Genomic DNA, 57,671 nt, shown 5'->3' on the forward strand with positions numbered 1-57,671 from the left:
GCCGTGAGGTGTCCAGTGGTGGCAGCTTCAACCACTGGTGGCTGAAGACCGACCCGGACTCGGGCCCCCGTGGCCAGTGGGTGTCGGCGTTCTACCTGTCCCGGTGGGGCAACGACAGCGCCAGGGACAACAACGGCACCACCATCCCCGACTGCTAGGACGCACTCGGAACGGACGGATGCCGACCGTGCCGGTCGCGGCCTTGAACATCGGGCTGCGACCGGCACGGTCGCTCCGCACCCGCCCGCCCTCAGCCGCCGCCGGTGAGCACGACGAGCCGCCGGGTCGCCCGGGTCATCGCGACGTAGCGGTCGACGGCGCCCGCGACGCCCTCGCCGAAGGACGCCGGGTCGACGAGCACCACCAGGTCGAACTCCAGGCCCTTCGCCAGTTCCGGCGTGAGCGAGCGGATCCGGTCGCTCTCCGCGAACGCCTCCCCGAACGTCTCCGCGAAGACCGCGGTGAACGCCGCGTCGCCGATCACGCAGGCCGTGCCCTCGGCGCGCGCGTCGAGCCAGGCGCCGAGCACGCCGTCCAGCTCCGCGACCGCCCCGTGGGTGACCGGCACCCCGCTGCGCCGCACCGAGGTGGGCACGTTGGCGTCCGGCAGGGCGGCCCGGATGACCGGCTCGGCCTCCGCCATGACCTCCTCGGGCGTGCGGTAGTTGACGCTCAGCGAGGCGACCTCGGCGCGGTCCAGGCCGATCCGCGCCAACCGCTCCCGCCAGGACTCCGCGAAGCCGTCCCGGGACTGGGCGCGGTCCCCGACGACGGTGAAGCTCCGCGAAGGGCAGCGCGCCAGCAGCATCTGCCACTCGGCGTCGGTCAGCTCCTGCGCCTCGTCCACGACGATGTGGGCGAACGGCCCGGCGAGTCGGTCCGGGCCGGCGGCGGGCAGCGCGCTCCCGTCGACCAGGGTGTCCCTGAGGTCCTGGCCGCGCAGCATGGTGACCGCCCCCTCGCCGTCGTCGTCGGCCGCGAGGATGTCCGTGATCACCTCGGCCATCCGGGCCCGCTCGGCGGCGAGCGCGGCCTCCTGGCGACGCTTGCGCCGGGCGGTCTCCGGGTCGCCGAGCCGCCGGCGTGCCGCGTCCAGGACCGGCAGGTCGGACAGCGTCCAGGCCTGCGCCTCGGCGCGCCGCAGCCGGCGCAGCTCCTCGGGGGCGAGCCACGGGGCGCACAGCCGCAGGTAGGCGGGCACCGTCCACAGGTCGCCGACCAGGTCGGCGGCCTCCAGCAGCGGCCAGGCGCGGTGCAGGGCGGCGACCAGCTCCTCGTCCCGGCGCAGCGAGCGCAGGAACGTCTCGACCGGGATCTCCTCGCCGCCGTCCAGCTTGGCCAGCAGCAGTTCGGCCAGCTCCGCCCAGATCTCCTCGCGCGCCTCGTTGTGCGGGGTGCCCGGATCCGGTGCCTCGAAGGCCTCGGCCCAGTCCTCGGCGCTCAGCCAGAGGTCGTCCCAGTCCGTCGAGACGGTCATCCCCTCGGTCGGCGGCTCCTCGTAGATCCGCACCGCCTGCTCCACCGCCCGCACCATGGCCGCCGAGGACTTCAGCCGTGCCACCTCCGGATCGGGCTCGGGCGCCGCGTCCGCGCCCTCGGCGACCAGGTCCCGTACGGTGCAGGTCCGCACGCCCTCCTCGCCGAGGCTGGGCAGCACGTCGGAGACGTAGTCCAGGTACGGCTGGTGCGGGCCGACGAACAGCAGGCCGCCGCGGCGGTGGCCGAGCCGCGGGTCGGAGTGGAGCAGATAGGCCGCGCGGTGCAGGGCGACCACCGTCTTGCCGGTGCCGGGCCCGCCGTCGACGACCAGCGCGCCGCGCGAGCCGGCCCGCACGATGGCGTTCTGGTCCGCCTGGATGGTCGCCAGCACGTCCCGCATCCGCGCCGAACGGCTGCCGCCCAGGGTGGCGATGAACGCGGACTGGTCATCGAGGGCGGCATGCCCCTCCAGTCCCTCGGCGGCGAACACCTCGTCCCAGTAGTCGGTGATCCGCCCGTCCGTCCAGCGGTAGCGGCGGCGGCCGGCCAGGCCCATCGGGTCGCCGTGGGTCGCGGCGAAGAACGGCTCGGCGGCAGGTGAGCGCCAGTCGAGCAGCAGCCGGCGGCCCTCGCCGTCGGTGAGGCCGAGCCGGCCGATGTACACCGGCTCGCCGCCGTCGGCCGGAACGATGCGCCCCAGGCACAGGTCCAGGCCGAAGCGGCGCAGCGTGCGGAGCCGGCCGGTCAGGCGGTGGACCTCGATGTCCCGGTCCATCGCGGCCCGGCCGGCGCCGCCGGGCGCCCGCCGGGCGGTGTCGAGGAGCTCGGACACCTCGGCGGTCGCCCGCTCCAGGCTCCGCGCGACGGCCGCGAAGTGCCGCTCGTCCTGGGCGACGAGCGCCAGGTCGGCCTTGGCGCGAAGGCGGTCGGGGAGGTCGAACGCGCTGGTGGCGAACCCACTGGTGGTGAGGGTGCTGGTGGCGGGGGCGGTCATGGCGGCGGCTCCGGTCCTGGAATCCGGCACGAGCTGATGCACTACGCAAAACTCCCAAGGGGGGTTGGTTCCGGCTTCGGCCGACGATTGTGCGCCAGGGCCGGGGCCTTGCGGCAAGACCCCCCGTGCGCTACAGCTTGAGAGTGGCAGGAGGAGTGTGCCGTCCCTCCGCTCCCTGCCCTCCTCCCTCCGTTCCCGTCCGTGCGCGCGGGAAGTCCCACCGGTGAGCGCCCTGACTGAGCGCCCTGACGACCGGTCATACTGGCTGATGCCCAGGCCCGGGCGCCGACCGGCGCATCCCGGACCGCGCCTGCCTGGCCGCGCCCCACCGCGCCCCACCGCCGCGCCCGAGACCGGAGGACCCGATGAGCCGCGACCTGCCGACCACCGTTCCGCCGGGCCCCGCGCCGGCGCAGCCGTGGAACCGGCAGCGGCTGCGCAGCAACAACGAGTGGCTGCTGCTCGAACGGCTGCGCCTCGGCGGACCGTCCTCCCGCGCCCAACTCGCCCGCGACACCGGCCTGTCCAAGCCCACCGTCTCCGCCGCCCTGGCCGCCCTCGAACAGGCGGGACTGGCCCGCGAGGCCGGGCGGTTCATCCCCGAGCGCGGGCGCACCGCCGTGCTGTACGAACCCGACCCGCTCGCCGGGCACGTCCTCGGCGTCGACATCGGCCGGGCCCGGCTACGGGTCGCCGTCGCCGACCTCGCCGGGGACATCGTGGCCCGCCGTTCCGTCCCCAACGAGGGGCGGACGGCGAACGCGGTCGCCGACGCGGTGGTGGCCGCCGCCCACGAGGCCATCGCCGAGGCCGGTGTCGCGGCGGCCGACATCGTGCACGCGGTGATCGGCACGCCCGGCGTCTGGGACGAGCGGCGGCGCGGTGTGCGGTACGCCACCAGCCTGCCCGGCTGGGGCAGACCCGGACTGTTCGACCGGATAGCGGCCGGACTGTCGACCACCATCACCGTCGGCAACGACGCCAACCTCGCCGCGCTCGGCGAGTACACGCTCGGCGCCGGGCGGGGGAGCGGCAGCCGGATGTTCGCCTACGTGCTGGTCGGCACCGGCCTCGGCGTCGGCGTGGTCAAGGACGGCGAGCCGCTGGTCGGTGCGCACGGCGCGCTGGGCGAGGTCGGCCTGGTACCGCTCCCGCCGCACGCCGACGGGACGCCGGGCGGCACCGTCGAGCAGGCGGCAGCCGCCGACGCGGTCGTCCGTACGGCCCTGGACCTCGGCATGACCGGCCCGTTGACGGCCAAGGGAGTGTTCGACGCGGCCCGCTCCGGCGATCCGCTGGCGGCCACCGCCGTGCACCGCGCGGCCGGTCAACTCGCCTACGCCGTAGCCGTGTTGTCGGCCGTGCTCGACCCGGACCTGATCGTCCTGGGCGGCGGCATCGGTGCCGGCGCCGACCTGCTTCTCGACCCCCTCGGTCAGGCCCTGGGCCACCTCAGTCCCATGCGGCCCACCCTCGCCCCGAGCCGCCTCGGCGAGGAGGCCGTCCTCCTGGGCGCCGTCGCCACCGCCCTCGACCGAGCCCGTCCCGAGGTCTTCGAACGCCGCTCGGCGCCGGTGGACTGAGCGGCCGGGATTCTGATTTCCCATCAGGTTTCCGGCCAGGCCGTGTCAGATCGTGTCAGGCCGTGTCAGGTCGTGAAATCACCGCCCGCCGTTCCCAGGATCAGGCGCGAGGGGGCGATCGGCGAGTCGAACCCGATCGCCGCGACGACGAAGAAGGAGATTCCGATACCGAAGGCCACCGAATGCGGCTGATCGAGGGTGAACGTGTTCTGACCGTCCAGCCCGGTGCGGTGCTCGCCCTCGGAGGCGAGGTTCTCGAACTGCTGGAGCGGCCCTCCGGAGCCGTCCCAGACGTGAACCCGGGTGAGCCGGCCGAATCCGACGTCGGTCTTGAACAGGACGAACACCCTGACCAGGTTCGTCCGGGCGTCATTGACGATCACCGGTGTCGGCACGGCGACGTGGAACCAGCTGGACTTCCCCGGTGTGATGTCCACATCGGAACCCCATCCGAAGTGTCCGTTGCGGCTGAGATTCTCGGGATTCTCCACCACCATGGCGTTCCCGTGGACCCAACTCGCTTGCAATGCCACAAGACCCACCTCCTCGGCAGGTTATTTCTTTTCTTGTAGTCTCACACTCCGATGTCACGGCTTCAAGAGCCGATCCCCGCATACTTTCCGCTATCACGGCCCCATTACCGATTCGTACAGTAATGGTCAACGCGAAGGCTCCGCACCGTTTTCGGGGCGGGGCCGCCGTCATGGCCCACGCCGTCAGGATCACCTCGCTGTCGGCCGGTACGGGTCGGCCCACCACGGTGTACGCCTCCGACATCGTCACGCCGTGGTGATGGGGCGGCCCCCACTTTCGTCGGGGGACCGCGTCGCACAATGGCAGTCCCGGGGCGGCCCGGCGCTTCCTACCGTCGAGTCCATGAAGCACACCGACCGGCAGGCCGCGGACCGAGGCCCCTCCACGACACTCGGCCGTGCGGACGGTTGGACGTTCCTGCGGGAGGCCGTGCGGGATCTGCGGGCCACCGGCGCCGTCGCCCCCAGCGGCAGAGCCCTGGCCCGGACCGTGACCGACCCGATCCGCGTCCGGGCCCCGCGACCGCTGTCCGTCCTGGAGGCGGGGGCCGGTACCGGTGCGGTCACCCGTGCCCTGCTGCCCCAGCTGCCGCGTGGCAGCCGCCTCGACATCGTGGAGGCCAACCCCCGCTTCGTCGCCCGGCTCCACGAGCTGCTCGACGCGCACCCGGCCCCGCCCGCCCGGCGCATCCGGGTCACCGTGCACCAGGCCTACGTGGAGGACCTGGAGACCGAGCAGCGCTACGACGTCATCGTCTCCGGCCTGCCGCTGACCAACTTCACCCCCGACCGGGTCGAACGGATCATGGCCCGCTACCTGGACCTGCTCCACCCCGGCGGCACCCTCTCCTACTTCGCCTACCTCGGCACCCGCCGGGCCCGGACCCTCCTCGCCTCCCGTGCCGAGGTCCGCCGCCACGCCGCCGTCGACGCGGTCACGGCCGCCTACCGGCGCCGCTACGCCACCGGTCGCTGGACGGTCCTCGCCAATCTGCCCCCGGCTCACGTGTGGGAACTCCGGCGCCCCGGGGCGATGGGTGAGCAGGCCGGTGAGCAGGCCGGTGCCCGGAGGTGAACGTCCTGACCGACGCCCTCGGCCGCCTGTCGCCGATCGCGGTGTACACGGTGGTGGCCCTGACCGTCTGTGCCGAGTCGGTCCTGGTGCTGGGCGCGTTCGCCCCCACCCTCGCGCTCCTGCTGACCGCCGGCGCCCTGGCCCGCGCCGGCGACATCAGCCTGCCGCTGGTGGTCGCGGCCGCCGCCGCGGCGGCGCTCGCGGGCGACTGTCTCGCCCACCGCACGGGCCGCGTGATGGGTGGGCGCCTGCGGGCCGGCCGCCTCGGCGCGCGCATCCCCGCCGCGGCCTGGCAGCACGCCGAGAGGCTGATGGCCCGCCACGGGGGGCGGGCCGTGTTCCTCGGCCGGTTCCTTCCCGTGGTCCGCACCCTCACTCCCCACCTGGCCGGCGCCACCGGTCTGTCCTACCGGAGCATCGCCCCCTACAGTGCCTGCGCCGCCGGACTGTGGGCCGTCGCCGAAGCCGGTACCGGATACGCCGCGGCGACCTCCCTCCAGCGGCTCCTCACCGTCGGCGGCCCCGTCCTCGCGGTGGTGGCCGTTCTGGTGGTCACGGGCGCGGTTCTCTGGGTGAGGAAGCGGTACTGACGGCTCCATGGCTCAGCTGGAGCGAATGAGGCGGTATGTGATCGAAACTCTCCACTGATCGACGCTCCGTGATCATCAGATCTCGATCTGCTTACAAGTGCTTGAACTATGGACAGATCGTGTGGCTTATCTGGTTGACTCGCGAACCTCTTCCAAGCGGAACGGAGCGTTCACGTCCATGCCTTCACGGATGCGCGGCGGTCGTCGCGGCCTGGCTGCTGTCGCCGGACTCGTCCTCACGGTCGGCCTCGCGCTGACCGGCTGTGACCCCACGACGGGCGATGCCGCGACCACCGCGGCCTCCTCGCCCGCCGTCACGGTCGCGGCCACCACCCCGGCCGCGCCGGCTCCGGAGCCGCCCGCGCCGGTGGTCACCCCGCCGCCGGCCGCGCCCGTCCAGACGCCGCCGCCGGTTCCCCCGGCACCGGAGCCGACCGCGGAGGCGCCCGCGCCGACCTCCCCGGCGGTTGCGCCGAAGGCGCAGCCGACCAAGACCGCCGCCCCCGCCAACACCCCCAAGCCGCAGCCGACGCCCACCAAGGCCGAGCCGCAGCCCAAGGTGACGACCGCCCAGCCGCCGACCGATCCCGACCCGGCGCCCGCCGAGACCAAGCCCGCCGAGACCAAGGCCGCGGCGGCCACCGGCGACTGCGAGATCAAGTCGAACGCCGGCAACTGCTACAAGGCCGGCCAGTTCTGCCGCAACGACGACCTCGGCAAGAGCACCCACGAGGCGAGCGGCCGGGTGATCAGCTGCGTGATGGTCAGCGGCAAGCCGCACTGGCAGGCGTGAGCCCGGCTCCCGTTCCCGCGCCCGGACGCGGCTCAGGGCAGCTCGGCGAGCGTGCTCCAGAACAGCCGCTCGTACGCCTGTAGCAGCCGGCCGTACTCGCGGGCGGCGTCGAGCTCCGGACCGGCGGTCAGCCCCGCCGGTCCGAGGGCCTCGGCCGCCGCCCGCTCCAGCGCGGTCGCGGGCCGCGCGAAGAAGTCGAAGAACGCGCACGCCTCCTCGCCGAACCCGTGGAACCGCCGCAGCGCCCCGGCCAGCGTCGCGCAGTACCCGCCCCAGGCCGCGAAGTTGGCCACCAGCGCCGCCGCCACGGCGGCCGGCCGCCCGTTCAGCGCCAGCCAGGCCAGGTACGCCGGGTAGGCCTGGCACCCCGGTAGCGGCGCCCCGGCGGCGGTCGGCCCGGTGTAGGTCGGACCGGCGGGGGCCGGACCGCAGGCGGCCGCCAGCGCGGGCAGCGTGCGCAGCGCGGCGCTCTCGCCCTCGGCCAGCCCGGCGAACCACGCGCCCAGCGGCCCGTCGGCGCACCGGGTGGCGAGCAGCAGGAGACTGCGCCGGTCGGAGGCGATGACCCGCTCCTGCTGCGCCGCCAGCTCGGCGAGCACCGCGAGTCGCCCCCGCCCCGCCGCGAACCCGGTCACGACGGCGGGATCCGCCTCGTCCGCCGGGGTCAACTCGGTGCGCAGGTCATGGAGCCGCCGCTCGGCCGCGAACTCCGGTTGGTCGATCGGCATGGCCGCCCTCCGTTGGACCGTGAACGTGGAGTCCTTGACGATCGGCTCGGCCGGGTCGTCCGTGTAGGTGTCGAGGTCGTTGCCGTGCCACGGCTGCGAGGAGCGTCCGTGCCCGCGCCGGTCGTGGGCGACGGCCCGGAGGCCGTGGCCGGCCACCAACGCGGCCTGCGGATCCCCGGCGGCGCCGTTCGGCGGCCGGCCGCTGCCCCGGTCCTTGTGGAAGATCGACGGGCCGTCCTCGGTGGTCACGAAAGCCATCTGCGGAGGATCCTCTCGCTGCACGGGTCCGGCCGCGGCGGGCGCGGGAATCCGGCCGCCGAGCCGGCTGCGTCCTCACGCTAACCGCGCGGGCGGAGGCGGGCACCTCGTGGCATCCACCTTCGGCCGTACGTCGCGCAGCGCCCCGGGGCGGAGCGGATCATGCGTGGCGGCCCGGACGACGGTCCGTCTACGATCCGGTCATGCTCCACGCCGAGTTCCGTGATCCCTTGCTGGTGGCCGTGTACGACGCCGAGTTTCCCTGGTCGTACCGGGACGACTTCTTCCTCTCGATCGTCGAGGAGCCGGCCGAGCGGCCCCGCGCCGCGGCGGGCGAGGCCGCGCGGTTGCGTGTCCTGGACCTGGGTTGCGGCACGGGCCGCCTCGCCCTCGGCATCGCGGCCGCCGGGCACACGGTGACGGGAGTGGACCCGGCCGCGGCGTCGCTCGACGCCGCCCGCGCCAAACCCGGCGCCGAGAAGGTGACCTGGACGGAGGGCACGTCGCGCGACCTTCCCGCCGAGGCCTTCGACGTGGCCGTCATGAGCAGCCATGTCGCACAGTTCTTCGTGACGGACGAAGCGTGGGCGGAGGTGCTCGCCGACCTGCGGCGAAGCCTCGTACCGGGCGGCCGGATCGTCTTCGACGCCCGCGACCCACGGCCCCGGGAATGGGAGGAGTGGACCCCGGCCGAGTCGCTGCGCCACGTCACCCTGCCGGACGGCCGCGAGGTCGCGCTGTGGAACGACGTGACCGAGGACCGGCCCGGCGTGGTGAGCTTCTCCCAGTACTACCGCTTCGCCGACGGTGGGGAACTGCTGAGCACGGGCACGCTCGCCTTCCGCGGCGAGCACGACCTCCGGGCCTCGCTGCGGGACGCGGGCTTCACCGTCGAGCGGATCTACGGTGGATGGCACCGCGAACCCGTCGGCTCCGGCGACGGAGAGTTCCTGGTGGTCGCGCACACCTGAGTTCCACGGTCCTTCCTCGAACCGGCCCGCCGCGTGGGCGCCCACCGACGTGTCCGAGCCTCGTGTCAGCCCCTCCACGCTCCGGAGGCTTCCCACCAGACTTCTGGGATGTTCGCCGCCGCGGCGCGCGACCAGTGTGGGGTGCACCGGCCCGGGGCTCTCCCGGGCCCGGTGTCCACAACACGAGGAAGGATCAACTCATGTTCCTCAGGAAGCACTTCGGTTCTCTGGCGCGCGCCTCGGCCGTCGCGGCCCTGCTGGTGGGGGCTGTCGTCGCACCGTCCGTCTCCGCGGTCGCGGCGCCCGCGTCCGCCGACGGGCAGACCTCCGTCGCCGGGCTCCAGCGCAAGGCCGTCATCAGTGGGACGTTCACGATCCGTGACGACGAGGGGTGGGCGGCGGGCACGTACTGCCGCGGTGACATCGAGGCCGTGAACTGGACGGAGACCTCGACGGGCCCCTACGAGTGGTGGCGCACGTACTGCGGCGGCGAGATCCGCGTCGAGCTGCACGCCTTCGCGACCGTGATCGACGCTGCGGGCACCCTGGAGTTCGGTCTCGACGCCCTGTTCTTCGAGGGCACCAACGACCGGACCACCGACCTGGACGACGAGGTCACCGGCCTGCGCTTCCAGGTCCCGGCCGGCCAGTCGCTGCCCTACACCGTGTACCTGAAGAACGGGGAGAACGGTGGCAAGGACTGGGCCACCCTCAACCTGAACTTCACGAACACCGTCTGATCCCGGTTCCGGTGCGGGCGCCCGCCTTCGCGGACGCCCGCACCGGTGGCCGCCCCGCCCGTGCGACGGGAGCCGACGGCCCGGGGCGGGTCACCGAGGTCCGTCGGTGAGGGAGAGCTCCGGGAGGTAGTGCCGGAAGAAGATCTGACCCGCGAGCTCCTTGCGCGAGCGCACCCCGGTCTTGTCGAAGACCGCTTTGAGGTGGTCCTGCACGGTGTAGGGGGACAATGCGAGGTGGTGGGCGATCTCGGCCGTCGGGCTGCCCCGCAGTACGTGGGCGAGGATGTCGCACTCGCGCGGGGTCAGTCCGTAGGCGTGGATCAAGGAGGAGATCCGGTCCGACGGCATGGCCGGGCCGATGTTCAGGGCCACCCGGGTGCCGTCGGCGGTGTCGAGCCGCCAACCCTCGATGGCGGCCAGGCCGCCGCCGCGGGTCGGCACGCACACCCGGCTGCCCCCGGTTTCGCTCCGCAGGGTGGCAGCGGCCACGCCGTAGGCCGAGGCCGGCAGGCCCGTCCCGTGCGCGCCGGCCTCGGTGAGCTCGCCGTACCGGGCTTCGGCGCCCGGGCTCTGGGACACGACCGAGTACTCCTCCGACAGCAGGGTCAGTGTGTTCGGCCCGGTGGCGGCCGGGTTGACGGTGGGCCCGCCGGCCGGGGCCGCGAGCGAGCGTCGCAGTGCGCGCCCCAGGGGATCGGACAGGGCGCCGCCGAGATCCAGCTCGGCCTGGGAGAAGGGCGGACGGTCCGCGGCGCGGACCAGGACCAGCGCGCCCCACACCCGGCCCGCGTCCCGCAGCAGGACCCGCATCTCGTCCGCCAGCCCCAGCGGGCGGTAGATGTCCCGGTAGCGCACGCTGCGGTCGAGGCGCCCGTCCAGTGCGGACATCAGACTGCCCACGGGAGTGCTCATCCGTGACAGGTGCGGCATCTGGTTGGCGTCGCCCACCCGGTACTCGATGTCCAGCATCCGGGGCATCCACTCGGCGCTGACGCCGTGCCGGAAGCTGCCGCCGATGTTGAGCAGGGTGACCGGATCCAGCAGCACGCCGGCCCACAGGTCGAACGGCAGGGCCCGGGCCAGTGCGGGGACGGCATCCTCGAACACCGCCACCGAGTCGGCGGCCCGGCGGGCGGCGTACACCGCCCGCCGCAGGGCTGCCGGCAGGCTCCGGCGCGCTACCGAGGGGGAAGTGCGGTCCATGCGATCCTCTCTCCGCCGTGGCCGCCGATGGTGCACCCGGCCGCTGGACATCGGATAAACGGCCAGCCGGCATACCGGGGACCTGCCGCCGGCGGGGAATCCGGGCGCTGGTCCGTTCGACGACCCACCGCACGGCTCCGAGGCCCGAGTCGCGCGGCGCACCCCGGCGGGCCGCGGCCGTCAGGGGCGTCCGGGGCGTCCGGGTGTGCTCGGGCCCGGTGCCTGTTCCGGTCCCAGGCCCAGGCGTCGGGCGTCGTGCTCGGGGCGGATGGTGACGAGCGCGATCGCTCCCGCCACCGTCATCACGAGAGCGGCGATGAGGAAGGCGGTGCGGTAGCCCGTGCCGGGATCGCCCGCGGTGTCGAGGAGGCGGCCGGTCAGGAAGGGGGCGAGGAGCCCGGGAAGGGTCCCGGTGGCGGCGACGATGCCGAAGAGGGCGCCTCGCTGGGCGGTCGGGACGACCTCGGCGGCGGTCATGTAGTGCAGGGGGATGGCGACGGCGACGGTGCCGAAGGCGAGCGCGATCAGGAGCAGGCGGGGTACGGCGGCGTTGGCGAAGGGGAAGGCGGCCATCGCACAGCCGGCCACGCAGACCGCCGTTCCCTGGGCGGCTCCGGTTGACCAACGGCTGCAAACACGACGGGACTTGAGCGCGTCCATGAGCGGGGAGACGGTCAGCAGCAGGACGAGGCTGAAGGCGGAGACGGCGCTGATGGTGGTGGCGGCGGCACTCGGGCTTATGCCGAGTTCGGTGCGCAGGTAGGAGGGGAGCCAGGCCTGGCTGAGGGAGAGCGCCCAGGCGGCGCCGAAGGCGCTGGAGATGCTGCCGAGCACGGTGCCGGTGGTGAGCAGCCGGCGGTAGGGCAGGTGGTGCGGGCCGGTTGCCGGTGTGCCGTCGGCGGCGGGGGCGGCCCGGGCGTGGTCGAAGGGGCCGTCGTGGCCGACGCGCCACCAGAGCAGGCCCCAGAGCGCGCTGACGACGGCGAGGGCGGCGAAGGCCGAGCGCCAGCCGTACGCGGTGATGAGCCAGGTGAGGACGGGTGCCGCGATGAGGGTGCCGAGGGCCGCGCCGCCGATCTGCAGGGCCGACGGGAGGCCGCGGCGGTGCGGGGGGAACCACTTGTACAGCGCGTGCATGGACATCGAGGCGGCGGGCCCCTCGGCGGCGCCGAGGAGGGCGCGGCCGGCGATCAGCGCGGGCACCGTGGCGGCGAGCAGGACGGGCAGCTGGGCGACGGCCCACAGCAGGGTCATGCCGAACAGGAGCGTCCGGCTGGACATCCGGGTGGAGAGGAAGCCGACGAGCAGGCCGGAGAGGCTGAAGAGCAGGGAGAAGGCGCTGGAGACCAGACCGTAGGTGCTGTTGTCGATGTCCAGCTCGTCCATGATCGGGACGGCGGCGAGGCCCAGGACGGACTTGTCGGCGAAGTTGATGACCATGAAGGCGACGATCATGGCGGTGATCAGCCAGGCACGGCGGCGGTCGTACGGGGGGTCGGTGGCCGGGGCGCCGGTGCGGTCGAGCGGGGGCGCGAGGGGGCGGGGTGCCATGGGTGACTCCTGCGGGTGGGGGTGGAGCAGGGGGTCGTGACGTCGGCGGGCGCGGTCGCACCGGTGGGGAGCGCGGGGGCGCGGGGAGTGCGGGGCGCGTGGTCGGCGGCCCCGCACTCCGTGAGGGTGTCGGTCAGACGAGCGCCTTGACGATGGCGTTCTTGTGGATCTCGGTGGTCCCGGTGACGATCCGGAACATCCGCAGGGTTCGGAAGATCTGCTCGACCTCGTGACCTCGGGTCAGGCCGGCCTTGCCGTGGATCTGGACGGCCTGGTCCGCCACGCGGAAGCACGCCTCGGAGGTGAACAGCTTGCACATGTTGGCCTCCACCGCGATGTTCGCACCGCTGTCGGCGCGGCCGGCGGTGGCCATGACCATGGAGCGGGCCGCGTAGATGTCGGTGGCCATCTCGGCGAGCTTGTGCTGGATGGCCTGGAGCGCCAGCAGTGGCCGGCCGAACGCGATCCGGTCCTTGGAGTGGGCCACGGAGAGGTCCCAGGCGCGCCGGGCGGCGCCGATCAGCGAGGGGCAGTGCAGCAGCCGGTTGAGGGTGACGCGGCCGATGCCGATGCGCAGGCCCTCGCCGATCGCGCCGAGCAGGTTGGCCGCCGGGACGCGGCAGTCCTCCAGGAGCAGGTCTCCTTCCATCTGCTGGCCGGACATCGGGACCTCGCCGTCGAGGACTCGGCAGCCGGGGGTGTCGAGGTCGACCAGGAAGGCGCTGTAGGCCTCGTCCGTGCCGGCCATCCGGGCGACGACGATCGCGAAGTCGGCGAAGGGCGCGGCGGAGCTGAAGACCTTGTGCCCGTTGAGGACGTAGCCGTCGCCGTCGGGGGTGGCGGTGGTGGTCATGCGCCGGACGTCGGAGCCGGCGTCCTGCTCGGTGAGGGAGAAGCAGCAGGCGCGTTCGCCGCGGATCACCGGCAGGAGGTAGCGCTCCAGCTGGTACTCGGTGGCGTACTTGACGATGGCGCCCACCCGCAGCGGCCCGCCCATGTCGCCGAGGACGGAATGCGAGAGGGAGGCCCCCGAGGCGGTCAGCTCCTCCTTCAGGGCGCACAGTTCGGTGAGGGTCAGGCCCTGTCCGCCGAGTTCCGGCGGCAGGCTGATGCCGTAGAAGCCGAGTTCGGTGCTGCGCTTCCAGACGTGTTCGAGGGTGGCGCGGTCGAGCTTGCTCTCGGGGGTGATGCCGTGCTCGCGTTCGTAGGGGATCAGCTCGTCCGCGAGGTAGCCGCGCAGCCGGACGACCAGGTCCTGGAGGCGGGGGTTGTCGTCGTAGGAGGGGGTGAGGGTGTAGGGCACGGGGCGGTTCCTGTTCCTGGTGGTGTTGTTGCTGCTGCGGCAGGCGGGTCAGTGGACGCGGCGCTCGGCGTTCGCCCAGTACGGCTCGCGGATCGCGCGGCGGTCGATCTTGCCGTTGGGGTTGTGGGGCAGGGCGGTGACGAAGTCGACGGAGCGGGGCTTCTTCATGCGGGCGAGGCGCTCGGAGCAGAACTCGGCGAGCTGCGCCTCGGTGAGCTCGGCCCCGTTCCGAAGGACGACCACGGCCTTGACGGCCTCGCCCCACTGCTCGTCGGGGACGCCGACGACGGCGGCCTCGTAGACGTCCGGGTGCTGGTGGAGGATGGATTCCACCTCGACGGCGTAGATGTTGAACCCACCGGAGATGATCATGTCCTTCCTGCGGTCGACGATGAAGACGTAGCCGTCGGAGCGGCGGCGGGCGAGGTCTCCGGTGAGGAACCAGCCGTCGCGGAAGGACTCGGCGGTCAGCGCGGGCTCGTTGTGGTAGCCGGGGACGACGTCGGGGCCGCGGACGGTGATCTCGCCGATCGCGCCGTCGGGCACCTGGGTGCCGGTGTCGTCGACGATCCGGACGTCGGCCTCGGCGACCGGGCGCCCGCAGGACAGGAGCAGTTCCTCGTCCTCGCCGCCGATCGCCCGCCGGTGGTCCTCGGTGGAGAGGAACAGGACGCCGGAGGTGGTCTCCCCGCACCCGTACCCCTGGGAGAGCACGGGCCCGAACAGGTCCCAGGCGGCGCGGATGCGGGCCGGGGACATGGGCGCGGCGCCGTAGACCAGCCGGCGCAGGCTGGAGAGGTCGTAGTCGCGGGCGTTCGGGAGCGCGAGCACCGTGTTGACCATGGTGGGTACGACGAAGGCGTGGGTGGCGCGCTCCCGCTGGACGGTGGCGAGGAACTCCTCGGCGTCCCAGCGCGGCAGCACGATCGCGCAGCCGCCGGCGAAGAAGACGCCCATCAGGGGCATGCCGGAGGCGTGGGTCACGGGGCCGGCGAGGATCTGGCGCTCTCCCGGGCCGACCCGGGTGTCCGCGTTCATCACCGACTTGCGCATCAGGGCCAGCCGGTTGCCGTAGGTCTGGACCGCCGCCTTGAGCCGGCCCGTGGAGCCGGAGGTGAAGTGGAGGACGGCGGTGTCCCCCTCGTCGCACTCGACGTCGACCGCGTCGGGGGCGGTGTCGGCCAGCGTCCGCGCGTAGCCCGGGCCCAGCTCCCCGGGGCCGTCGTAGCAGAGCACCGTCTCCACGCTCGTCCCGGGGACCGCCGCGCGGGCCGATTCCAGATGGCCGGCGTCGGCGAGCAGGACGCGGGCCCCGGACTCGCGGAGCAGGTGCGCCACCTCGCTGTCGCCCAGGCGGGCGTTGACGGGTGCGCGGGCCAGTCCGGCCTTGTACAGCGCCACCTCGGTGACGACCAGTTCGGCGCGGTTGGCCGAGAGCGTCGCGACGCGGTCGCCCTTGTCCAGCCCCATCCCGCGCAGCGCGGTCGCCAGACGGTCGCTCTGGTCGTCGAGTTCCGCGTAGGTCAGCCGGAGCGAGCCGCAGACCACGGCCTCGGCGTCCGGGTGATGGCCGGCCGTCCGGCGTACGTACCGCCCGAGATTCATGGGCACCTCCACAGGGATTCCGAACTATTTGTTCGGAAAGTAGTTTGGTGTCCGGCAACCTAAGGGCAGCGTTAGGGTCAGGTCAACGGTCCGGAGCAGAAGGAAGACAACGTGGACACGAAGCCCGCAGGAGACCGCCGCGTCCGCCGCACGCGCGCCGCGCTGCGCCGCGCCCTGGTCGAACTCACCCTGGAGAAGGGGTTCCAGGCGATCACGGTCGAGGACATCACCGAGCGGGCGGACATCGGCCGCGCCACCTTCTACGCGCACTGCCGCGACAAGGAGGACCTGCTCGTCGGCATCGTCCGCGACCTCGCCGAGGACCGCGAGCGCCTCCTGCCGGCGGTGCGGCAGGCGCACGCCCAGGGGTTCACCGGGCTGCCGGTGAAGTACATCTTCGAGCACGCCGAGCAGGAGCGCCCGGTCTACCAGGTGATCCTGCGGGGGGAGGGCGACGGGCGGGCGCTGCGGGAGTTCACCGAGCTCATCCGCAAGCGCGCCGAGGCCGCGTTCCGCGACCGGGCCGCGCAGCTCGGGGCGACGCCGCGGATCCCGCTCGACCTCGTCGCGCGGGCGTGGACCGGCGAACTCGTCGGCCTGCTGTCCTGGTGGGTGGAGGGCGGCACCGGCTACAGCGCCGCCGAGATCACCGCCCACCTGCGCGACCTGTCCGTCTACGGGCGGGTGTGGGCCACCGGACTGGCCCCCTCGGACGCCCCGGGGGCCCTGGACCTGATGCCATAGGCCTCGTCCGCGCACCGGCGGGCCCGCCTCCGCCTCCGCGCCCCGGGGCGACTCTGGTCGATTTACCGAACACGATGTACGGTAACGACCCTTGGAAGGCACGCCTGAGAGAGCGGAGCTACCGCATGACTGCCATGCCGCCCCTGTCCGACCTGGCCTGGGCCCGCGGATTCACGGATCCGACCTGGGCCCGCCGCCACACGACCTCGGGGCGGGAGACCGTTCCGAGCCGCGCCGTCTGGCGGGGCCGCGGCGGCCCCCGGGACCTTCCCACCGCACCGCCCGGGGCCCTCGACGGCCTCGCCTTCACCGGACCGGGAGGCCGTACGCTCGGACTCGGGCAACTGCTCGCCGACGCCGAGACCGACGCCCTGCTCGTCCTGCACCGGGGCAGGATCGTCCACGAGCAGTACCTGCACGGCTACGAACCCCACGTGCCGCACTTCAACGCCTCGGCCGCGAAGTCCTACCTCGGTCTGCTCGCGGCCGTCCTCATCCACCAAGGGCGGCTCGACCGCGGCACCGAGGTGGTGAAGTACGTCCCCGAACTCGCGGGCACCGCCTTCGGCGAGGCCACCGTCGACCACCTCCTGCACATGGGCACCCGGGTGAGCTACGCCGGCCGCCGCTACGACAAGGCACTGGAGGCCCAGCGCTACTTCGCCGTCCTGGCACCCCAGTTGCGGCCCTACGGCTACAGCGGTCCCGCCAGTATCCGCGAGCACCTCGCGACGGCCCGGGCGACCGGTGCGCCCGGCGCCGAGTTCCGCTACGAGAACGGCAACGTCGAGGCGCTCGCCGAAGTCCTGCGCCGCGTCACCGGCACCACCACCTCGGCGCACCTGTCCGACACGATCTGGACCCGGATCGGCGCGGAGGAGGACGCCTACTACATCGTCGACGCCGAGGGAACCGAGGCGGCCTGCGGCGGGTTCAGCGCCACCGCGCGCGACGTGGCCAGGCTCGGCGAGATGATCCGCTGCGGCGGCGCCGTCGGCGACCGGCAGGTCATCCCCGAGGCCGTCGCCTCGACCATCGTCTCGGGCGTCCCGGACGGCTATCCCCGGAGCGTCCGCTTCCCCGCCGCGCCCGCCGACGCGCCGGCCACCCTCTCGTACCACGACCTGTGGTGGATCCCCAACGACCCGTACGGCTCGTTCATGGCGAGCGGCATCCACGGCCAGCGGCTCTTCATCTGCCCCGCGCTGGACCTGGTCGTCGTCCACTACGCCTCCCAGATCGTCTCCCCGGCCGTCCCCCAGGTCCCCCTCGTCCAGGCCTTCCTGGCGATCGGGAGCCATCTGAACAGCTAGCAGGAGCTTCGGGGCGGCTCCGGGCCGGGGCACGAGGCGGCGGGCGGCGGTGGTGTGGCGGTGCCGGCCGGTCCCCGGAGCGGCCTTCGAGGTGGGTTCGGGCCCAGGGTGGTCTTCGGCTCGCGCCGGCCGGGCTCGGCCCGCCGGTCGACGGGGAACGGGTGGCCGACGGCGGCCGGTCAGCCGGTGGGCGTGATCCTCTCGGCCGGCGGGCCGAGGGATCCGGCCCTCACCGGGGGGCGCCGACCAGGCCGGATTCGTAGGCCAGGATGACCAGGTGCACGCGGTCGCGGGCGGCGAGCTTGGTGAGGAGGCGGGTCATGTAGGTCTTCACGGTGGCCGGGCTGAGCACGAGTTCGCCGGCGATCTCGGTGTTGGACAGGCCCCGGCCGACGAGGGTGAGGATCTCGCGTTCGCGGTCGGTGATGCCGGTGAGGCGGCGGTCAGCCGGGGGCGCGGTGGCGGGGCGGGCGGCGAACTCGGCGATCAGACGGCGGGTGACGCTCGGGGCGATCAGGGCGTCGCCGGCGGCGACCACGCGGATCGCGCCGAGGATGTCGTCCAGGGCCATGTCCTTGACGAGGAAGCCGGAGGCCCCGGCGCGCAGGGCCGCGTGCACGTTCTCGTCCTCGTCGAAGGTGGTCAGCACGACGACCCGGGCCGCGTCCGGTCCGGCCGTCACCCGGCGGGTGGCCTCGATGCCGTCGAGCACGGGCATCCGCAGGTCCATCACCACCACGTCGGGCCGCAGTTCCTCGGCGAGCCGGACGGCCTCGGCGCCGGTGGCGGCCTCGCCGACCACCTCCAGGTCGGGCGCCTCGGTGATGACCATCTCCAGCGCGGCGCGGACGAGCGGCTGGTCGTCGGCGAGGACGACGCGGACGGTGGACGTCATCGTGCGGCCCCCTCGGTGACGGCCCCCTCGGTGACGGCCCCCTCGGTGACGGTCCCTGCGGTGACGGTGTTCTCCACGACCGGCAGCCGGGCGGCGACCCGGAAGCCGCCGCCGGGGCGCGGCGCGGCGTCGAACCCCCCGTGCAGCAGGGCGACCCGCTCGCGCAGGCCCGCCAGGCCGTAGCCGGCGCCGGGGTCGGTGCCGTGGCCACGGCCGCGGTCGGTGACCTCGATGGAGAGTTCCGCCGGACGCCGGTGGTCGACGGTGACCCGGCAGGACGGGGCGGCGGCGTGGCGGACCACGTTGGCCACCGACTCCTGGACGATCCGGAACGCCGCCAGGTCGATCTCCGGTGGCAGCGGCCGCCGTTCGCCCTGCCACCGGACGTCGACCCGCACGCCCGCCGCCGTGGTGGCGGCGGCCAGCGCGTCGAGGTCGGCCAGGCCCGGTGGACGCAGGGCGGCGGTCACGGGCTCGGCGTCGTCGTCGGCCCGGCGCAGCGCGCCGAGCATCCGGCGCAGGCCCGCCAGGGTCTCCCGGCCGGCGGTCTCGATCTCGCCGAGGGCCTCGCGCGCCCGGTCCGGCCGGGTGTCGATGACCCGGCGGGCCGCGCCCGCCTGGAGGGCGACGATGCCGATGCTGTGGGCCACGGTGTCGTGCATCTCGCGGGCGATCCGCAGGCGTTCGGCGGTGACCGCCTCGGCTGCCGCCCGGGTGCTCAACGCCTCGGCGTGCTCCCGGGACTGGTGCACCGAGCGGCCCACCAGCCAGGCGATGACGGCGACCAGCACGCCCGCGTCGTTGGCGCCGATCCGGGTGCCGGTGAGCAGCAGGCCGCCGCCGAGGGCGGGGGAGAGGATCAGATGGAAGGTCAGCACGCCCAGCACCATGGCCAGTGCGGCACGCGAGGTCCGGCGCGGTTCGGCGGCCGTGACCAGGCAGAGGGCGGCGGCGACCGCGAGCAGCGCGGTCGGCGGCAGTTCGAGGTTCCACTGCCAGGCCTTGGTCTGCGCCACGGTGGCGGCGAGCAGCAGGGCGACGGCCGTGCGCGGCCGGCGGCGCAGCAGAGCGGCGGCGAGGAACGCGACGGGAGTGGTGAAGGCGGCCATCACCCAGTCCTGCGGGGCGGGCGGGGCGAGTCCGCGGCGTACCGACGTCCGGTGGCCGGGGCCGGAGCCGAGCACCAGGGAGGGGTAGAGCAGCGAGACGCACCAGGCGAGCGCCGTCCAGGCGCCGGGCGGCACCCGCCGGAGCCGGGGTGGGAGGAGCGGCGGTGGCGGGGGCGTGGCGGACATGCGGTGATCGTAACGAGGCGGCGTCCGGCGCGGTATCGGACCACGGGTGTACGACCGGGGGTGACAGCGGGGCCGGGAGGGTGTCGGCCCGGGTCCGATGTGCCGCTCGGCCGTTCGGCGGCACCGTGGACGGCATGATCGAAGTGCACCGACTGACGAAGCGTTACGGCCGCACCACCGCCGTCGACGACCTCACCTTCACCGTCCACCCGGGTCAGGTCACCGGGTTCCTGGGGCCGAACGGTGCCGGAAAGAGCACCGCGCTGCGGATGATCCTGGGCCTCAGCGAGCCCACCGGCGGGACCGCGACCGTCGGCGGCCGCCCGTTCCGGGAGCGGCCGCGCGGTCTGCGGCACGTCGGCGCGCTGCTGGACGCGGGCGACGTGCACGGCGGGCGCAGCGGCCGTGCCCATCTGCGGGCGCTGGCCCGGGGCAACGCCGTGCCGTGCGCCCGGGTGGACGCGGTGCTGGAGGCGGTCGGGCTCGCCGGGGCGGCCGGGCGGCGGATCGGCGGGTACTCGCTCGGGATGAAGCAGCGGCTCGGGATCGCGGCGGCGCTGCTCGGCGATCCGCCGGTGCTGCTGTTCGACGAGCCGCTGAACGGACTGGACCCGGAGGGGGTGCGCTGGGTGCGCGGTCTGTTCCGGAATCTGGCGGCGGAGGGGCGGACGGTGTTCGTCTCCAGTCATCTGATGAGCGAGATGGAGCACACGGCGGACCGGTTGGTGGTCATCGGACGCGGTCGGTTGATCGCCGCCGAGAGTGTGGCCGAGTTCGCCGCCCGTGGCACGGGGCCGGCCGGCTCCCGGCCGGGGGTGACCGTCCGCGCGGCCGAACCCGAGGTGCTGGCAGGTGTCCTGAGGGCGGCGGGCGGCACGGTGTCGCGCGCGGAGGGGGACGGCGCGCTCGCCGTCACCGGCCTGGACGCCGCGCGGATCGGCGTGCTCGCCCTCGACCACCGGATCCCGCTGATCGAACTGACCGCCCGCACCGTCTCCTTGGAGGAGGCGTTCATGGCGCTCACCGCCGACCGCGTCGACCACCCCGCCGGAGGAGCACGATGAGCACCGCCCCGACCCGCGCCGCCACCGACCCCCGGCCGCGCCTGCGCGACCTCCTCGCCGCCGAGTGGATCAGGTTCTGGTCCCTGCGCTCGATGCCCTGGGTGCTGGGCCTCGGCGTGCTCGTCCTGGTCGCCGTCAACCTCAACGCCGCGCACTACACCTACACGCACACCGAGCCCGGTGGCCCGCCGCCCGGCTCCGGAGCCGTCGCCGTGGCGGTGAGCGCCTCGTTCACCGGGCTGGCCGCCGACCTCCTGATGCTGCTCGCGGGCGGCGTCGGCGCCGCGGTGATCGTCGGTGAGTACACGACCGGGATGATCCGCACCACCTTCGCCGCCGTCCCGGACCGCAGGGCGGTGCTGCTGGCCAAGGCCGGGGTGCTGGCGGCGGTCATGCTCGGCCTCGGCGTGTGCGCTTCGGGTGTCTCCTTCGGACTCGCCCAGGCCCTGCTGGGCCGACGGCACGCCGGGGTGTCGCTCGCCGATCCCGGGGTGCTGCAGGCTGTTGCCGGGGCCGCCGCCCTCGCCCCGGTCTGCGCGCTGATCGGTTTCGGGCTGGGGACGCTGGTGCGGCACGCCGCCGCGAGCGTGGTCACCACCGTGCTGGTGCTGTTCCTGCTGCCCGCTTCGTTCAACGAGGACCGCCGCTGGTCGGCGGTGGTCGCGCACGCCATGCCGTTCACCGCCTGGCGGCGGCTGGCCACGCCCGACCCGACGCATGTCCTGTTGCCGCCGTACCCGGCCACGGCGCTCGGGTCGTGGCTCGCCTTCGCGGGCTGGGCGGTGGGCGCGGTCCTGGTCGCGACGGCCGCCGCGCACCGCCGGGACGTCTGAGGCCGGCGGACGGGCCGCGCGGACCCGTGCACTCCCGGGGCAGCGGCCGTGCGCCCGCGGGCGGACCGCGGCGGCCGGACCGGCCTAGCCTCCGTACGGCCGACGCCGGACCGCCGCAACCCCCACGGCCGCCGGGTCGGGCCGCGCCCCCGACCCTCTCCCGCAACGGACCGGTATGAGCACAGAGACCACCACCCCCGCCCGGCGCCCGGCGGGCGACTCCGCGTGGGCCCCGCTCGCCGGCCGGGTCTTCCGCGCCCTGTGGATCGCCCAACTCGTCTCCAACGTCGGCAGCTGGATGCAGACCGTCGGCGCCCAGTGGCTGCTGGTCGGCCACGACGCCGCGCTGCTGGCGCTGGTGTAGACCGCCGCGAGTCTGCCGGTGGTCCTGCTGGCGCTGCCCTCCGGGGTACTGGCCGACCGCCGCGACCGCCGTTCGGTGCTGGTCGCCTCGCAGCTCGTGATGCTCGCCGTCGCCACCGTCCTCGCGGTGCTGGCCTTCGCCGGCGCGCTGACCCCCGGTCCGCTGCTCGGCCTCACCTTCCTGCTCGGCTGCGGCACCGCCGTGATGGGCCCGGCCTGGCAGGCCGTCCAACCGGAGCTGGTGGAGCGCCGGCAGCTCGGGCAGGCGGCGGCGCTCGGCGCCGTCAACATGAACCTCGCGCGGGCGGTCGGCCCGGCGATCGGCGGCGTGGTGGTCGCGGCGGCCGGCGCGGGCTGGGTGTTCGCCTTCAACGCCGCCTCCTACCTCGGCGTCCTGGTCGTGCTGCTGCGCTGGCACCGGGGCGCGCCGCAGGACGGGCCGGCCGGCGGGGGCGAAGGACTGCTCGCGGCCGTGCACGCGGGCCGCCGCTACATCCGGCACGCGCCGGGCGTGCGGCGGGTGCTGCTGCGCACCGCGCTGTTCGTGCCCGGCGCGGGCGCGCTGTGGGCGCTGCTGCCGCTGGTCGCGCGCCGGTCGCTGGGCCTCGGCCCCGGCGGCTACGGACTGCTGCTCGGCGCGGTCGGCGTCGGCGCGGTGGGCGGGGCGTTCGCGCTGCCGGCGATGCGCCGCCGGCTCGGGGCCAACGGCACCCTGGTGGCGGGGACCGTCGCGCTCGCCGGGGTGCTGGCCGTGCTGGCGACGGTCCGGCTGCCCTGGCTCGTCGGCCTCGCCCTGCTGCCCGCCGGCGTGGCCTGGATCGGGGTGCTGTCCACCCTCAACGCGGCCGTCCAGACCCGGCTCCCCGGCTGGGTGCGGGCCCGCGGCCTGGCCGTCCAGCTGCTGGTCTTCCAGGGCGGCCAGGCCCTGGCGGCCCCGCTGTGGGGCGTGCTGGCCGAGCGTCACGGCCCGGGCGCCGCGCTGCTGACCGCCGCCGCGGTGCTGCTGCTCGGGGCGCTCGGCGCCCGCCGGCTGCCGCTGTACGACGGCGACCGGGTCGACCCGACGCCGTCCGGTCACTGGCCGCGTCCGCCGCTGGTGGTCGAACCGGGCGCCGCGGACGGACCCGTGCTGGTCACCGTCGCGTACCGGGTGGAGCCGGAGCACCGGGCCGCGTTCACCGCGCGGATGCGCCGGGTCGCCGCCTCGCGCCGCCGCACCGGCGCCCTCAGCTGGGGCCTCTACCAGGACGGCGGCGAACCCGAGCGGTTCGTCGAGACCTACCTGGTCTCCTCCTGGGCCGAGCACCTGGCCCAGCACGGCGGCCGGCTCACCGCCACCGACCGCCGGGACGAGGAGCAGGCCCGGGCCCTGCTGCGCCCCGGGACCGCGCCGGAGGTCACGCACGCCTTCGACGTCTCGGCGGGGCCGCTGCCGCCGGCGGCGGGGCACTGAGACCGCGCCGCCGTCCGCGCCCGCCCGTTGGAGGTCACCCGCCCGCCGCGCCCGGCCCGCGCCACGGCAGCCGCAGCCGGCGCAGCGCGCCGACGGTGACGACCGCCCAGACCGCCGCCGCCACCCAGAGCAGCGCCCGGCCGAGTGGGTCGAGCCAGTGCACGCGGGCGGCGGTGGCCGTCGACAGCGAGGCCACCGCCGTCATGCCCAGCGGGAAGACCGTCGACCAGCGGCGCAGGTCGTAGCGCGGCCGAGGCCGCAGCACCTCGGCGACGGCCAGCACCGCGTACCCGGCCAGCGCGAGGCCGAGCAGCACCAGCGTCACCACCCGCAGCGCGGTGTGCGCCCCGCCGCTCCACACGCCGCAGGCGAGCAGCTTGGACGCGGCCAGCGCGGAGATCGCCAGCGCCCCGGCGGACACCCACTGGTCGCCGGCCCCCGCCGTCACCTGGCGCAGGTCGAAGCGGCGCAGCGCGTCCCCGTACAGCACCAGGCCCAGCACGAACACCGGCAGCGCCGCCCGGGCGAGCCAGTCGGCGGTGTGCGGGGCGAGGGTGGCGGCGAGCACGACCAGGCCCTGGGTGGCGACGCAGATCAGGAAGGCCGCGCCCGGCAGCCTCCGGCCGAGGTGGCGCAGCACGGAGGCCAGCAGCACCGGCCAGACGAGGGCCGCGACCGCGAGCAGCGCCTCCGCCGCCACCGTCCGGCCCAGTTGGTCGAGGCGCACCCCGAGCACCGTGGTGGCGGCCACCGCGGTGAGCGCGGGCGGGGTCCGCGCCCGCGCCGTCCAGCCGCGCCGGTCGCCGACCAGCAGGGCGAGGAAAGCCGCGGCCAGCAGCAGCCAGAGCAGCCCGGCGATCCAGAGGCCGGCGGCCGACAGGGCGTCGAAGCCGGTGAGGTGCAGGCCGACCGAGATGATGCCGGTCGCCATCACGGCCGCGCCGGTCGCCGGGGGCACCGCGTCCCACCGCGGGCGGCTCCGTACGTTCATGGCTCCATGGCAGCGCCCGGACGCCGGCCCGGCCACCGGGCGGCGCCGGACCGGGGCGCGGACCGGGGTCCGGTCACCCGGGGGGACGCCTCCCGGGTGCGGCGGCGCGCCCGCGCGGTTTCGATGGGCACACGGTCCGGCCCGGAGACGGAGGGTGCCACGTGCGGGAGGAGCCGACGAGCGAGCCGGGAGCCGCGTTCCTCAAGGCGGGCCGGTTCTTCCGCCCCGGGACGCCCGCGCCCGACCTGCACAGCGTCCGCCTCACCGGCGGCCGCGCCGCCGACGCCTTCTACCGGGACCGCTGGAGCCACGACAAGGTCGTGTACTCCACCCACGGCGTCAACTGCACCGGCTCCTGCCGCTGGAAGGTCTTCGTCAAGGACGGCGTCATCACCTGGGAGACCCAGGCCACCGACTACCCGTCCGTCGGCCCCGACCGCCCCGAGTACGAGCCGCGCGGCTGCCCGCGCGGCGCCGCCTTCTCCTGGTACACCTACTCGCCCACCCGGGTGCGCTACCCGTACGTGCGCGGCGTGCTGCTGGAGCAGTACCGGGAGGCGCGGGCCCGGCTGGGGGACCCGGTGGCGGCCTGGGCGGACATCCAGGACGCCCCCGAGCGCCGCCGCGCCTACCAGCGGGCCCACGGCAAGGGCGGCCTGGTGCGGGCGAGTTGGGACGAGGCGGTGGAGATCGTCGCCGCCGCGCAGGTGCACACGGTGAGGCGCCACGGCCCGGACCGGATCGCCGGCTTCTCGCCGATCCCGGCGATGTCGATCGTCTCGCACGCGGCCGGCGCCCGCTACCACTCGCTCATCGGCGCCACCATGCTCTCCTTCTACGACTGGTACGCCGACCTGCCGGTGGCCTCCCCGCAGGTGTTCGGCGACCAGACCGACGTGCCCGAGTCGGGGGACTGGTGGGACGCCGCCTACCTGGTGATGTGGGGCTCCAACGTGCCCGTCACCCGCACCCCGGACGCGCACTGGATGGCCGAGGCCCGCTACCGGGGCCAGAAGGTGGTGGCGGTCTCCCCGGATTACGCGGACAACACCAAGTTCGCCGACGAGTGGCTGCACCCCCACCCGGGCACCGACGGCGCCCTCGCCCTCGCCATGGGCCACGTCATCCTGCGGGAGTTCTTCGTCGACCGCACCACGCCGTTCTTCGACGACTACGTCCGCCGCTTCACCGACCTGCCGTTCCTGGTCACCCTGACCGAACGGGACGGCGCCTTCACCCCCGCCAAGTTCCTGCGCGCGAGCGACCTCGGCGACACCGGCGAGGGCGCGGCCTGGAAGCTCGCCGTCCTGGACGAGGCGACCGGGCGCCCCGCCGTGCCCAACGGCTCGCTGGGCTTCCGCTGGACCGCCTCCGGCGAGGGCCGCTGGAACCTCGACCTGGAGGGCCTGCGCCCGCGCCTGACCCTGCACGGGCAGGACGGCACCACCCCCGCCGAGGTGCTGCTGCCGCGCTTCGACACCGACGGCGGCGAGCACGGCCAGGGCCGCGGCGACACCGTGCGCCGGGGCGTGCCCGCGCTGCGCCTGGACGGCGGCACGCTGGTCACCACCGTCTACGACCTGCTGCTCGCCCAGTACGGCGTCGGCCGCCCGGGGCTGCCCGGCCGCTGGCCCGCCTCCTACCAGGACCCGGACACCCCCGGCACCCCCGCCTGGCAGGAGCGGCACACCTCGGTGCCCGCCGCCCAGGCCGTCCGGGTGGCACGGGAGTTCGCGCGCACCGCCGAGGAGTCCCGGGGCCGCTGCATGATCCTGATGGGCGCCGGCACCAACCACTGGTTCCACTCCGAGACCATCTACCGCACCTTCCTGGCGCTGCTCGCCCTGACCGGCTGCCAGGGCCGCAACGGCGGCGGCTGGGCGCACTACGTCGGCCAGGAGAAGTGCCGGCCGCTCACCGGCTGGGCGACCCTGGCCGGTGCCACCGACTGGTCCCGCCCGCCCCGGCAGGCCATCGGCACCGGCTGGTTCTTCCTGCACACCGACCAGTGGCGCTACGACACCTACCCCGCCGACGTGCTCGCCTCCCCGCTCGGCACCGGCCGCTTCCGGGGCCTGGCCACCGTCGACCTGCTGGCCCGCTCCGCCCGCCTCGGCTGGATGCCCTCCTACCCGACCTTCGACCGCAACCCGCTCGACCTCGCCGACGAGGCCCGCGCCGCCGGCCGCGACCCCGGGGAGCACGTCGTCGCCGAACTGCGCGCCGGGCGGCTGAAGTTCGCCTGCGAGGACCCGGACGACCCGGCCAACTGGCCCCGGGTGCTCACCCTGTGGCGGGCCAACCTGCTCGGCTCGTCCGCCAAGGGCGCCGAGTACTTCACCAAGCACCTGCTGGGCACCCACTCCTCGCTGCGCGCCCGGGAGGCCGGCGAGGAACTGCGCCCGCGCGACGTCCGCCGGCGCGCCGAGGCCCCCGAGGGCAAGCTCGACCTGCTGCTCTCACTGGACTTCCGGATGACCTCCTCCACCCTGCTCTCCGACGTCGTGCTGCCCGCCGCCACCTGGTACGAGAAGCACGACCTGTCCTCCACCGACATGCACCCCTACGTGCACTCCTTCGCCCCCGCCGTCGACCCGCCCTGGCAGGCCCGCACCGACTTCGAGGCCTTCCACGCCATCGCCGCGCGGTTCGGCGAACTCGCCCGCGAGCACCTGGGGACGCGCCACGACCTGGTCGCCACCGCGCTGCAGCACGACACCCCCGGGGAGACCGCCCAGCCCGGCGGCACCGACCTGGACTGGCGGGACGGCGCCTGCGAGCCCGTCCCCGGCGTCACCCTGCCGAACCTCGCCGTCGTCGAACGCGACTACACCGCGGTGGCGGCGAAGATGGCCTCGCTCGGCCCGCTCGTCGAGCAACTCGGCCTGCCCGCCAAGGGCGTGGTGCTGCACCCGGGGGAGGAGGTCGAGCAGCTCAAGGCCCGCAACGGCGTGATCCGCGGCGGCCCGGCCGACGGCCGCCCGGCCCTGGACACCGCCGTCAAGGCCTGCGACACGGTGCTCGCGCTCTCCGGCACCACCAACGGCCGGCTCGCCACCCAGGGCTTCCGCACCCTGGAGCGGCGCACCGGAAGGGAGTTGGCGCACCTGGCGGCCGAGCAGGAGGGCCGCCGGATCTCCTACGCCGACACCCAGGCCGCCCCCGCCCCCGTCATCACCTCGCCCGAGTGGTCCGGCAGCGAAGCCGGCGGCCGCCGCTACAGCCCGTTCACCCTCAATACCGAGCACCTCAAGCCCTGGCACACGCTCAGCGGACGCCAGCACTTCTTCGTCGACCACGACTGGATGCACGAACTCGGCGAGGCCCTGCCGGTCTACCGGCCGCCGCTGGACATCCGCCGGCTGTTCGGCGAGCCCGCCCTCGGCCCGGACGGGCAACGGGAAGTGACGGTCCGTTACCTGACCCCGCACAACAAGTGGTCGATCCACTCGGAGTACCAGGACAACCTGTTCATGCTCGCGCTCTCCCGCGGCGGACAGGTGATCTGGATGTCGGTCGAGGACGCCGCCGCCATCGGCGTCGCCGACAACGACTGGATCGAGGCCGTCAACCGCAACGGCGTCGTCGTCGCCCGCGCCGTCGTCTCGCACCGCATGCCGCCCGGCACCGTCTACATGCACCACGCGCAGGAGCGCACCGTCAACGTGCCCCGCGCCGAGACCGGCGGCCGGCGCGGCGGCATCCACAACTCGCTGACCCGGGTGCTGCTCAAACCCACCCATCTGATCGGCGGCTACGCCCAGCTCTCCTGGGCGTTCAACTACCTCGGCCCGACCGGCAACCAGCGTGACGAGGTCACCGTGATCCGGCGCCGCTCCCAGGAGGTGGAGTACTGATGAGGGTGATGGCCCAGCTCGCCATGGTGATGAACCTCGACAAGTGCATCGGCTGCCACACCTGTTCGGTCACCTGCAAGCAGACCTGGACCAACCGCCGCGGCACCGAGTACGTCTGGTTCAACAACGTCGAGACCCGCCCCGGCCTCGGCTACCCGCGCCGCTACGAGGACCAGGAGACGTGGCGCGGCGGCTGGCGGCTCGACCGGCGCGGACGGCTCAAGCTGCGCCAGGGCGGACGGCTCCGCAAGCTCGCCTCGATCTTCGCCAACCCCGTGATGCCCACCCTCCAGGACTACTACGAGCCCTGGACGTACGACTACCGCGCGCTCACCGACGCCCCGCTCGGCGAGGACTACCCCGTCGCCCGCCCGCACTCGCTGATCACCGGCCGCCCGATGGCCGTCGAGTGGTCGCCCAACTGGGACGACGACCTCGGCGGCGCCCCCGAGCACGCGGGCGCCGACCCCAACGTCGAGCGGATGCGCCGGGAGGTCGGCGAGCGGATCCGCTTCCAGTACGAGCAGAGCTTCATGTTCTACCTGCCGCGGATCTGCGAGCACTGCCTCAACCCGGCCTGCGCCGCCGCCTGCCCCTCGGGCGCGATCTACAAACGGGTCGAGGACGGCATCGTCCTCGTCGACCAGGACGGCTGCCGGGGCTGGCGCCAGTGCGTCACCGGCTGCCCGTACAAGAAGATCTACTTCAACCACCGCACCGGCAAGGCCGAGAAGTGCACCTTCTGCTACCCGCGCACCGAGGTCGGCCTGCCCACCGTCTGCTCCGAGACCTGCGTCGGGCGGCTGCGCTACCTCGGGGTGCTGCTCTACGACGCCGACCTGGTCACCGCCGCCGCCTCCGTCGAGGACGAACACGACCTCTACGAAGCCCAGCTGGGCGTCTTCCTGGACCCGGAGGACCCCGAGGTGCGGCGCGCCGCCGAACGGGACGGCGTCGCGCACGACTGGATCGAGGCCGCCCGCCGCTCGCCCGTGCGCGCGCTGGTCAGCACCTACCGGGTCGCCCTGCCACTCCACCCGGAGTACCGCACGCTGCCGATGGTCTGGTACATCCCGCCGCTCTCCCCGGTCGTCGAGGAGGTCGCCGCCGCCGGCCACGACGGCGAGGACGCCGGGAACCTCTTCGGCGCGATCGACGCCCTGCGCATCCCCGTCGAGTACCTCGCCGGACTCTTCACCGCCGGCGACCCCGGACCGGTGCGCGCCGCCCTCGACCGGCTCGCCGCGATGCGCGCCCACATGCGCGCCGTCAACCTCGGCCGCGCGCCCGACCACGCCGCCGCCGAGGCCGTCGGACTCGACGCCACCTCCGTCGAGGACCTCTTCCGGCTGCTCGCCGTCGCCAAGTACGAGGACCGCTACGTCATCCCGACCGCCGCCCGCGCCGACGCCGAACGGCTGGAGGAGTCCGCACTGCCCGCCGGCTGCGGCCTCGACCACACCGACGGCGCACCCGGCGGCGCCGACGGACCGTTCGGCGCCGGATCCGGACGGCGCTCGCTGCCACTGGTCACCGTCGAGAGCTTCCACGGGCTGCGCCGGCGCCAGAGCGCCGACCACCCGGAGCCGCCCGAGGACACCGCCGCCGCGCGCGAGGAGCCCCCGCGGTGACGGCCGACCCGCGCGCGCTCCTCCGGCGGGCCGCCGCCGAGTGCCTCTGCTACCCGGACACCCCGCTCCCGCCGGCCGGCGCGCTCCGGTCGCTCCGCCACGCCGCCGCCGCGCCGCTGCGCGCCTTCCTCGGCTGGGCCGCCGGCCGCCCCGCCGGCGAACTGACCCGCCACTACGTCGAGGTCTTCGACTTCACCCAGCGGCACAGCCTGCACCTCAGCTGGTGGACCGACGGCGACACCCGCCGGCGCGGCGAGGCCCTGCTGCGCTTCAAGGCCGCCTACCGGGCGCACGGCCTGGAGTTCGCCGGCGAGGACCTGCCCGACTTCCTGCCCGCCGTCCTGGAGTTCACCGCCGCCACCGGCGACGAGACGCTGCTGCGCGGGCACCGGCCCGCGCTGGAACTGCTGCGGCTCGCCCTCACCGAGCACGGCACGCCGTACGCCGATGTGCTCACCGCCGTCTGTGCCACCCTGCCCGGACCGTCCCCCCGGGACCGGGCCGCCGCGCTGGCGCTCGCCCGGGGCGGGCCGCCGCGCGAACAGGTCGGCCTGGACACCCCGCCGTACGGGCACCTCGGCCTGCTGCCCCTTCTGCCTGCCCGATGACCGGAGATCCGCCGATGGACACCTTCCTCTGGGGCGCGCTGCCGTACATCGCGGTCGCGCTGCTGGTCTCCGGCCTCGTCTGGCGCCATCGCTACGACAAGTTCGGCTGGACCACCCGCTCCTCCGAGATCTACGAGTCCCGCCTGCTGAACATCGCCTCCCCGGTGTTCCACTACGGCATCCTCTTCGTCCTGGTCGGCCATCTGATGGGCCTGTTCGTGCCCGCCTCCTGGACGGACGCGGTCGGCCTGGACGAGCACGCGTACCACCTGCTGTCGCTGCTCGCCGGCGGCGCGGCGGGCCTCCTGGCGGTCGGCGGCATCCTCGTCCTGCTCTACCGCAGGCGCCGCAACCCCGCCGTGCTGCGTGCCACCACCCGCAACGACAAGCTGATGTACGTCGTGCTGCTCGCGGCGATCACGCTCGGCCTGGTCGCCAAGCTGATGCACTCCTCGCTCGACTCCGGCTACGACTACCGCTCCACCATCGCCCCCTGGGCCCGGAGCCTGTTCACCCTGAGCCCGGACGTGAGCCGGATGGCGGACGTGCCGGTCGCGTTCAAGGTGCACGTGGTGGTCGGCCTGGTGCTCTTCGCGCTGCTGCCGTTCACCCGCCTGGTGCACATGTTCAGCGCCCCCGTGCAGTACCTGTTCCGCCCGTACATCGTCTACCGCGGCCGCGACCCCCGGCAGCCGGCCGGCAGCCCGGTGCGGCGCGGCTGGGAGCGGATCGACGACTGACCGGGGCCGATTGTCGGTGGCGCGTGCCAGGATCCGTTCCGACGTACCTTCGCAACGGAACGGAACGACCGTGAGCACCATCGCCATCGACGGGGCACCCGCCGAGCTGTCCTGGGAGCGCTTCTGGCAGCTGATCGACCTGATCGGCGGTGAGCCCGCCGTCGCCGTCTGCGCCACCTTCGACGCCGGCTGCGAACGACTCACCGAGGCGCTCGCCGCCGGACCGGTGGATGAGATCACCGGCTTCGGCGAGCGCCTCGCCGAGGCCCTGTACCGGCTCGACCGCGAGGAGTACGGAACCCAGCTCGCCGCGGACCCGGACGACCCGAGCGACCGGCCCCTGCCGCTGAGCGACGACGGCTTCCTCTACGGCCGCGCCGCCGTGGTCGCCGCCGGCCGCGCCGCGTACGAGCAGGTGCTGGCCGACCCCGCGCTGTTCGCCCGCCACTCCTTCCGCAGCGGCGAGTCCCTGCTCCACGCCCACGTGGACGCCTACGAGACGGCGGCGGGAGAGGAGTGGGAGCACGACACCCGCCACGACTACGAGTCCTGCTCGAACCGCGAGGGCTGGCCGAACCTCCGGGCGTAGGAGGTCCGGCCGGCCCGTCGGGGGGACGCGCCTCAGCGGGTGCCGAAGTCGGCGTTCCAGGAGGCCGCGCCGACCTGGGAGAGACCGACCTCGCTGTAGTCGCCGACCATGATCGCGAGGTGCAGGGAGGACGCGACCCAGCCGTCGAAGGCGGCATCGATGCTGGTGGGGCCGTAGAAGGCTATTTCGCCCCAGGCCCGCGCGTTGTACCCGAGACCGCGGGCGATGGCGCCCGAGTCGCAGAAGTGGCCGGAGACGTGGCGCTGGTCCATCTGGGCGGCGTTGCACTGGGCCGCCTGGGAGAGCGTCGGGTTGAGCCGCACCGGCGCCTTGCCGTACCGGGCGCGCAGCTCGTTGAGGCGCTGGAGGAAGCGCTGCTCGGCCGGGGAGGACGGCGGCGGGGTGGTGGTGCCGGACGGCACCAGGTCGAACCGCTGGGACATGCTGCCGTCGCAGGTCTCGACGGTGACCTCGCGGTCCTGGCCGTGGTAGGTCAGGCAACGGTCGCCCCGGGCGTTGTGCAGATACGTTCCGCCCTCGGCGGCGTCCTCCAGGGTCCACTGCTGGTTGTCGCCCGCCCACCAGTGGATGAACTGCGTCGTCCGGCCGTCGTCGAGGTCCATCTCGATCACGCGCTCGGTGCCGTTGACGGAGCGGACGAAGTCGACCCGGCCGTTCGGCTTGTTGGAGATCCAGAACTGGGTCGAGCCGTCCCGGTAGCCGCGCGCGACGATCCGCGAGCCCTCCCCGTCCGCGGTGGCCAGCGCGTGGTGGTTCTGGTGGTCCTGGATCGTGATCGTCTGCTCGACCACGGCCGTCGTCGTGACGCCCGCCGGTGCGGCGGCCGTGGTCGCGGCGCCCGCGGGTGCGGCGAGCACGGCCAGGCCGCTCGTGGACAGCGTGCACGCGGCGAGAGCCAGCCTCGCCCGTCGGGCGCCGACGCCGGTGGCCCGGATGGAGGTGTCTGACACGGGGTTCCCCTTCGGTTCGATGGCCCGCGTCCGGTCGGGGCCACGGGCCCGAGCAGGACACCAGCGGCGCGTCTACAACCGGTCAGCGATCCGTAGACGCCGCGGGCGGGCGAAGCCCCCAGGGGCTCGGGACGCGGCCCGGGCCGACGGAAACCCGCTGGTGACGGCAGATCCGGGGCCCGTAGACTCCGGTGCTCGTGACCCACATCAGCACCCCGCCCGACGCCCGCTCCGCCGCGCTCCGACCGGACGCCGAACTGATCGGCGCCGCCGTCGCCGCCGCCGGGCGCGGCACCGTCGACCGCGAGACGGTCGCCGAAGTGGTCGCGCTCTGCGCCGTCGCCGGGGAACACCTGCTGGTCGTCGGCCCGCCCGGCACCGCCAAGTCGCAGGCCGTGCGCCGGGTGGCCGGGCAGCTCGGCGGCCGCTACTTCGAGTACCTGCTCGGCCGGTTCACCGAACCCAACGAGCTGTTCGGCCCCGTCGACCTGCGCGGCCTGCGCGAGGGCCGGGTCGAGTTCGAGACGGCGGGCATGCTGCCCGAGGCCGAGATCGCCTTCCTCGACGAGGTCTTCCTCGGCTCCACCGCTGTCCTCAACACCCTGCTCGGCCTGCTCAACGAGCGGGTCTTCCGGCGCGGCGGCACCGTCCTCGCCAGTCCGCTGCGGGTCTGCGTCGGTGCGGCCAACCACCTTCCGGAGGACCCGGCGCTCGCCGCCTTCGCCGACCGCTTCCTCGCCCGGGTCTTCGTCGAGCCGGTCGCCGACGCCCGTCTCGAGGAACTGCTGGAAGCCGGACGACGGCCCGCCGCGCCCGCTCCGGCCGCCGGCGCGGACGTGCTCGGCGCGCTCGACCGGCTCACCGCCGCCGCCCGCGCCTGCGACCTCGACGCCGTCACCCCGCTGCTCGCCACCGCGCTGCGCCGACTGCGCGCCGCCGGCGTGCCCGTCGGCGACCGGCGGGCCGTCCGTTCGCAGCGGCTGGTCGCGGCCGCCGCCGTCCTGGACGGACGGGACGTCGCCGGCGCCCGTGACCTGTGGGTCCTGCCGCTGATCGCCCCCACCGCCGACACCCAGGCGCTGGCCCGCGACACCCTCGCCGACCTCATCGGGAAGGCCGCCAACGAATCCCTCGCGCACGCCGCCGAGGAGCTCTCCCGCAGCACCGCCGCGCGCGCCGAACGCCTCGCCCGCACCGGCGCCGCCCTGCTCGCCGGGCACCGCGACCTCCCCGAGGGGCGCGACTCCCGGCTCCGCCTGGAGGCCGCGCTGCGCGAGATCGACGCCGGATTCGCCCCGGCCGACCTGCCCGCCGCGCTCGCCGGCATACGGGCCGAGCTCGTCGCGGCGGTCGCGCCCTCGTGACGGCCGCCCCCGTTCCGCTCGCGCCGCCCGCCGTGGCCCTGCGCTGGGAGCGCCGCGAGCCGCCGCTGCCCGCCGCCGCCGTGCTCGCCGTCGGCGCCGCCGTCCCCGCCCTGGCCACCGCCACCCGGGAGCGGCTCGCCGACGGTGCCCGGCTCGGCGTCCTCGCCGACGACACCACGCTGCTCGTCCTCGGGGCGGAGGCCGACCTCCCGTGGGCGGACGGCGCCCGCTACCTCGGCCACGACGGCGAGCTGCTCGTCCCCACCACCGCCCGCCCCCGGCCCGCGCCCGCCCTGTGGCGCACCGCGCTGGGCGCCGAACCCGGCGACCTCTGCGTGCTCGTCCCCGGCCACGCCCTCGTCGCCGCCCGGCCCGCCCCGGTCGGCGACCCGCAGGCGCTCACACCCTACGTCCGGCGGGCCGAGCGGTGAGCGCCGCCCGGCTTCCGGTCGGTTTGGCTCCCTGGGCCGGGGCGCTGTCCGCGCTCACCCCTGAACTGGCCACCGCCCTCGGCCCGTTGCTGCGCCGCCTCGACGCGCTCGTCGGCGCGCGCGAGCCGGTGGCCGATGGGCCGGGCGAGCCCGACGGCGTGGGCGGGCTCGGCCGCTCCGGGCGCCCCGACCAGCTGCTGCCCACCGAGTGGCTGCTCGCGGAGGAGTGCCCCGAGGAGTTCCTGCGCCGCTTCGTCGACCGCGAACTCCTCTACCTCGCACCCGAGTTCCATTCCGCCGCGCCGCGCGGCCGGACGGTCGCGATGGTGGACGCCGGCCCGTCGCAGGCCGGCGCCGGGCGCCTCGTCCAGCTGGCCGCGCTGCTGGTGCTGCACCGCCGGGCCACCGCCCGGGGCGGCGAGCTGCTGGTGGGCGTGCTCGGCGACGAGCCCGTGCACTGGTTCGGCGGCGAGCCCGCCGACCTCCTGCCCGCCTGGCTGGCGGCCCGCCGCACCGCCGAACCGACGCCCGAGGACGTGCAGTTCGCCGCCGCCACGCTGGACGCCGCCGACCGGGCCTGGTTGCTCACCTCGCCCCGGCTCGCCGACCGGCTCCCCGGCCTGCCCAGGGTCCTCGCGAGCGAGCCGACCCGCTGGGGCTCGGAGGGCGCCACCCACGTCACCGTCCGCCTCGACCGCGCGGAGTTCGAACTGCCGCTGCCCGCCGCCGACATCGCCGTCCGGACGCTGCGCGGCGCGGAGTTCCGGCGCGCCGCCCCGAAGCCCGCCACCCCGTCGCCCGCGGCGGCTCCGCTCGGGCGGGGGCTGCCCACCTTCACCACCGAGGCGCCGTTCCTGCTCGCCCGCGGCCGGGACGCCGGAACGCTGCTCGCCGTGGACGTGCGCGACATCGAGCGGCGGCACGGCGGCGTCGTAGGACCCAAGGCGCACCGCGTGAACGGCCAGGTGATCGCCGCCGGACGGCACGGCCGCCGACTGATCGCCCTGCACCTCGCCCAGGGCCGGGTGCTCCGCTACGTCAGCGGCCGACCGCTCGCCGGCCCCGCGGAACTCTCCGTCGAACCGGCCGAACTCGGCCTGGACGAGGGCTTGGTGGCACGCCTCGCGGGGCGCCCCGTGCTGCCGCTGCTGCGCGCCGGGGACGATCTGCTCCTCCCGGTCGCCGGGCGCTGGCGCCGGATCGCCCCCGATGGCACGGTCACCGACGACGGGCCGGTCGGCCGAGGGACGGAACGCGAGCGCGGCTTCGACCGGTTCCGCGAGCCGCGCCTGGTCGAACGCGCCCTGCGACCGGAAGCCGAACGCGCGCGGCACCTGGTGCACGCGGGCGCGACGGCCGCCTGGTCGGAGGACGGCAAGCACTGGACGGTGTGGACCAGGCTCGGCGACGAGCGGCGGCTCTCCTTCCGGGAGAACGCCGAGGTGCTCGGCCTGGTGCACGACGGCCGCGAGCCCGCGCTGATCACCTGGTCGGCCGGCGGCCGCCTGATCCGGGCGGTCCGCGCCGACGGCGTCCGCACCCTGAGCCGGTTCTCCGGCGGCACCGTCCCGCCCGCCGTGCACCCCACCCTGCCGCTGATCGCGGCCGAGACCTCGTCCGGGCGGATCGTCGTCGGCGACGCCACCACCGGCCGGATCCACCACCTGTTCGGGAGCGACGAGTGAACGCCGCGGGCTTCGTCTTCGACGTGCCGCTGATCGGCCCGGCCGAGGCCGCCGACCGCGTCCTGGCACTCTGGTGCGACGGTGCGCGGCTGCGCGAACTTCCCGACGGACGCTGGCTGTTGACGCTGCCCGAGCCGGTCCGGATGCGCGCCGACCGGGCCCCGGGCCTGCCGTTGGAGCGCACCGGAAGCGGTGCGCTGGCCGCCCCGGGAGCGTCATCGGAGGACGCCGGACCCGGTCGTCTCGTACTGCTGCAGGCCGGTCTGACGGTCCGTCATTCCATCGACGGGCTGCCGACGGTGGACCCCGCCGACTGGCTCCTGCTGAGCGGACTCACCCTGCACCGACCGCGCCCGCTCGGCGTCACACCCGCCCCCCGCGCCGAGCACGTCGAGGAGTCCCTGCCGCCGTTGCCCCGTCCGGACCTGCGGACGGCGGCCGGCATCCGGCCGACGTCCGACCGGGCCCGCCGGCTGACCTCCGAGGAGCCGCCCGCCACCGGCGCGCGCTCGCGGCGGCAGCGCGGCCCGCAGATCGCCGTGGACCCCCGCACCGCGAAGGTCATCCTCGCCCTGACGGTGGTGCTGCCGCTGCTGCTCGTGGTGCTCCACGGCGTCGGACTCCTCGCGGACGGCGGCCTCCACCCGGGCCGTGTGGTGCTCGTGGCAGCCGTCTCGGGCGCCGTCTACGGACTGCTCTTCGGTCAAAGGGCTACCCGGGAGGGGAGCGGCGGAACCGCCGAAACCCCCACCGGCGGGTCGGCCGCGCTGCGCCGCACCGGCCACCCCTGGCTCGGCGACCTGCTGGCCCGCCTCACCCTGCGCACCCCCGCCGCCGCCCTGCTCCACGGCCGCCACGCCCGCTACCTGCGCGAGCTGACCCGCGCCTTCGAGCAGCACCGCTGGGACGACGCCCTGCGCGACGCCTTCCCGCTCGCCGCCGGGCCGCGGACCGCAGCCACCGCCCGCGGCTGGCTCACCCTCACCCTGCCCAAGCGCTTCACCGGCCCGCTGCGCCCCACCCCGGCGACCGGCCGCCGGACGGTGACGAGCCCCTTCCACGGCCCCACCGCCCACGCCCACCTCACCGCGCTCTACCGGGCCGCCGCCGAGCGCCTGGAGCAGCAGGGGCGGATCGACGAGGCCGCCTTCGTCCTCGCCGACCTGCTGGACGCGCCCGCCGAGGCCGTCGCCCTGCTGGAGCGGCACGACCGCCACGCCGGGGCCGCCGAACTCGCCGAGGGCCGCGAGCTGCCCGCCGACCTGGTGGTCCGGCTCTGGTGGCAGGCCGGCGAGCACGAGCGCGCCGTCCGCACCGCCCACCGCCGGGGCGCGTTCGCCGCGGCCGTCGACCGCCTGGCCGCCGTCGACCCGCAGGCCGCCCGCGCCCTGCGCGCGGCCTGGGCCGAGCACTGCCGTGCGGCCGGCGACCGGCTCGGCGCCGTGGAGGCGGCCTGGCCGGACGTGGCGCTGCGCCCGTCGATCGCCGCCGACCTGCGGGACGCCGTCGCCCTCGGCGGCCCCGTCCGCGGCCGGGCCCTGCCGTACCTGCTGGCCCTGGACGCCGGTGACGCCACCCGCGCGCTGGCCCGCGCCGTCCTCGACGGCGACGGCGACCCGCACACCACCGGCCGCTCCGCCCTGGCGACCGCGCTCGCCGACCTGCCCGCCGCCGACCCGGCCACGGACCGTGAACTCGCCACCGCCGCCGCCCGGGCCGCCGTCCGCGACGGCGGCTTCGGCGGTGCCGACGGCAGTGGCCCCGGCGGCGCGGCCGAGAAGGCGCTGTTCGACCGGCTGCTGCGCCGCGCCGACCCGTTGGCCGCCGCCGATCTGGCCCGCCCCCGGCCGCTTCCCCGCCTCCGCACGGCCGCCCCCGTGTACACCGCCGCCGACCGTCCGGGCACGCTCCCGGTCCTGGACGCCGCCCTGCTCGCCTCCGGCTCCCTGCTGGTCGCCTGCGGCCAGGCGGGCGTCCGGCTGCTCGCCCCCGACGGCCGCACCCGCGCCCGCTGGGACACCCCCGCCGACCGGCTCGTCCTCGCCGATCACGGCGGCAGTGCGCTGCTGGTCGCCGACCACGGCCCGGAGTCGAGCGCCTTCGCCCGCCTCGACCTCGCCACCCGCGCCGTCCGGCCCTGGACCACCCTGCGGGCCCGCCGGGTGGCGCCGTCCTTCGACGGCCGGCACCTGCTCGCCGAGGACGAGGGCGCCCTCGTCGTGCTCGACACCCTGACCCCGCGCCCGACCGCGGTGTGGCGCGAACTCGGCGGCGAGCAGCGACTGCTGGGCGGCATTGCCCGCACCCCGGACGGCTGCGCGGCCGTCGTCCGCTCGCCGCTGCCCGACGGCTCCCCGCCCACCGAGGTGTGGCGCTGGGACCTGCCCGGCTGGGAGCTGCGCGGCCGTCTGCGGGTGGACGACACCCTCGCCGGCACGGCCCTCACCGACGCGCCGCTCGACCCGGTCGCCCTGGCCGGCGGCAGCCTGCTCACCGCCTCCGCGGCGGAGCCGGAGCGCACCCTGCTGCGCTGGACCTCCGACCTCCCCGCCGTCGAACTGGGCGTCGAAGGCCGGGCGTTGACCGGCCCCGCCGCCGACGGCGAGCACTGGGCGCTGGCCGTCCCGGAAGGGTCGGACCTGCGCGTCCACGCCGGCACCGGCCCGTCCGCCGCCCCCGCGCTCACCCTGCTCGTCCCCGACGCCTCCGATCCCCGGATCGGCGTGCGCCGTCACGCCGGCACCGTCACCTACTGGCACCGCTCCGGACGCGTCCTCGCCACCTCCGCCGACGGCACCGCCCTGCTCGTCAACCTCCGGGTGACCACCGGCTGACGGGCCGCCACCCCCCGCTCGGCGAGCAGAAGGATTCGGCGGATTCCCACCCCCGGGGAGGACTACCCTACGAACATGCGCCGCTACCCAGTGCGGCCGGTTGAGGAGGATTCCCGTGTCGTCTCCCTGTGACCCCGCCTACGCCCGCGCCGGCGATGTGAGCACCGCCGTCATGGTGATGGACTCGCGGCTGAAGGCCATCTACGACGGCAAGAGCGGCACCGACCCCGAACAGCAGCGACTGGCCGACGAGTTCGTCGCCTCGATGGGCCCGGAGGACGCGGACGCGCTGCTGGACGGGGTCTGCACGCTCATCTACATGTACATGGACTGGCTGCGGACGGTCTGCGAGCGCCACGACAAGGACGTCATCGAGCACGTGGTGCCCACCCTGGTGGCCACGATGCGGATGATGCCCAACACCTTCCGCCCCGAGGTCATCCCCACCATGGCCGGCCTCCTCATCGCCTCGGGCACCGGCCTGAGCCCCAACCTGTGGCGCGCCCAGTACGGCGACTGGACCCGCGCCGAGATGAACCCCCTGGAGGCCACCGCCGTCCTGCTGGCGGAGCAGATCAACCGCATGGTCGGCGACGACCAGGAGTTCGCCACCCGCCTGATCACCGAAGCCCTGGCCGTCACCGACGACAACTGACCTATCGTTGCAGCGTGGAGCTACGGACCCTGCGCTACTTCGTGGCCGTCGCCGAGGAACTCCACTTCGGCCGGGCCGCCACCCGACTGCACATCAGCCAGCCGCCGCTGAGCCGGGCGATCAAACAGCTGGAGGCCGACGTCGGGGCCCTGCTCCTGGTCCGCTCGCCCAGGGGCGTCAGGCTCACCCCGGCGGGCGCGGTGCTGCTCGACGAGGCGCGATCCCTGCTCGACCACGCCGACCGCGTCCGCTTCCGTGTGAGCGCGGCGACCGGCGCCGCGACCATCACCGTCGGCATCCTGGGCGACGGCACCGATCCGGCGGTGGCCAGGCTCGCCGCCGCCTACCGCCGTCACCACCCCGGCGTCGACATCCGCGTCCGCGACACCGACCTCACCGACCCGACCTGCGGCCTGCGCGCCGGACTGGTCGACGTCGCCCTGACCCGGGCGCCGTTCGACGAGACCGCCCTGACGGTGCGCACGCTGCGCACCGATCCGGTCGGCGTGGTCCTGCGCGCCGACGACCCGCTGGCCCGCCGCGACCGGCTGCGGCTGGCCGAGTTGAGCGGGCGACGCTGGTTCCAGTTCCCCCGGGGAACCGACCCGGTCTGGCAGGCGTACTGGAACGGCGGCACCCCGCGCGAGGGCCCGGTCGTCCGCGCCGTCCAGGAGTGCCGGCAGGCCGTGCTCTGGAACGGCACGATCGGCCTGGCCCCGCTCCGGCACGAGGTGGCCGCGCAGTTGACCGTGGTGCCGCTGACCGACATGCCGCCGAGCCGGGTGGTGGCGGTGTGGAACGAGGGTGACGCCAACCCGCTGATCCGCTCCTTCGTCGAGATCGCGACAGCCGTGTACTGCCGTTAGCCGGCGACGCGGGCCGGCTACCCGTCCGGGGTCTCGTTCGGGTTCTCGTCCGGGTGGAGGGCGTCGAGGACGAAGGTGAGGCCGAAGGTGAACTCGTCGGCGCAGTCGTAGCCGGGCTTGAGGACGTGTTGGGTGGCCAGTTCGGCGAGGTGGGGGTAGGCGTCAGCGGGCATCCCGCTCGGGATGGCGTCCGCGATCTCGGCCGATTCCGTCCCGCCCTTGAACGGCAGGCCGACCTCCTGGAGCACGAAGCCGTACAGGTAGCTGTCGATCAGTGAGACCGCGTGCGCCGTCATCGGCACCGAGAATCCGCCGGCGCGCAGCGCGCCGATGACGGCGTCGTGGTGGCGAAGGGCCGCCGGGCCGGGCTGGGAGCCAGGGCCTGCCGGTGTGGAGCCGGCACGTGGGCGACCCGCTGCCGGCGAGCAACCTGACGCGCCGGGTGGACTTCGCGCTGTTCATGGTGGAGGCGCTGACCGCGGACGCCCTCGTCCGGGAGGCCCCGGCGATCGTCGGCCGCCTGACCCCCAGCGCGCTCGCCCACACCGGCGCCACCCGCGACCAGGACTGAGGGCCGTCGTGCGCTCCGGTCGTCCCTCCGGCCGGTCCGGACGTGTCACCGCGGTCACCGTCCCGGAAAGCCGCTGACCCGACCACAGATGTCGACGTCACTCCAGGAGCTCGGCGAGGAGGACCCGCAGCCGCTCGTCCTCGCCCATGAGATCCTCCACGAGGCCGTGGCGGACGATCCTGCGGTCGTTCTCGGCCAGGTACGCGACCTCGCCCCGCCGGCCGCCGTCCAGGGCGGCGGGGCCGAGCGCCCGGAGGGCCTCGCAGCCGCCCGCGGTGTCGGCGCCCGACTCGACGGCGTGCAGCGCGGCGTCGGCGAGCCGACCGAGATCGACGGTGTCGGGATGCTCGATGTCGAGGAGGGCGAGCGCGGCGGCGGCGGCCTTCCGCGGGTCGTCGAGCAGCCTCTCCAGCCGGGGGACCAGGGGCTGGCCGGCCACGCCGAGGGACGCGGCGGCGCGCAGCGCGCCGACCACGGTCCGGTGGTGCCACGGCTCGCCGCCGGCGGTGCGGTCGAGGACGGCGGCGAGGAGGTCGACGGCCTGTTCGGCGTCGCCGTCGATCTGCCACAGGGCGCGCGCGGTCGCGACGTCGTTGTCCTGCCGGGCGTGGCGGGTCGGGCGGCGCTCCTGGTCGGCCGCCGCCTGGAGGGCCACGAGGGCGGGGAGGAGGCCGGCGGCGGCCGGGCCGAGGTCGGCGGCCGCGTTCAGTGCGTCGGTCGTCTCCCGTACGGCGGGCGCCTTCGGCGTGGTGAGCCGTTCGGTGATGGCGGCAAGGAGCACCCGCGGGTCGCCCGTGACGTCGTAGTGGGCGCGGGCCACCGAGATCGGCCCGGTGGCGGCTGCCAGGACGGCTCCGGCGTGCTCGCGGACGGTCGCCGGCGCACCCATGGCGACGGCGGCGACGGCGGACGCCGCGTAGGGGAAGCGGGGGAGCACCGCGGACAGCTCGGGCAGGGCGGCGACGGCGCGAGGGCCCCACCGTTGCACCAGGCCGACCAGGGCGGCCGTCCGGTTGTCGTCGATTCCCCCGGAGGCCAGGTGGGAGCGGACCGCGGCGAGCAGGTCCGGGTCGAAGGGCACGGCCGCCGCGCGGTGGCCCGCGGCGGCGAGGCTGTGGGGGCGGCGGTCGAGGTGCCGGGCGAGCAGCGGGGTGGCCCGCCGGGGGTCGACGCGCACCAGCGCGGCGAGGGCCCGGTCGGCGGCTTCGTCGTCCGGCCCGGCGGCGAGCTCGGCGAGGAGGGGCGCGGCGTCGGCGGCGAGGGTGCCGAGCAGACCGAGCAGGTCCTGCGCCTCGGGGTGGGCGGCGAGTTCGGTGACGGTCGGCAGCAGCCGCGCCGGGGCGCTGCGGGAGAGCCGGCAGGCGTGGCCGGCCGCCCGCAGGGCTTCGTCCCGGACGCCGGGGCGCGGGTCGCGCAGCGCGGCTTGCAGCAGGGTGAGGGCCGCCTCGCGGTCGCGGTCGGTGTCACGCTGCAGCAGGTTGTCGACGATCGTGTCGAGGGGCGCGCGGCAGTGGGGGCCGTACCGGTCGACGCCGTGCTCCCCGGCGGGTAGCAGTCGGAGCACGGCACGGTGGTGGACGGTGGTCCACCGTTCCTCGATCTCAAGGTGGACGAGGAGCGCGGCCAGCCGCACCCGGGCGGGGGTGTCGTCGCCGAGCAGCGCGTCGGCCTCGGCGGAGGCCGCCGCGAGGTCCGATCGGCCGAGGGCGACGAGGAGTTCGGCGCGCACGCCCGGGTCGGTCTCGACCGTCCAGCGGTCCCGGAGGGCCATCGTCACGCTCCCGCTGCGGCGGGTGTGGCCGACGGCCCAGGCGGCGGCCGGCCGGACGGCCGGGTCGGGGTCGGCCAGCAGCGGTAGGAGGAGCGGCAGCTGTGAGGCGACCGCGTCCCGCACCACGCCTTCCCCGATCCCGCACTCGTCCTCGCTCCCGGCCATTCCGCCCAGCAGGCGCAGAACGACCACCGGACGGATCCCGGCGGCGGCGATCCGGGCCAGGTAGGGCGCCGCGGCCGCACTGGCCGGGTGCACGGTGCCCTGGTGCAGGAGGCACGAGTACAGCTCGGACAGCGCTCCCTCGGCCGCCTCGTCGTCGTCGCCGGCGAGCGTGCGCAGCAGCTCGGGAAGGCCGTCGGCGGGTCCGTAGGCGTCGGTGACACGGGCCCAGGGGTGGTCGTCGAGCCCGGCGAGGGCGGTGGCGAGATCCATGGGCAGGATCCTCACAGGCCGGACTGACAACGCGTCCGGTGCCGGGTCCCCGACGCCGAGCCCGACTTGGTGGAGACCGCGGACTCAGCCCTCGTCGGGCTCCGCGATCGGCCAGGCGATCTCCAGGCGGTTGTCCGGGTGGTCCGGAGTGCCGGTCCAGCGGCGGTAGATCATCCGGGCCGGGCCCCCGAAGGCGAAGCCGTGCTCGGTGATCCAGCCGGCGACGGCGTCGTACGCCCCGAGGATCCGCGGGAACGCGGCGGCCTCGCCCTCGACCTCCGTGCAGGCGAGGGTGCTCGCGGGCAGTTCGCGCACGGCCATGCCCTCGGGCAGGTCCGAGGGCTGCGCGCCGTCCTCCCGGAACGGCAGGCAGGCCTCGACGAGCGTCGCGTTCTCGTCGTCGCACACCCCGTGGAAGCGGACGAAGGCGGGCCCGGCGAAGGTCAGCGGGCCGCGGCCGGCGACCTCGTACATCTCCTGGTACGCGCCGCGCAGGAAGGCGTCCAGCCCGGAGTTGTCCAGGGTCGCCCCGCGGACCAGGATCCGTTCGGCGGCGCCCTGGCGGACGGTGACACGGTGGGTCATCTCTGCTCCTTCGGTCAGTCGGCTCAACAGGCTGTGGACCACGGAGCGCTGCACCTCCAGTCGCCGCTCGGCCGCCCGCAACTGCTCCCGCAGGGCGGCGGCGAGCCCCTCCTCCTCACCGAGCAGCCGGCTCAGCTCCTCGACCGGGATGTCCAGTTGCCGCAGCGCCCTGATCAGCTGCGCCGTCCGTACCTGGTCACGCCGGAAGTACCGGTAGCCGCTCACCGGGTCGACGAACGCGGGCACCAGCACGCCACTGGCGCCGTAGTACCGGAGCGCGGTGACCGAGAGGCCGCTGGCCTGCGAGAACTGCCCGATCGGCAGCAGGTTTCTCCTGTCCACGGCGTCGACTGTGCCGTCTCGTGCCACCTGAGAGTCAAGCCCGGTGTCCCGGAACGGCCCCGGGAGCGGGCGGGCACGGGGTGACGGGGGATATCGAGATATGTAGTATCCCGATTGTGCTGATGGGTGAAGGCGTGGAGTGGGGTCTGCACTGCTGTCTGGCGCTGGCGTGGCTCGATGAGCAGGCGCCGATTCCCGCCGGGCGGTTGGCGGAGATCTTCGAGCTGCCGCCGGTGTATCTCAAGAAGCGGCTGCAGCCGCTGGTCAAGGCCGGCGTGCTCGTCTCGGTGGCGGGGGCGCGCGGGGGGTACCGGCTGGGGCGGGCACCCGAGCGGATCACGCTGATGGATGTCGTGGCGGCCGTGGAGGGGGCGACCGAGGCGTTCCGCTGCACCGAGATCCGGCAGCGCGGTGCGGGCGTGGAGGCGGTGGGCGGGGAGTTCGCGAAGCCGTGCGGGGTCGCCGGGGCGATGCGGCGTGCCGAACTCGCCTGGCGGCGGGAGCTGGCGGCGCAGACGATCGCCGACCTGCTCGCCGTGAGTCCGCCCGGCGCTCCGGACCGGATCCGCCGCTACCACGAGCGCCTCGGGTCCTGACGGCACATCGACGACCGGCCCGGCCGAGCGGCCGGGCCTTCCTGTGGAGGGGAATCGGGATGTTCAATGTCTCGTTAAGCGGATCGAAGAAGGCCGCGACGCCGGGCGAGGCGCCCGGGCGGGACGTGCTCGGCGCCGTCCCGGCGCTGGCGCTCGGCACCTTCGCGGTCGGCACCGACGCCTTCGTGGTCGCCGGCTTCCTGCCCGAACTCGCCGCCGACCTCGGCGTCCCGACGGCCACCGCCGGGCAGGCCGTCACCGTCTTCGCGGTCGCGTACGCGCTGCTCTCACCGCTGCTCGCCACCCTGGCCGCCCGGCTGCCCCGCCGCCGACTGCTGGTCGGCGCGCTCGTCGGCCTCGCGCTGGCCAACCTCGCCTCCGCCCTCGCGCCCGACTTCGCCGTGCTGCTCGCCTCCCGGGTGGCCGCCGCGGCCGCCGCTGCGGCGTTCACGCCCAACGCGGGCGCCGTCGCGGCCTTCCTGGTCCGCCCGCAACGGCGGGCCCGGGCGCTGGCCGTGGTGGTGGGCGGGCTCACCGTGGCGACCGCGCTCGGCGTGCCGCTGGGCGGCCTGGCCGGCCAGTGGACGGGATGGCGCTGGGCGCTCGGCGCGGTGGCGGGGCTGGCCCTGCTGGTGGCCGGGGCGGTCGCCGCCCTGCTGCCGTACCTGCCGGGCAACCCGCGCGTTGCGCTGCGCGAACGCCTCGCCGTGCTGCGCCGCCCGGCGGTGCGGGCGATCCTGCCGCTGACCGTGCTCGGCATGGCGGCGGCGTACACGGTCTACGCGTACAGCGTGCCGGCGCTGGCGGCGGTCGGCCTGACGGCCCGCGACACGGCGTGGGCGCTCGGCCTCTACGGCGTCGGCGCGATCCTCGGCAACCTCGCCGCCGGGCTCGCCACCGACCGCCTGGGCGGCGTGCGGGTACTGCGGGCCGGCTACGTCGTGATGGCCGCAGGGCTCGCCGGCCTCGGCGCCCTGGCCGCGAGCGGCACGCACGCGCCGGCGCTGGTCGGACTGCTGATGGTGGCCTGGGGAGCGGGCAGTTGGTGCCAGACGCCCCCGCAGCAGCACCGCCTGATCGCCGCCGCGCCGGGGGAGGCGCCGCTGGTGGTGGCGCTGAACTCCTCCGCCATCTACACCGGCATCGGCACCGGTACCCTGATCGGCGGCCTGACCGCCGGCCCGGGGGCGACCACGATGTACGTGGCCGCCGCCGGACTGGCGCTCCTCGCGCTCGCCTACCTGTCGCTGACGGCAGGAGAACGGACCACCACCTCGTGAACGACGAACTGGCGCTCCCCGGCACGGATCTCGCGCGGCACACCCTGGCGTTCGCGCGGAGCCTGCTCCCGCCCGCGCTGTGCCACCACAGCGTGCGGACCTACCTCTACGGACGCCTCCTCGGCGAGCGCCGCGGACTGCGGCCGGACCACGACTACGACGACGAACTCCTCTTCCTGGGCTGCGTCCTGCACGACTGCGGGCTCAGCGCGGAGGGGAACGGCGACCAGCGGTTCGAACTGGACGGCGCCGACCTCGCCGTCCGCTTCCTGGAGGGGGAGGGCGTGGCGGCGGACCGCACGGAGGTGGTGTGGGACGCGATCGCGCTGCACATGGACCGCGAGATCGCGGAGCGCAAGCGCCCGGAGATCGCCCTCGTCGCCCTCGGCGCGGGCTTCGACCTGGGCGGCGGCCCGGAGAAGCTCCCGCCCGGCTACGCGGACCGCGTCCACCGGACGCTGCCGCGTCTGCACACGGCGGCGGTGCTGCACGACGCCATCGTCGGCCAGGCGCTCGAAAATCCCCGGAAGGCACCGCCGTTCACGATGCAGGGCGAACTCCTCCGGCAGGCGACCGGCGGGAGCTGGCCGGCCTGGGAGCAACTCGCCCGATCGGCGGGGTGGAACGACTACGAGGGCTACCGGCCCGCCCCGCCGACCGCGAACTGAGGCGGGTTTCAGGCGGCTTCGAGCCGGTCGAGGGCGGCGGCTGCCCGGCGGAGCCATCGTGATCCGTCATGATCCTTGAGAGCGACGAGTCTTGACCGCCTGACCGCGTCGTTGTCGCCCAAGCCCTCCCCCGGATCTCCCCAAGGCCGGGCCACGGTCGTGGGGACATCCGGGGAAGGCGGAGCCTCAGCGGAGGTCCGGCCCGCCGAGGGGGAGCGGCGGCAGTTGCTGCGGTGCCGCGAGGGTACTCGTGCCCGCCGCCGGGTCGCACAGGGTCTTGGCGATGAGCGAGCCGATCGGCTGTCCACTCGCCGAGTCGTCCTTGCCCACGTACGGGTTGTGCGACAGGGCGAACTGCCGGCGACCGTCGCGGCTGCCGAGCAGCAGGGTGCTCCAGCCGGGGAGGCTGCCGTCGTGGCCCCAGGCCGGTTCGCAGCCCGGGCCCAGGTCGACCTGGAGCACGCCGAGCCCGTACCGGCCGCCCTCGATCGTGGTCGGTACCGTGTCCGTCAGCGCGGCCATCTCGGCCGGCCGCAGCAGCTTGCCGCCGAACAGCGCGGCGTGGAAGCGGGTGAGGTCGGCGGTGGTCGAGATGCCATTGCCGGCCGCGTCCACGAGGGTCGGGTTGAACCCGGTGATGTCGGCGGGCCCGGCCGGCATGGCGAGGTACGCGTGGGCGTGCGGGCCGCGGAGGCCGCTCTCGGAGCCCGGGAACACCGTGTTGTCCAGGTGCAGGGGCCGGACGATCCGGCGCTCGACCTCGCGCTGCCAACTGTGCCCGGTGACCTTCTGGATGATCATTCCGGCGAGGACGTAGTTGGTGTTGGCGTAGTGCCAGCCCTGCCCGGGCGCGAAGTACGGCTGGTGCTCGGCGGAGATGGCGGCCAACTGCTCCGGCTTGTAGTCCCGGTAGCGCGTCGTCCCGTACGCGTAGTCCTGCAGGTCGGCCTCGGTCCTGGTCTTGAACCGCTCGTCGTCCGTGTAGTTGAACAGGCCGCTGGTGTGGTTCAGCAACTGCCGGACGGTGATCGCCCCGCCGTTCGGGACGACCCCCGGCAGATGCTGCTCGACCGGGTCGTCCAGGCGGAGCCGGCCCTCCCCGACCAGCTGGAGGACGACCGTCGACACGAAGGTCTTCGTCACGCTGCCCATCCGGAACCGGCCGTCCGGCTTGGCGGGCTGTCCGGTGGCGAGGTCGGCGGTCCCGGCGGCGCCCCGCCACGGGGAGCGGCCGGGGATGCGGATCTCCGCGAGCGCGGCGGTCATCCCGCCGTGGTCCACGAGGTCCCGCAGCTCCTGCTGTCCGTCGACGCGCGGGCGGCGCGCCTCCGCCGACGTGGCCGCCCCGTCCGCCGCTGTCGCCACCGCTGCCGGGGCGAGTGCGACGACGGTGGCCCCGGCCAGGGCGACGGCGGCGAGCCGCTTCCCCAGCCGGCCACGCCGGTGCGATGTCCGAGCCTGAACGATGGTCATGGTTCCCGCCCCTTCCCGCCCGGCGGCCCCGGGCCGTCAGCCCCATGATCACACCCGCCGTACGCCCCGCACGTCCTCCTCCGGGGGCAGCGGCGTGCATCGGCGGCGGGGATGACATCGAATCAAATCATCGTCAGGTTGCTTGACTTGGTCTTTCGGCCCGGCCGTGCCGCCGGCCGTGCCGCCGGGGTGGACCGGTGTTGCCTGATTGTTCGATCGTACGTGAATATACGTACTATCAGTCGTGGCCTCACCGAGACCGAGGAGCACCTCCGCATGCCCGTGACACCGATCGCTCCCGCCCGCCCGGGCTGGACGCTGGTCCTGCTGGCCCTGGGACAGGCCGTCTTCGCCCTGGACCTCAACATCGTCTTCGTCGCCTTACCCGAGATCGGCACCGACCTCGGCTTCCCGGGCCAGACCCAGCAACTCGTGGTCAGCGCCTACGTCGTGTTCGCCGGGGGCTTCCTGCTGCTCGGGGGCCGCGCCTGTGACCTGCTCGGGCGGCGGCGGGTGTTCGTCGGCGCGCTGGTGCTCTACGCGCTGTCCTCGCTGGCCGGAGGGCTGGCCCGGTCGCCCGAGGTCATCGTGGCCGCCCGGGTCGTCCAGGGGATCGGCGGGGCGCTGCTGCTGCCGTCGATCCTCTCCCTGGTCAACACGCTGTTCGAGGAGGGGCCGCGGCGCAACCGCGCGCTCGCCGTCTGGGGCGGCGCGGGCGCCAGCGGGCTGACCCTGGGCGCACTGCTCGGCGGGGTGCTCACCCAGGGCTTCGGCTGGCCGGCGGTCTTCTTCGTCAACGTGCCGCTGGCCGGGGCCATCGCGCTCGCCGCCGTGTTCGTCATCCCGCCCGACCCGGCGCGGACGGAGCGCCGCCGCTTCGACCTGCCGGGGGCGCTGACCGTGACGGCGGGCGCCACGCTCCTGGTCTTCGCGCTGGTCGAGGGCCCCGAGCGCGGCTGGGCCGACCCGTGGATCCTCGGTGCCCTCGCCGCCGCGCTCGTCCTGCTCGCCGCCTTCGCCGTGGTCGAGACCCGCAGCGCCGACCCGCTGATGCCGTTCCGGCTGTTCCGCAACCGCAGCCTGAGCGCCGGTGCGGCGATCACCTTCCTCTACATGGCCACCTTCGGCGTCCTGCCGTACTTCCTCACCGTGCTGCTGCAGAGCGTGCACGGCTACAGCGCGCTGCAGAGCGGACTCGCCTTCCTCGCCCCCTCGCTCGCGATCGCCGCCGGCACCCAGCTCGGTGAGCGGCTCACCACCCGGGCGGGCCTGCGGCCCACCCTGCTCGGCGGGTTCGCGGTCGGCGCCGTCGGGACCGCCGCGCTGGCCGCGGGGTTCGACGCGGACGCCGGCTACCTCGCGCTGCTGCCCGGGCTGGTGGTCTCCGGCGTCGGCCAGGGCGTGGTCTGGACGGCCATGTGGATCGCGGCGGCCGCCGGGACCGCCGCGCATGAGCAGGGCATCGCCGGCGGCGCCGCGTCGACCACGATGAACCTCGGCAACGCGATCGGCCTCGCGCTGTTCACCGTCGTCGCCGACGCGGGCACCGACGGGCTGAGTGGTGAGGGGCTGGCCCGCGCCACGGCGGACGGCGGGTTCCTGGTGGTCCTGCTCACGGCGGGGGGCATGCTGCTGGGCCTGCTGCTCGCGCTGACCCTGCGCCCGGCGCGCGCGGACGCCGCCACGGCCGTTGCCCCCGACTGCCCCATGGCCGTGTCGGGTTGACCGCCCCTCGCGTGGGCGGCCTGGGCCGGACGGTGCTTCCACCGTCCGGCCCAGGCCGCCCGTCGTCCCCGGACCCGGCCGGTCACCCCGCAGGCCGCCCGGCCGGTCGCCGCGCCCGGGGGTCGGGCCAGGAGAGGGCGAGTTCCGCGGAACGCAACCGTCGCCGCGTACCGAACCGGCCCGGAGAGCATTCGTGATCACTCGGTGTGATCAAGTGCATTCACCGAATGGCTCGGCTGAATAACGATGCACATGTGACATGTCACAGGCTATTGATGCGCGGTCGGTCGTGTGAGACGGTTCGTCACGCGCTTCGACGGCCTCCCTCCCCCCACGCCCGAGGCGCGTTCATATGCCCTTCCCCCACGAAGGAATGACGATGCGTCTACTCTCACGCATGCCCAGACTGCTGTCCGCAGTCGCCGCGGCAGGTGCCACTCTGCTCGGCATGGCCGCCGGCCCGAACCTGGCAGTCGCCGCCCCCACTCCCGCACCGGCCATATCGAGCCAGCACCGGGCCGCCGAAGGCTCGTCGGAGGTGCCCGGCAGCCCGTTCGCCGATCCCGAGAGCCCCGCCGCGCCGCAGGCCCGCCCGCTCACGGCCGCACAGCTGCCGCTGGTCAACCCGCTGTCCGTCACGGCGCCGGCGGAGACCGGCGCTGACAAGGGCCTGGCCAAGGCCGCACCGCGTGCGCTCGCGGCGGAGCCGGTCGCCGCCCAGTCGTGCACCCCGGCCGACTTCGCCGGCCGGACCGGGGCCGCCCTGGTCTCCTACGTCAAGGCCTCGACCCCCAAGTGCATCGGCTCGCTGTTCCAGCTCGGCGGCAGCCCGTACGCCTCGGCCCTGTTCCGCCAGAGCCAGATGGCGACGATGGCCGACGCCTTCCAGAGCGCCGCCGCCTCCTACCCCGGCGACAACTCCGCCGCCACCTGGCAGGTCGTCCTGTACCTGCGCGCGGGCTACTACGTGCAGGACAAGGACCTCGCGCACGTCGGCCCCTACGACGCGACGCTGACCGCTGCCGTGACCCGCGGCATCGACGCCTTCCTGGCCGGCCCGCACGCCGCGGACGTCACCGACGCGAACGGCCAGGTCGCGAACGACGTCATCATCCTCACCGACAGCGCCGGGCAGCAGGGCCGCTACCTGAACACCTACCGGCAGCTGCTGAACGGCTACACCAGCGCGTACGACAGCTCGAAGAACCTGCTCACCTACGTCAACAGCGCCCTCTCCGCGCTGGACCGGGGGCACGAGAGCAAGTCCTTCGTCGACGCGGTGACCGCGGACCCGGGCATCATCGATACCCTCGACGCGTTCACCCGCAACCACCACGACCTGCTCGGAACCTACCCCGGCTTCCTGGTCTCCAACGCGGCCATCGAGCTGACCCGGTTCGTGACGTACCCGGCGTTCCAGGCCAGGATCCGCCCGCTGGCCAAGGCCCTGCTCGACAGCTCGTCGATGACCGGCCCCACCGCCGCGCTGTGGGTCGGCACGGCCAACACGGCCGCGGACTTCGACAAGGGCCAGTGCTCCTACTACGGCGTCTGCGACCTGAAGCAGCGGCTGGCCAAGGCCGTGCTGCCGATGAGGCAGACCTGCAACGCCACCCTCACCGTCCTGGCCCAGGACCTCACCGCGGCCGAACTCGCCGCCGTCTGCGCCGACCTCAAGGGTGAGGACGCGTACTTCCACGGCCTCGTCCGCGACAACGGCCCCATCCCCGGCCAGTACGAGTCGTCCGTGCAGCTCGTGGTCTTCGCGAGCCAGGGCGACTACCAGACCTACGCCGGCGCGATGTACGGCGCGAACACCAACAACGGCGGGGTCACCCTGACCGGGACCCCGACCGACCCGGCCAACCAGCCGGTCTCCCTGATGTACCGGCACCCGAACGAGAACGGCTTCACCGCCCGGATCTGGAACCTCAACCACGAGTACGCCCACGTCCTGGACGCCCGCTACAACCTCAAGGGCGACTTCTACCAGCAGACCAGCGTGCCCGACCTGTGGTGGATCGAGGGCGTCGCCGAGTACGTCTCCTACACCTACCGCGGTGCCACCGACCTCAACGCGGTCTCCGAGGCCCCCAAGCACACCTACGCGCTCAGCACCCTGCTCCAGAGCACGTACCTGAACAGCGACGTCGTCCGCACCTACCACTGGGGCTACCTGGCCGCCCGCTACATGATCGAGCGGTTCCCGGGCGTCGTCCAGACCATGCTCGGCCTCTTCCGCACCGGCGACTACGCCCGCGGCTACGCCTACTACAACTCCATCAGCACCGGTTACGACGGCGACTTCACCCGGTGGGTCGACACCTGCGCCACCGACACCTGCCTCACCGCGGGCATCCCGAAGGCGGCCTTCGACGCCACGGTGCGGGACCTGAACGTCCAGCTGACCGACCGCTCCACCGAGACCGCCGGCAAGGGCAGCATCACCGGCTGGGCCTGGAACTTCGGCGACGGCACCACCGGTACCGCGGCCTCCCCGTCGAAGTCCTACCGCGCTGCCGGTACCTACACGGTCACCCTCACCGTCACCGACAGCAACGGCAAGACGGCCACCACGACCCGGACCGTCACCGTCACCGCCCCGGCCGCACCGGCGGCCTGCACCGACCCCGACGCCCGGAAGCTGGACTACAACTGCTTCCGCACCGGCCGCTCGGCCGACGCCGGAAGCTTGGACCAGATGTACATCTACATGCCGGCCGGTACCACCACCCTGACCGTCTCCACCACCGGCGGCACCGGGACCGCCTACCTCTACTACAGCCCGGACCGCTGGGCCTCCACCACGGACTACGCCGCCTCCTCCAGGAACAGCGGCACCACCCAGACCGTGACCGTCACCAACACCACGGCCGGCTACCGCTACATCACCCTCTACGGCAAGACCGCCTTCAGCGGCGTCACCGTCACCACCCAGTACTGACGCGGCACCCGGCCACCGTGTGAACGGCCCGGGGCGGACGGTGGAGACGCCGTCCGCCCCGGGCCGCCGCGCTCAGTCGGCGGAGGAGTCCTGCCGCTGGTCGTCGCGGGCGCCGGACAGCACGGCGTCGAGCAGGCCGGGGTAGCGGGCGTCGAGGTCCTCGCGGCGCAGGTGGAGGATGTTCTCCCGGCCCGAGGGCTGCTGGTGGATGACGCCGCTGTCGCGCAGCACCCGCCAGTGGTGGGTCATCGTCGACTTGGCGGTGATGCCGATCGCGGCGAGCACGCTCCCGCAGTTGTGCTCCCCGCCGCCGTTCAGGACGCGGACGGCGGAGAGGCGGACGGGGTTGCCGAGAGCGGTCAGGACGTGTTCGATCCGGATCTGCTCGCGGGCGGGATGGCGGTAGCTCATGACCCCACCGTAACGCGAGGATTGACGGCAGCCGCCGGCCCGGCGCCGGTCGGTCGGCATGCACCGGCCGGTCCGACGCCCGCCCGCCGCACACCCGGGGGCGGGCGTGGGGCGGGCCGGACGTCGGCGGGCTCAGGAGTGGATGCCCTGGCCCGGCGTCAGGATCCCGGCCGGGTCGAACCGGTGCTTGGCGGCCACCGCGCGCCCCCACTGGGTGCCGTAGTGGCGGCGCCACTCGGCGGGCGTCACGTCCGGGATCGCGCCGATCAGGTACCGCTTGCCGCCGAGTCGCACCGCCAGGTCGTGCAGTCGGCGGTTGCGCCGCAGCGCGGCGGCGTGGTCGGCGCCAGGGAACGGGAAGGACAGCAGGTCGAAGTGGAAGCCGACGGGCTCCTTCGGCATCACGGTCATCGGGCGGGTGAACACGTCGGTGCGGAACGGGTAGAAGAGCAGCAGGCCGGCGCCCAGGTCCTCCGGCGTCAGCATCGCGGTGGCCTCGCGCATGAACGTTTCGGTGGTCGAGGCCGGCAGGAACAGGCTCAGCCACGGCTTGGGCTGCGACCAGAGGCCGGCCGCCTTCAGGTACCCGGCGAAGGCGTCCACCCGGAACGCGTACTCGCGCGCCGTCTGGTCGATGAACGTCGTGTCGGCCGCCACGCAGCGCAGGCCGCGCACCAGCTTCGCCCGGTCCGGCGCGGCGGTGCCGTCGTAGTGGACGACGCCCTCCACCTTGTAGCGCCAGCCGGTGCCGGCGGCGTTGCGCGAGACATCGCCGACGTGCAGGTCGAAGCGCCGCTCCAGCATCAGCTTCCGCTGGTCCGCGAGGTAGTCGGCCAGGTCGTCGTAGAACAGGTTGAGCACCAGCGCCCGCTCGCGGGCCCGTACCAGGCGCAGGGTGGCCCGGACGATGATGCCGGCCTGGCCGCCGCCGCCCAGCACGGCCTCGAACAGCTCGCGGTTGGCGCTCGCCGAGGCGGTCACCAGCTCACCGGTGCCGGTGACCACGTCCACCGACTCGACCGTGTCCACCTGGAAGCCGAAGCGCTGCACACCGCCGCCGATGCCGCCGACGCTCAGCGTGCCGCCGACCGACAGGTGGAGGTAGTCCGTCAGGCTGGGCGGCATCCAGCCCTGGGCGAGCGCGGCGTCGGTCAGCTGCGCCCAGGTGACACCGGCCTCGACCACGGCGCGGCCCGGGGTGATCCGGACGATGCGGTTCAGCCCGCGCGAGTCGATCGCGACGCCGCCGCGCACCTCGGCCTGGCCGTAGCTGGAGTGCGACTCCAGCTCCGCGGCGCTGCCGGTGCCGCTCTGGCCGTTCATCGCGACCGGGATGCGGTGGCGGCGGGCGAAGCCGACCAGGGTGGCGACGTCACGCACCGAGCCCGGGTGCAGCACGGCGCGCGGCGCGGCGGTCACCAGGTGTCCGAAGTCCCCGCCGAACCGGTCCAGCGTCCCGGCGTCGGTCACCAGGCTCCCGTCCAGCGGGGGCAGCGCGGCGAGGGAGGCGTCGGCGGTGGCCCCGGCCGCGCCGGCGGGGGCGTCGGCTGCGGCCCCGGAGGGGGCCTCCACGGCCCAGGAACGGCCGACGGTGTTCCAGCCGATGACGGTGGCCGCCGCGCCGACGATCACGCTGCGACGGGGCAGGGATGACTTGCTCATTACAGATAACTCCGATCAATCGTCATATGAGCAGTGTTGTATCGCAGTCGCCGCGTACACGCGCAATGGGCCGGACCTGAACACTTCGGTGACGTTCCGTCCCGGGCGTCACCGCGTCCGGGACGGGGGCGGTCTACACCACTGTCGGGACGGGTGCAAGATCCGGACAGTCGCGACACTCCGCCGTCATGTCCCTGACCAGCGGAAGGCGTCGGCTGACGGGGCGCCGGCGGCCGGGGGCGGTGGCCGGAAACCCGGTTGTCCGGCTGTGGTGATCGAGAGAGAGTGGAGTCGTCGGGATCAAGGGAACGACAACCGAGGGCGAGCTGGGCCTGGGAGAGCCCAAGGGCCTGTAAAGCCCCCGCTTCGGCTGTGGTGGTTCGAATCCATCCTCGCCCACCTCGGACCGCCCCGGGCCGTACCACGGCCCGGGGCGGCGTGCGTCCGGTCCCCGCGGGCAGCTGATCCACACCGGACCGGCACCGGATAGGCTCGGCCGCATGTTCGTTCTGGAGCTGACCTACACCGCGCCGCTCGACCGCATCGACGCCCTGCTGCCCGCCCACGTCGAGTGGCTCGGCCGGCACTACGAGGCCGGCACCTTCCTCGCCTCCGGCCGCAAGGTGCCGCGGGACGGCGGCATCATCCTCGCGGTGGGGGAGGACCGGGCGGCGGTCGAGGCGCTGGTGCGCACCGACCCGTTCGCCGTCGAGGGCCTGGTCGAGTACCGCGTGACGGAGTTCCTCGCCACCACCGTCGCCCCCGTCCTGGAAGCCCACCGGCAGCAGCTCCCCGCCTGATCCCGGCCTGATCCCCCGCCTGATGCCCGACTGATCCTCCGTCCGGCCGTCCACGGGGTCCGGGCCGCCGCCCCGCCGACGCCGCCCAGCCGGCGCCGAGCCACCGGCCCGGACGGCCCGCCCCGGTTCGGAGCCCGGTCGCACACTGGCTACGATCGGTGAGCACGGGGCAAGGAAGCGCCGGGCCGCGGTCCGGCGCACGGCGAGAAATCCAGTGGGAGTAGACGATGGCACACGCACGGGCCGGGCAGCCGGCGCAGCCGGGCGACCTGGTGGACGTGGCGCGGCTGGTGACGGCGTACTACACGCTGCACCCGGACCCGGAGGAGCCGGGCCAGCGGGTCGCGTTCGGTACCTCGGGCCACCGCGGTTCCTCGCTGGACGCGGCGTTCAACGAGGACCACATCGCCGCCACCACCCAGGCGATCTGCGAGTACCGCGCGGCCCAGGGCATCACCGGCCCGCTGTTCCTCGGCGCCGACACCCACGCGCTGTCCGAGCCCGCCCGGGCCACCGCGGTCGAGGTGCTGGCGGCGAACGGCGTGACCGTCCTGCTGGACAGCGCCGACGGCTACACCCCGACCCCCGCCGTGTCGCACGCGATCCTGACCCACAACCGGCGCAGCCCGCAGTCGCTCGCGGACGGCATCGTCGTCACCCCCTCGCACAACCCGCCCCGCGACGGCGGCTTCAAGTACAACCCGCCGAGCGGCGGCCCGGCCGGCTCGGAGGCCACCGGCTGGATCCAGGACCGTGCCAACGCCCTGATCCGCGAGGGCCTGCGCGGCGTCAAGCGGGTCCCGTACGCGCGCGCCCTGGCCGCCGCCACCACCGGCCGCCACGACTACCTCACCGCCTACACCGAGGACCTCGTCTCCGTCCTCGACCTGGACGCGGTCCGCGCTGCCGGCCTGCGGATCGGCGCCGACCCGCTGGGCGGCGCGTCCGTCGCCTACTGGGGCCGGATCGCCGAGACCCACCGCCTCGACCTGACCGTGGTCAACCCGGCCACCGACCCGACCTGGCGCTTCATGACGCTGGACTGGGACGGCAAGATCCGGATGGACTGCTCCTCGCCCGCCGCGATGGCCTCGCTGATCGCCCGCCGCGACGAGTACGCCATCGCCACCGGCAACGACGCCGACGCCGACCGGCACGGCATCGTCACCCCGGACGGCGGTCTGATGAACCCCAACCACTACCTGGCGGTCGCCGTCGACTACCTCTACCGCCACCGCGCCGAGTGGCCGGTGGACGCGGCCGTCGGCAAGACGCTGGTCTCCTCCTCGATGCTCGACCGGGTCGCCGCCGACCTCAAGCGCGAACTGGTCGAGGTGCCGGTCGGCTTCAAGTGGTTCGTCGACGGCCTGCTGGAGGGCTCGATCGCCTTCGGCGGCGAGGAGTCGGCCGGCGCGTCGTTCCTGCGCCGTGACGGCGGGGTGTGGACCACGGACAAGGACGGCATCCTGCTCGCCCTGCTCGCCGCCGAGATCACCGCCGTGACCGGCCGCACCCCGAGCGAGTACTACCGCGACCTCACCGACCGCTTCGGCGCCCCCTCCTACGCCCGCGTCGACGCCCCGGCGGACCGGGAGCAGAAGGCGCTGCTGTCCCGCCTGTCGGCCGAGCAGGTCACGGCCGGTGACCTCGCCGGCGAGCCGGTCACCGCCGTGCTCACCGAGGCCCCGGGCAACGGCGCGGCCATCGGCGGCATCAAGGTGTGCACCGAGAACGCCTGGTTCGCCGCCCGTCCGTCCGGCACCGAGGACGTGTACAAGATCTACGCCGAGTCCTTCCACGGCCCCGAGCACCTCGCCCGG

The 57,671-nt window shown here is 74.6% G+C and carries 46 protein-coding genes, 1 tRNA gene and 1 pseudogene (1 of these 48 only partly in view); 31 read left to right on the plus strand and 17 right to left on the minus strand.

What is annotated here, in order from left to right:
- Positions 1-250: 250 nt before the first annotated feature.
- The gene (gene helR, locus ACFVUH_RS25610; protein WP_387915525.1) at positions 251-2,473 is read right to left on the minus strand and encodes an RNA polymerase recycling motor ATPase HelR; all 2,223 of its coding nucleotides are present in this window, start codon (positions 2,471-2,473) and stop codon (positions 251-253) included.
- A gap of 365 nt (positions 2,474-2,838) precedes the next feature.
- Here helR and ACFVUH_RS25615 point away from each other — a divergent pair, with 365 nt between their 5' ends.
- Entirely contained in the window at positions 2,839-4,056 is a 1,218-nt protein-coding gene (locus ACFVUH_RS25615; protein WP_387915526.1) for an ROK family transcriptional regulator, read from the plus strand.
- A 65-nt stretch (positions 4,057-4,121) separates the two neighbouring features.
- On the opposite strand, the gene ACFVUH_RS25620 is transcribed toward ACFVUH_RS25615, so the two are convergent.
- Positions 4,122-4,589, minus strand: a complete 468-nt coding sequence (locus ACFVUH_RS25620; protein ID WP_355359160.1) for a DUF6623 family protein — start codon at positions 4,587-4,589, stop codon at positions 4,122-4,124.
- 343 nt (positions 4,590-4,932) lie between these two features.
- Here ACFVUH_RS25620 and ACFVUH_RS25625 point away from each other — a divergent pair, with 343 nt between their 5' ends.
- From ACFVUH_RS25625 to ACFVUH_RS25635, 3 genes are all read left to right on the plus strand, one after another.
- Positions 4,933-5,664, plus strand: coding sequence for a class I SAM-dependent methyltransferase (locus tag ACFVUH_RS25625; RefSeq protein ID WP_387915527.1), 732 nt, complete (start codon positions 4,933-4,935; stop codon positions 5,662-5,664).
- On the plus strand, positions 5,661-6,254 hold the full coding sequence (locus tag ACFVUH_RS25630) for a DedA family protein (protein WP_387915528.1): 594 nt from the start codon (positions 5,661-5,663) through the stop codon (positions 6,252-6,254). The genes ACFVUH_RS25625 and ACFVUH_RS25630 overlap by 4 nt, the downstream gene beginning before the upstream one ends.
- Before the next feature lie 178 nt (positions 6,255-6,432).
- The gene (locus ACFVUH_RS25635; protein ID WP_387915529.1) at positions 6,433-7,047 is read left to right on the plus strand and encodes a hypothetical protein; all 615 of its coding nucleotides are present in this window, start codon (positions 6,433-6,435) and stop codon (positions 7,045-7,047) included.
- Between the two features lie 32 nt (positions 7,048-7,079).
- On the opposite strand, the gene ACFVUH_RS25640 is transcribed toward ACFVUH_RS25635, so the two are convergent.
- The gene (locus tag ACFVUH_RS25640) at positions 7,080-8,033 is read right to left on the minus strand and encodes an alpha/beta fold hydrolase (protein WP_387915530.1); all 954 of its coding nucleotides are present in this window, start codon (positions 8,031-8,033) and stop codon (positions 7,080-7,082) included.
- Positions 8,034-8,236: 203 nt separating this feature from the next.
- On the opposite strand from ACFVUH_RS25640, the gene ACFVUH_RS25645 reads away from it, so the two are divergent.
- Together ACFVUH_RS25645 and ACFVUH_RS25650 are read left to right on the plus strand one after the other, a co-directional pair.
- Positions 8,237-9,004 (plus strand): class I SAM-dependent methyltransferase, encoded by a 768-nt coding sequence (locus ACFVUH_RS25645; protein ID WP_387915531.1) that lies wholly within the window; start codon positions 8,237-8,239, stop codon positions 9,002-9,004.
- Between the two features lie 200 nt (positions 9,005-9,204).
- Positions 9,205-9,744, plus strand: a complete 540-nt coding sequence (locus ACFVUH_RS25650) for a hypothetical protein (protein ID WP_355359181.1) — start codon at positions 9,205-9,207, stop codon at positions 9,742-9,744.
- Between the two features lie 90 nt (positions 9,745-9,834).
- On the opposite strand, the gene ACFVUH_RS25655 is transcribed toward ACFVUH_RS25650, so the two are convergent.
- The 4 genes from ACFVUH_RS25655 to ACFVUH_RS25670 form a co-directional block, all read right to left on the minus strand.
- Positions 9,835-10,947, minus strand: coding sequence for a LuxR C-terminal-related transcriptional regulator (locus ACFVUH_RS25655; protein ID WP_387915532.1), 1,113 nt, complete (start codon positions 10,945-10,947; stop codon positions 9,835-9,837).
- A gap of 180 nt (positions 10,948-11,127) precedes the next feature.
- A complete protein-coding gene (locus tag ACFVUH_RS25660; RefSeq protein ID WP_387915533.1) occupies positions 11,128-12,498 on the minus strand; it encodes an MFS transporter in 1,371 nt (456 codons plus the stop codon).
- A 133-nt stretch (positions 12,499-12,631) separates the two neighbouring features.
- Complete coding sequence (locus tag ACFVUH_RS25665) at positions 12,632-13,801, minus strand: acyl-CoA dehydrogenase family protein (protein ID WP_387915534.1); 1,170 nt, start codon at positions 13,799-13,801, stop codon at positions 12,632-12,634.
- Positions 13,802-13,849: 48 nt separating this feature from the next.
- Positions 13,850-15,406 (minus strand): long-chain fatty acid--CoA ligase, encoded by a 1,557-nt coding sequence (locus ACFVUH_RS25670; protein ID WP_387915535.1) that lies wholly within the window; start codon positions 15,404-15,406, stop codon positions 13,850-13,852.
- Positions 15,407-15,517: 111 nt separating this feature from the next.
- Here ACFVUH_RS25670 and ACFVUH_RS25675 point away from each other — a divergent pair, with 111 nt between their 5' ends.
- Complete coding sequence (locus tag ACFVUH_RS25675) at positions 15,518-16,150, plus strand: TetR/AcrR family transcriptional regulator (protein ID WP_387915536.1); 633 nt, start codon at positions 15,518-15,520, stop codon at positions 16,148-16,150.
- Between the two features lie 125 nt (positions 16,151-16,275).
- A complete protein-coding gene (locus ACFVUH_RS25680; RefSeq protein ID WP_355359199.1) occupies positions 16,276-17,463 on the plus strand; it encodes a serine hydrolase in 1,188 nt (395 codons plus the stop codon).
- 229 nt (positions 17,464-17,692) lie between these two features.
- On the opposite strand, the gene ACFVUH_RS25685 is transcribed toward ACFVUH_RS25680, so the two are convergent.
- Complete coding sequence (locus tag ACFVUH_RS25685; RefSeq protein WP_387915537.1) at positions 17,693-18,358, minus strand: response regulator; 666 nt, start codon at positions 18,356-18,358, stop codon at positions 17,693-17,695.
- Positions 18,355-19,653, minus strand: coding sequence for a sensor histidine kinase (locus ACFVUH_RS25690; protein WP_387915538.1), 1,299 nt, complete (start codon positions 19,651-19,653; stop codon positions 18,355-18,357). Before ACFVUH_RS25690 ends, ACFVUH_RS25685 begins: the two co-directional genes overlap by 4 nt.
- Positions 19,654-19,787: 134 nt before the next feature.
- On the opposite strand from ACFVUH_RS25690, the gene ACFVUH_RS25695 reads away from it, so the two are divergent.
- From ACFVUH_RS25695 to ACFVUH_RS25705, 3 genes and pseudogenes are all read left to right on the plus strand, one after another.
- Entirely contained in the window at positions 19,788-20,717 is a 930-nt protein-coding gene (locus ACFVUH_RS25695; RefSeq protein WP_387915539.1) for an ABC transporter ATP-binding protein, read from the plus strand.
- On the plus strand, positions 20,714-21,550 hold the full coding sequence (locus ACFVUH_RS25700; RefSeq protein ID WP_387915540.1) for an ABC transporter permease: 837 nt from the start codon (positions 20,714-20,716) through the stop codon (positions 21,548-21,550). Before ACFVUH_RS25695 ends, ACFVUH_RS25700 begins: the two co-directional genes overlap by 4 nt.
- 175 nt (positions 21,551-21,725) lie before the next feature.
- Positions 21,726-23,366 (plus strand): annotated as a pseudogene (locus ACFVUH_RS25705) (MFS transporter).
- Between the two features lie 34 nt (positions 23,367-23,400).
- Here ACFVUH_RS25705 and ACFVUH_RS25710 read toward each other — a convergent pair.
- Positions 23,401-24,357, minus strand: a complete 957-nt coding sequence (locus ACFVUH_RS25710) for a tellurite resistance/C4-dicarboxylate transporter family protein (protein WP_387915541.1) — start codon at positions 24,355-24,357, stop codon at positions 23,401-23,403.
- 161 nt (positions 24,358-24,518) lie between these two features.
- On the opposite strand from ACFVUH_RS25710, the gene ACFVUH_RS25715 reads away from it, so the two are divergent.
- From ACFVUH_RS25715 to ACFVUH_RS25735, 5 genes are all read left to right on the plus strand, one after another.
- Complete coding sequence (locus tag ACFVUH_RS25715; protein ID WP_387915542.1) at positions 24,519-28,214, plus strand: nitrate reductase subunit alpha; 3,696 nt, start codon at positions 24,519-24,521, stop codon at positions 28,212-28,214.
- Positions 28,214-29,845 carry a nitrate reductase subunit beta gene (gene narH / locus ACFVUH_RS25720; protein ID WP_387915543.1) on the plus strand — a complete coding sequence of 544 codons (1,632 nt, stop codon included), beginning with the start codon at positions 28,214-28,216 and terminating at the stop codon, positions 29,843-29,845. The genes ACFVUH_RS25715 and narH overlap by 1 nt, the downstream gene beginning before the upstream one ends.
- Complete coding sequence (gene narJ / locus ACFVUH_RS25725) at positions 29,842-30,453, plus strand: nitrate reductase molybdenum cofactor assembly chaperone (RefSeq protein WP_387915544.1); 612 nt, start codon at positions 29,842-29,844, stop codon at positions 30,451-30,453. The genes narH and narJ overlap by 4 nt, the downstream gene beginning before the upstream one ends.
- Positions 30,454-30,467: 14 nt before the next feature.
- On the plus strand, positions 30,468-31,193 hold the full coding sequence (narI, locus tag ACFVUH_RS25730) for a respiratory nitrate reductase subunit gamma (RefSeq protein WP_387915545.1): 726 nt from the start codon (positions 30,468-30,470) through the stop codon (positions 31,191-31,193).
- A 70-nt stretch (positions 31,194-31,263) separates the two neighbouring features.
- Positions 31,264-31,782, plus strand: coding sequence for a DUF4240 domain-containing protein (locus ACFVUH_RS25735; RefSeq protein ID WP_387915546.1), 519 nt, complete (start codon positions 31,264-31,266; stop codon positions 31,780-31,782).
- Positions 31,783-31,814: 32 nt separating this feature from the next.
- Here ACFVUH_RS25735 and ACFVUH_RS25740 read toward each other — a convergent pair whose 3' ends face one another.
- Positions 31,815-32,753 (minus strand): CAP domain-containing protein, encoded by a 939-nt coding sequence (locus ACFVUH_RS25740; RefSeq protein WP_387915547.1) that lies wholly within the window; start codon positions 32,751-32,753, stop codon positions 31,815-31,817.
- Between the two features lie 197 nt (positions 32,754-32,950).
- Between ACFVUH_RS25740 and ACFVUH_RS25745 the strand changes: the two genes are divergently transcribed.
- The 6 genes from ACFVUH_RS25745 to ACFVUH_RS25770 all read left to right on the plus strand — a co-directional run bounded on the left by ACFVUH_RS25745 (position 32,951) and on the right by ACFVUH_RS25770 (position 40,588).
- The gene (locus ACFVUH_RS25745) at positions 32,951-34,117 is read left to right on the plus strand and encodes an AAA family ATPase (protein WP_387915548.1); all 1,167 of its coding nucleotides are present in this window, start codon (positions 32,951-32,953) and stop codon (positions 34,115-34,117) included.
- Positions 34,114-34,548: a hypothetical protein gene (locus tag ACFVUH_RS25750; RefSeq protein ID WP_387915549.1), complete on the plus strand. Its 435-nt coding sequence runs from the start codon at positions 34,114-34,116 to the stop codon at positions 34,546-34,548. The genes ACFVUH_RS25745 and ACFVUH_RS25750 overlap by 4 nt, the downstream gene beginning before the upstream one ends.
- 23 nt (positions 34,549-34,571) lie before the next feature.
- The gene (locus ACFVUH_RS25755; RefSeq protein ID WP_387915550.1) at positions 34,572-36,233 is read left to right on the plus strand and encodes a hypothetical protein; all 1,662 of its coding nucleotides are present in this window, start codon (positions 34,572-34,574) and stop codon (positions 36,231-36,233) included.
- Positions 36,230-39,067, plus strand: coding sequence for a bpX6 domain-containing protein (locus ACFVUH_RS25760; RefSeq protein WP_387915551.1), 2,838 nt, complete (start codon positions 36,230-36,232; stop codon positions 39,065-39,067). The genes ACFVUH_RS25755 and ACFVUH_RS25760 overlap by 4 nt, the downstream gene beginning before the upstream one ends.
- Positions 39,068-39,182: 115 nt before the next feature.
- Positions 39,183-39,722, plus strand: a complete 540-nt coding sequence (locus ACFVUH_RS25765; protein WP_387915552.1) for a hypothetical protein — start codon at positions 39,183-39,185, stop codon at positions 39,720-39,722.
- A gap of 14 nt (positions 39,723-39,736) precedes the next feature.
- On the plus strand, positions 39,737-40,588 hold the full coding sequence (locus ACFVUH_RS25770; protein WP_387915553.1) for a LysR family transcriptional regulator: 852 nt from the start codon (positions 39,737-39,739) through the stop codon (positions 40,586-40,588).
- Positions 40,589-40,605: 17 nt separating this feature from the next.
- Here ACFVUH_RS25770 and ACFVUH_RS25775 read toward each other — a convergent pair whose 3' ends face one another.
- On the minus strand, positions 40,606-40,920 hold the full coding sequence (locus ACFVUH_RS25775; protein WP_387915581.1) for a TetR/AcrR family transcriptional regulator C-terminal domain-containing protein: 315 nt from the start codon (positions 40,918-40,920) through the stop codon (positions 40,606-40,608).
- A gap of 71 nt (positions 40,921-40,991) precedes the next feature.
- Here ACFVUH_RS25775 and ACFVUH_RS25780 point away from each other — a divergent pair, with 71 nt between their 5' ends.
- Positions 40,992-41,159 carry a hypothetical protein gene (locus ACFVUH_RS25780; protein WP_387915554.1) on the plus strand — a complete coding sequence of 56 codons (168 nt, stop codon included), beginning with the start codon at positions 40,992-40,994 and terminating at the stop codon, positions 41,157-41,159.
- A gap of 97 nt (positions 41,160-41,256) precedes the next feature.
- Here the strand turns inward: ACFVUH_RS25780 and ACFVUH_RS25785 are convergent, their stop codons facing one another.
- Both ACFVUH_RS25785 and ACFVUH_RS25790 read right to left on the minus strand, forming a co-directional pair.
- The gene (locus ACFVUH_RS25785; protein ID WP_387915555.1) at positions 41,257-43,365 is read right to left on the minus strand and encodes a HEAT repeat domain-containing protein; all 2,109 of its coding nucleotides are present in this window, start codon (positions 43,363-43,365) and stop codon (positions 41,257-41,259) included.
- An 84-nt stretch (positions 43,366-43,449) separates the two neighbouring features.
- Complete coding sequence (locus ACFVUH_RS25790; protein WP_387915556.1) at positions 43,450-44,292, minus strand: MerR family transcriptional regulator; 843 nt, start codon at positions 44,290-44,292, stop codon at positions 43,450-43,452.
- Positions 44,293-44,414: 122 nt separating this feature from the next.
- Here ACFVUH_RS25790 and ACFVUH_RS25795 point away from each other — a divergent pair, with 122 nt between their 5' ends.
- Genes ACFVUH_RS25795 through ACFVUH_RS25805 form a run of 3 tightly spaced genes read left to right on the plus strand, consistent with a single transcriptional unit; the run spans position 44,415 to position 46,836 of the window.
- Complete coding sequence (locus tag ACFVUH_RS25795; protein WP_355359905.1) at positions 44,415-44,888, plus strand: Rrf2 family transcriptional regulator; 474 nt, start codon at positions 44,415-44,417, stop codon at positions 44,886-44,888.
- A 59-nt stretch (positions 44,889-44,947) separates the two neighbouring features.
- Positions 44,948-46,168 (plus strand): MFS transporter, encoded by a 1,221-nt coding sequence (locus tag ACFVUH_RS25800; protein ID WP_387915557.1) that lies wholly within the window; start codon positions 44,948-44,950, stop codon positions 46,166-46,168.
- Complete coding sequence (locus ACFVUH_RS25805) at positions 46,165-46,836, plus strand: HD domain-containing protein (RefSeq protein WP_387915558.1); 672 nt, start codon at positions 46,165-46,167, stop codon at positions 46,834-46,836. The genes ACFVUH_RS25800 and ACFVUH_RS25805 overlap by 4 nt, the downstream gene beginning before the upstream one ends.
- 186 nt (positions 46,837-47,022) lie before the next feature.
- On the opposite strand, the gene ACFVUH_RS25810 is transcribed toward ACFVUH_RS25805, so the two are convergent.
- Positions 47,023-48,309, minus strand: a complete 1,287-nt coding sequence (locus ACFVUH_RS25810; protein WP_387915559.1) for a serine hydrolase domain-containing protein — start codon at positions 48,307-48,309, stop codon at positions 47,023-47,025.
- A 276-nt stretch (positions 48,310-48,585) separates the two neighbouring features.
- Here ACFVUH_RS25810 and ACFVUH_RS25815 point away from each other — a divergent pair, with 276 nt between their 5' ends.
- Positions 48,586-50,034 (plus strand): MFS transporter, encoded by a 1,449-nt coding sequence (locus ACFVUH_RS25815; RefSeq protein WP_387915560.1) that lies wholly within the window; start codon positions 48,586-48,588, stop codon positions 50,032-50,034.
- 397 nt (positions 50,035-50,431) lie between these two features.
- The gene (locus ACFVUH_RS25820) at positions 50,432-52,978 is read left to right on the plus strand and encodes a collagenase (protein WP_387915561.1); all 2,547 of its coding nucleotides are present in this window, start codon (positions 50,432-50,434) and stop codon (positions 52,976-52,978) included.
- 72 nt (positions 52,979-53,050) lie between these two features.
- Here the strand turns inward: ACFVUH_RS25820 and ACFVUH_RS25825 are convergent, their stop codons facing one another.
- Together ACFVUH_RS25825 and ACFVUH_RS25830 are read right to left on the minus strand one after the other, a co-directional pair.
- Positions 53,051-53,389 carry an ArsR/SmtB family transcription factor gene (locus ACFVUH_RS25825; RefSeq protein WP_387915562.1) on the minus strand — a complete coding sequence of 113 codons (339 nt, stop codon included), beginning with the start codon at positions 53,387-53,389 and terminating at the stop codon, positions 53,051-53,053.
- 132 nt (positions 53,390-53,521) lie between these two features.
- Entirely contained in the window at positions 53,522-55,051 is a 1,530-nt protein-coding gene (locus tag ACFVUH_RS25830; protein WP_355359300.1) for an FAD-binding protein, read from the minus strand.
- Positions 55,052-55,370: 319 nt separating this feature from the next.
- Between ACFVUH_RS25830 and ACFVUH_RS25835 the strand changes: the two genes are divergently transcribed.
- From ACFVUH_RS25835 to pgm, 3 genes are all read left to right on the plus strand, one after another.
- Positions 55,371-55,450 (plus strand) — tRNA-Tyr (locus tag ACFVUH_RS25835).
- A gap of 101 nt (positions 55,451-55,551) precedes the next feature.
- Positions 55,552-55,851, plus strand: coding sequence for a YciI family protein (locus tag ACFVUH_RS25840; protein WP_355359303.1), 300 nt, complete (start codon positions 55,552-55,554; stop codon positions 55,849-55,851).
- Positions 55,852-56,078: 227 nt separating this feature from the next.
- On the plus strand, positions 56,079-57,671 hold the 5' portion of the coding sequence (pgm, locus tag ACFVUH_RS25845; RefSeq protein WP_387915563.1) for a phosphoglucomutase (alpha-D-glucose-1,6-bisphosphate-dependent). The gene runs 63 nt beyond the window's last position; the window shows 1,593 of its 1,656 coding nt (coding positions 1-1,593); the start codon lies at positions 56,079-56,081; its stop codon lies beyond the right edge, outside the window.

Origin of the sequence: Kitasatospora sp. NPDC058032 (genome assembly GCF_042885845.1) — a bacterium.
GTDB lineage: Bacteria > Actinomycetota > Actinomycetes > Streptomycetales > Streptomycetaceae > Kitasatospora.

Coding starts and splice junctions, on each gene's coding strand:
- helR (WP_387915525.1), bottom strand. CDS start 2,473: ATGACCGCCCCCGCCACCAGCACCCTCACCACCAGTGGGTTCGCCACC.
- ACFVUH_RS25615 (WP_387915526.1), top strand. CDS start 2,839: ATGAGCCGCGACCTGCCGACCACCGTTCCGCCGGGCCCCGCGCCGGCG.
- ACFVUH_RS25625 (WP_387915527.1), top strand. CDS start 4,933: ATGAAGCACACCGACCGGCAGGCCGCGGACCGAGGCCCCTCCACGACA.
- ACFVUH_RS25635 (WP_387915529.1), top strand. CDS start 6,433: ATGCCTTCACGGATGCGCGGCGGTCGTCGCGGCCTGGCTGCTGTCGCC.
- ACFVUH_RS25640 (WP_387915530.1), bottom strand. CDS start 8,033: ATGGCTTTCGTGACCACCGAGGACGGCCCGTCGATCTTCCACAAGGAC.
- ACFVUH_RS25645 (WP_387915531.1), top strand. CDS start 8,237: ATGCTCCACGCCGAGTTCCGTGATCCCTTGCTGGTGGCCGTGTACGAC.
- ACFVUH_RS25650 (WP_355359181.1), top strand. CDS start 9,205: ATGTTCCTCAGGAAGCACTTCGGTTCTCTGGCGCGCGCCTCGGCCGTC.
- ACFVUH_RS25655 (WP_387915532.1), bottom strand. CDS start 10,947: ATGGACCGCACTTCCCCCTCGGTAGCGCGCCGGAGCCTGCCGGCAGCC.
- ACFVUH_RS25660 (WP_387915533.1), bottom strand. CDS start 12,498: ATGGCACCCCGCCCCCTCGCGCCCCCGCTCGACCGCACCGGCGCCCCG.
- ACFVUH_RS25670 (WP_387915535.1), bottom strand. CDS start 15,406: ATGAATCTCGGGCGGTACGTACGCCGGACGGCCGGCCATCACCCGGAC.
- ACFVUH_RS25680 (WP_355359199.1), top strand. CDS start 16,276: ATGACTGCCATGCCGCCCCTGTCCGACCTGGCCTGGGCCCGCGGATTC.
- ACFVUH_RS25685 (WP_387915537.1), bottom strand. CDS start 18,358: ATGACGTCCACCGTCCGCGTCGTCCTCGCCGACGACCAGCCGCTCGTC.
- ACFVUH_RS25690 (WP_387915538.1), bottom strand. CDS start 19,653: ATGTCCGCCACGCCCCCGCCACCGCCGCTCCTCCCACCCCGGCTCCGG.
- ACFVUH_RS25695 (WP_387915539.1), top strand. CDS start 19,788: ATGATCGAAGTGCACCGACTGACGAAGCGTTACGGCCGCACCACCGCC.
- ACFVUH_RS25700 (WP_387915540.1), top strand. CDS start 20,714: ATGAGCACCGCCCCGACCCGCGCCGCCACCGACCCCCGGCCGCGCCTG.
- ACFVUH_RS25710 (WP_387915541.1), bottom strand. CDS start 24,357: ATGAACGTACGGAGCCGCCCGCGGTGGGACGCGGTGCCCCCGGCGACC.
- narH (WP_387915543.1), top strand. CDS start 28,214: ATGAGGGTGATGGCCCAGCTCGCCATGGTGATGAACCTCGACAAGTGC.
- narI (WP_387915545.1), top strand. CDS start 30,468: ATGGACACCTTCCTCTGGGGCGCGCTGCCGTACATCGCGGTCGCGCTG.
- ACFVUH_RS25785 (WP_387915555.1), bottom strand. CDS start 43,365: ATGGATCTCGCCACCGCCCTCGCCGGGCTCGACGACCACCCCTGGGCC.
- ACFVUH_RS25795 (WP_355359905.1), top strand. CDS start 44,415: ATGGGTGAAGGCGTGGAGTGGGGTCTGCACTGCTGTCTGGCGCTGGCG.
- ACFVUH_RS25800 (WP_387915557.1), top strand. CDS start 44,948: ATGTTCAATGTCTCGTTAAGCGGATCGAAGAAGGCCGCGACGCCGGGC.
- ACFVUH_RS25810 (WP_387915559.1), bottom strand. CDS start 48,309: ATGACCATCGTTCAGGCTCGGACATCGCACCGGCGTGGCCGGCTGGGG.
- ACFVUH_RS25815 (WP_387915560.1), top strand. CDS start 48,586: ATGCCCGTGACACCGATCGCTCCCGCCCGCCCGGGCTGGACGCTGGTC.
- ACFVUH_RS25820 (WP_387915561.1), top strand. CDS start 50,432: ATGCCCAGACTGCTGTCCGCAGTCGCCGCGGCAGGTGCCACTCTGCTC.
- ACFVUH_RS25825 (WP_387915562.1), bottom strand. CDS start 53,389: ATGAGCTACCGCCATCCCGCCCGCGAGCAGATCCGGATCGAACACGTC.
- ACFVUH_RS25830 (WP_355359300.1), bottom strand. CDS start 55,051: ATGAGCAAGTCATCCCTGCCCCGTCGCAGCGTGATCGTCGGCGCGGCG.
- ACFVUH_RS25840 (WP_355359303.1), top strand. CDS start 55,552: ATGTTCGTTCTGGAGCTGACCTACACCGCGCCGCTCGACCGCATCGAC.